Source organism: Actinomyces sp. oral taxon 181 (assembly GCF_018370895.1).
Classification (GTDB): Bacteria; Actinomycetota; Actinomycetes; order Actinomycetales; family Actinomycetaceae; genus Pauljensenia.
The window spans coordinates 115,343-166,373 of record NZ_JAGYZL010000003.1 but is presented as its reverse complement, the minus strand read 5'-3'; the positions used below and the strand labels follow the sequence as shown (position 1 = coordinate 166,373).

The 51,031-nt window shown below is 55.5% G+C and carries 46 protein-coding genes (1 of these 46 only partly in view); 38 read left to right on the top strand and 8 right to left on the bottom strand.

The window, feature by feature from the left end; translation table 11 throughout:
- Positions 1-51: 51 nt before the first annotated feature.
- A complete protein-coding gene (locus KHW85_RS02615) occupies positions 52-669 on the bottom strand; it encodes a methyltransferase (protein ID WP_291458683.1) in 618 nt (205 codons plus the stop codon).
- Between the two features lie 139 nt (positions 670-808).
- On the opposite strand from KHW85_RS02615, the gene hflX reads away from it, so the two are divergent.
- The 3 genes from hflX (at position 809) to KHW85_RS02600 (ending at position 5,383) form a co-directional block, all read left to right on the top strand.
- Positions 809-2,356, top strand: a complete 1,548-nt coding sequence (gene hflX, locus KHW85_RS02610) for a GTPase HflX (protein WP_291458682.1) — start codon at positions 809-811, stop codon at positions 2,354-2,356.
- The gene (locus KHW85_RS02605; RefSeq protein ID WP_291458681.1) at positions 2,353-4,302 is read left to right on the top strand and encodes an ATP-dependent DNA helicase; all 1,950 of its coding nucleotides are present in this window, start codon (positions 2,353-2,355) and stop codon (positions 4,300-4,302) included. The genes hflX and KHW85_RS02605 overlap by 4 nt, the downstream gene beginning before the upstream one ends.
- Before the next feature lie 94 nt (positions 4,303-4,396).
- Positions 4,397-5,383 carry an L-lactate dehydrogenase gene (locus tag KHW85_RS02600; RefSeq protein WP_019127166.1) on the top strand — a complete coding sequence of 329 codons (987 nt, stop codon included), beginning with the start codon at positions 4,397-4,399 and terminating at the stop codon, positions 5,381-5,383.
- An 82-nt stretch (positions 5,384-5,465) separates the two neighbouring features.
- On the opposite strand, the gene lexA is transcribed toward KHW85_RS02600, so the two are convergent.
- Positions 5,466-6,152 (bottom strand): transcriptional repressor LexA, encoded by a 687-nt coding sequence (lexA, locus tag KHW85_RS02595; protein WP_291458680.1) that lies wholly within the window; start codon positions 6,150-6,152, stop codon positions 5,466-5,468.
- A 194-nt stretch (positions 6,153-6,346) separates the two neighbouring features.
- Here lexA and KHW85_RS02590 point away from each other — a divergent pair, with 194 nt between their 5' ends.
- The gene (locus KHW85_RS02590) at positions 6,347-6,793 is read left to right on the top strand and encodes a LysM peptidoglycan-binding domain-containing protein (RefSeq protein WP_291458715.1); all 447 of its coding nucleotides are present in this window, start codon (positions 6,347-6,349) and stop codon (positions 6,791-6,793) included.
- A gap of 71 nt (positions 6,794-6,864) precedes the next feature.
- Entirely contained in the window at positions 6,865-7,347 is a 483-nt protein-coding gene (gene nrdR, locus KHW85_RS02585; RefSeq protein ID WP_034250985.1) for a transcriptional regulator NrdR, read from the top strand.
- Positions 7,348-7,437: 90 nt separating this feature from the next.
- On the opposite strand, the gene KHW85_RS02580 is transcribed toward nrdR, so the two are convergent.
- Positions 7,438-9,693: an AAA family ATPase gene (locus tag KHW85_RS02580; protein ID WP_291458679.1), complete on the bottom strand. Its 2,256-nt coding sequence runs from the start codon at positions 9,691-9,693 to the stop codon at positions 7,438-7,440.
- A 174-nt stretch (positions 9,694-9,867) separates the two neighbouring features.
- Here KHW85_RS02580 and KHW85_RS02575 point away from each other — a divergent pair, with 174 nt between their 5' ends.
- Positions 9,868-11,055 (top strand): PAC2 family protein, encoded by a 1,188-nt coding sequence (locus KHW85_RS02575; protein ID WP_048712193.1) that lies wholly within the window; start codon positions 9,868-9,870, stop codon positions 11,053-11,055.
- Here the strand turns inward: KHW85_RS02575 and KHW85_RS02570 are convergent.
- Complete coding sequence (locus KHW85_RS02570) at positions 11,052-11,849, bottom strand: fused MFS/spermidine synthase (protein ID WP_291458678.1); 798 nt, start codon at positions 11,847-11,849, stop codon at positions 11,052-11,054. The genes KHW85_RS02575 and KHW85_RS02570 overlap by 4 nt on opposite strands.
- A 30-nt stretch (positions 11,850-11,879) precedes the next feature.
- Here KHW85_RS02570 and dinB point away from each other — a divergent pair, with 30 nt between their 5' ends.
- The 21 genes from dinB (at position 11,880) to dnaE (ending at position 35,181) form a co-directional block, all read left to right on the top strand.
- Positions 11,880-13,097, top strand: coding sequence for a DNA polymerase IV (dinB, locus tag KHW85_RS02565; protein WP_291458677.1), 1,218 nt, complete (start codon positions 11,880-11,882; stop codon positions 13,095-13,097).
- Positions 13,098-13,106: 9 nt separating this feature from the next.
- Complete coding sequence (locus tag KHW85_RS02560) at positions 13,107-13,478, top strand: DUF3040 domain-containing protein (RefSeq protein ID WP_291458676.1); 372 nt, start codon at positions 13,107-13,109, stop codon at positions 13,476-13,478.
- A 333-nt stretch (positions 13,479-13,811) separates the two neighbouring features.
- Positions 13,812-14,243 (top strand): division/cell wall cluster transcriptional repressor MraZ, encoded by a 432-nt coding sequence (gene mraZ, locus KHW85_RS02555; RefSeq protein WP_291458714.1) that lies wholly within the window; start codon positions 13,812-13,814, stop codon positions 14,241-14,243.
- 72 nt (positions 14,244-14,315) lie between these two features.
- Positions 14,316-15,329, top strand: a complete 1,014-nt coding sequence (rsmH, locus tag KHW85_RS02550; RefSeq protein ID WP_291458675.1) for a 16S rRNA (cytosine(1402)-N(4))-methyltransferase RsmH — start codon at positions 14,316-14,318, stop codon at positions 15,327-15,329.
- Positions 15,326-15,721: a hypothetical protein gene (locus KHW85_RS02545; protein ID WP_009747962.1), complete on the top strand. Its 396-nt coding sequence runs from the start codon at positions 15,326-15,328 to the stop codon at positions 15,719-15,721. Before rsmH ends, KHW85_RS02545 begins: the two co-directional genes overlap by 4 nt.
- A gap of 56 nt (positions 15,722-15,777) precedes the next feature.
- Positions 15,778-17,481 carry a penicillin-binding protein 2 gene (locus KHW85_RS02540; protein ID WP_291458713.1) on the top strand — a complete coding sequence of 568 codons (1,704 nt, stop codon included), beginning with the start codon at positions 15,778-15,780 and terminating at the stop codon, positions 17,479-17,481.
- 42 nt (positions 17,482-17,523) lie between these two features.
- Positions 17,524-18,918, top strand: coding sequence for a UDP-N-acetylmuramoyl-tripeptide--D-alanyl-D-alanine ligase (murF, locus tag KHW85_RS02535; RefSeq protein ID WP_048712185.1), 1,395 nt, complete (start codon positions 17,524-17,526; stop codon positions 18,916-18,918).
- Positions 18,915-20,000 (top strand): phospho-N-acetylmuramoyl-pentapeptide-transferase, encoded by a 1,086-nt coding sequence (gene mraY, locus KHW85_RS02530; RefSeq protein ID WP_291458674.1) that lies wholly within the window; start codon positions 18,915-18,917, stop codon positions 19,998-20,000. Before murF ends, mraY begins: the two co-directional genes overlap by 4 nt.
- On the top strand, positions 19,982-21,436 hold the full coding sequence (gene murD, locus KHW85_RS02525) for a UDP-N-acetylmuramoyl-L-alanine--D-glutamate ligase (protein ID WP_291458673.1): 1,455 nt from the start codon (positions 19,982-19,984) through the stop codon (positions 21,434-21,436). The genes mraY and murD overlap by 19 nt, the downstream gene beginning before the upstream one ends.
- A complete protein-coding gene (locus KHW85_RS02520; protein WP_009747967.1) occupies positions 21,433-22,716 on the top strand; it encodes a putative peptidoglycan glycosyltransferase FtsW in 1,284 nt (427 codons plus the stop codon). The genes murD and KHW85_RS02520 overlap by 4 nt, the downstream gene beginning before the upstream one ends.
- Positions 22,713-23,840, top strand: a complete 1,128-nt coding sequence (gene murG / locus KHW85_RS02515) for an undecaprenyldiphospho-muramoylpentapeptide beta-N-acetylglucosaminyltransferase (protein WP_291458672.1) — start codon at positions 22,713-22,715, stop codon at positions 23,838-23,840. Before KHW85_RS02520 ends, murG begins: the two co-directional genes overlap by 4 nt.
- Positions 23,837-25,243, top strand: coding sequence for a UDP-N-acetylmuramate--L-alanine ligase (gene murC, locus KHW85_RS02510; protein ID WP_291458671.1), 1,407 nt, complete (start codon positions 23,837-23,839; stop codon positions 25,241-25,243). The genes murG and murC overlap by 4 nt, the downstream gene beginning before the upstream one ends.
- A complete protein-coding gene (locus KHW85_RS02505) occupies positions 25,240-26,343 on the top strand; it encodes an FtsQ-type POTRA domain-containing protein (RefSeq protein ID WP_291458670.1) in 1,104 nt (367 codons plus the stop codon). The genes murC and KHW85_RS02505 overlap by 4 nt, the downstream gene beginning before the upstream one ends.
- A 136-nt stretch (positions 26,344-26,479) precedes the next feature.
- Positions 26,480-27,718 carry a cell division protein FtsZ gene (gene ftsZ / locus KHW85_RS02500; RefSeq protein ID WP_291458669.1) on the top strand — a complete coding sequence of 413 codons (1,239 nt, stop codon included), beginning with the start codon at positions 26,480-26,482 and terminating at the stop codon, positions 27,716-27,718.
- Positions 27,718-28,464 carry a polyphenol oxidase family protein gene (locus KHW85_RS02495; protein ID WP_291458668.1) on the top strand — a complete coding sequence of 249 codons (747 nt, stop codon included), beginning with the start codon at positions 27,718-27,720 and terminating at the stop codon, positions 28,462-28,464. The genes ftsZ and KHW85_RS02495 overlap by 1 nt, the downstream gene beginning before the upstream one ends.
- 59 nt (positions 28,465-28,523) lie before the next feature.
- Positions 28,524-28,988, top strand: coding sequence for a cell division protein SepF (locus KHW85_RS02490; RefSeq protein ID WP_009747973.1), 465 nt, complete (start codon positions 28,524-28,526; stop codon positions 28,986-28,988).
- A 2-nt stretch (positions 28,989-28,990) separates the two neighbouring features.
- Positions 28,991-29,299, top strand: a complete 309-nt coding sequence (locus KHW85_RS02485; RefSeq protein WP_291458667.1) for a YggT family protein — start codon at positions 28,991-28,993, stop codon at positions 29,297-29,299.
- 194 nt (positions 29,300-29,493) lie between these two features.
- Positions 29,494-30,111 (top strand): DivIVA domain-containing protein, encoded by a 618-nt coding sequence (locus KHW85_RS02480; RefSeq protein WP_291458666.1) that lies wholly within the window; start codon positions 29,494-29,496, stop codon positions 30,109-30,111.
- Positions 30,112-30,172: 61 nt separating this feature from the next.
- Positions 30,173-30,658, top strand: coding sequence for a signal peptidase II (lspA, locus tag KHW85_RS02475; RefSeq protein ID WP_291458665.1), 486 nt, complete (start codon positions 30,173-30,175; stop codon positions 30,656-30,658).
- Positions 30,659-30,660: 2 nt separating this feature from the next.
- A complete protein-coding gene (locus tag KHW85_RS02470; RefSeq protein ID WP_291458664.1) occupies positions 30,661-31,575 on the top strand; it encodes an RluA family pseudouridine synthase in 915 nt (304 codons plus the stop codon).
- A 57-nt stretch (positions 31,576-31,632) separates the two neighbouring features.
- Positions 31,633-35,181, top strand: a complete 3,549-nt coding sequence (dnaE, locus tag KHW85_RS02465) for a DNA polymerase III subunit alpha (protein WP_291458663.1) — start codon at positions 31,633-31,635, stop codon at positions 35,179-35,181.
- Positions 35,182-35,257: 76 nt separating this feature from the next.
- Here the strand turns inward: dnaE and KHW85_RS02460 are convergent, their stop codons facing one another.
- Entirely contained in the window at positions 35,258-35,491 is a 234-nt protein-coding gene (locus tag KHW85_RS02460; RefSeq protein ID WP_009747979.1) for an RNA-binding S4 domain-containing protein, read from the bottom strand.
- A 159-nt stretch (positions 35,492-35,650) separates the two neighbouring features.
- Here KHW85_RS02460 and KHW85_RS02455 point away from each other — a divergent pair, with 159 nt between their 5' ends.
- From KHW85_RS02455 to KHW85_RS02415, 9 genes are all read left to right on the top strand, one after another.
- A complete protein-coding gene (locus tag KHW85_RS02455; RefSeq protein ID WP_291458712.1) occupies positions 35,651-36,259 on the top strand; it encodes a hypothetical protein in 609 nt (202 codons plus the stop codon).
- Positions 36,259-37,023, top strand: a complete 765-nt coding sequence (locus KHW85_RS02450; protein WP_291458662.1) for an SseB family protein — start codon at positions 36,259-36,261, stop codon at positions 37,021-37,023. The genes KHW85_RS02455 and KHW85_RS02450 overlap by 1 nt, the downstream gene beginning before the upstream one ends.
- 241 nt (positions 37,024-37,264) lie before the next feature.
- Positions 37,265-37,939, top strand: a complete 675-nt coding sequence (gene infC / locus KHW85_RS02445) for a translation initiation factor IF-3 (RefSeq protein ID WP_009747982.1) — start codon at positions 37,265-37,267, stop codon at positions 37,937-37,939.
- 43 nt (positions 37,940-37,982) lie between these two features.
- A complete protein-coding gene (gene rpmI, locus KHW85_RS02440; RefSeq protein WP_009747983.1) occupies positions 37,983-38,177 on the top strand; it encodes a 50S ribosomal protein L35 in 195 nt (64 codons plus the stop codon).
- Positions 38,178-38,206: 29 nt separating this feature from the next.
- The gene (rplT, locus tag KHW85_RS02435) at positions 38,207-38,587 is read left to right on the top strand and encodes a 50S ribosomal protein L20 (RefSeq protein WP_009747984.1); all 381 of its coding nucleotides are present in this window, start codon (positions 38,207-38,209) and stop codon (positions 38,585-38,587) included.
- 7 nt (positions 38,588-38,594) lie between these two features.
- Positions 38,595-39,449, top strand: a complete 855-nt coding sequence (locus tag KHW85_RS02430) for an RNA methyltransferase (protein ID WP_291458661.1) — start codon at positions 38,595-38,597, stop codon at positions 39,447-39,449.
- 187 nt (positions 39,450-39,636) lie between these two features.
- Positions 39,637-40,641 carry a thiamine-phosphate kinase gene (gene thiL / locus KHW85_RS02425; RefSeq protein WP_291458660.1) on the top strand — a complete coding sequence of 335 codons (1,005 nt, stop codon included), beginning with the start codon at positions 39,637-39,639 and terminating at the stop codon, positions 40,639-40,641.
- 10 nt (positions 40,642-40,651) lie between these two features.
- Positions 40,652-41,068 carry an RNA methyltransferase gene (locus KHW85_RS02420; RefSeq protein ID WP_291458659.1) on the top strand — a complete coding sequence of 139 codons (417 nt, stop codon included), beginning with the start codon at positions 40,652-40,654 and terminating at the stop codon, positions 41,066-41,068.
- Between the two features lie 268 nt (positions 41,069-41,336).
- Positions 41,337-43,772 (top strand): hypothetical protein, encoded by a 2,436-nt coding sequence (locus tag KHW85_RS02415; protein ID WP_291458658.1) that lies wholly within the window; start codon positions 41,337-41,339, stop codon positions 43,770-43,772.
- A gap of 68 nt (positions 43,773-43,840) precedes the next feature.
- Here KHW85_RS02415 and KHW85_RS02410 read toward each other — a convergent pair whose 3' ends face one another.
- The 3 genes from KHW85_RS02410 to rpmB all read right to left on the bottom strand — a co-directional run bounded on the left by KHW85_RS02410 (position 43,841) and on the right by rpmB (position 47,152).
- Positions 43,841-45,142: an MFS transporter gene (locus KHW85_RS02410; RefSeq protein WP_291458657.1), complete on the bottom strand. Its 1,302-nt coding sequence runs from the start codon at positions 45,140-45,142 to the stop codon at positions 43,841-43,843.
- 19 nt (positions 45,143-45,161) lie between these two features.
- Positions 45,162-46,667 carry a sucrose phosphorylase gene (gene gtfA, locus KHW85_RS02405; RefSeq protein ID WP_291458656.1) on the bottom strand — a complete coding sequence of 502 codons (1,506 nt, stop codon included), beginning with the start codon at positions 46,665-46,667 and terminating at the stop codon, positions 45,162-45,164.
- 293 nt (positions 46,668-46,960) lie between these two features.
- Positions 46,961-47,152, bottom strand: coding sequence for a 50S ribosomal protein L28 (gene rpmB / locus KHW85_RS02400; RefSeq protein WP_019127135.1), 192 nt, complete (start codon positions 47,150-47,152; stop codon positions 46,961-46,963).
- 240 nt (positions 47,153-47,392) lie between these two features.
- Between rpmB and KHW85_RS02395 the strand changes: the two genes are divergently transcribed.
- Together KHW85_RS02395 and KHW85_RS02390 are read left to right on the top strand one after the other, a co-directional pair.
- The gene (locus KHW85_RS02395; protein ID WP_291458655.1) at positions 47,393-49,000 is read left to right on the top strand and encodes a hypothetical protein; all 1,608 of its coding nucleotides are present in this window, start codon (positions 47,393-47,395) and stop codon (positions 48,998-49,000) included.
- Positions 48,997-51,031 carry the 5' portion of an ATP-dependent DNA helicase RecG gene (locus KHW85_RS02390; RefSeq protein WP_291458654.1) on the top strand. 122 nt of this gene lie beyond the right edge of the window, so 2,035 of the gene's 2,157 nt are visible here — the first part of the coding sequence; its start codon is at positions 48,997-48,999; its stop codon lies beyond the right edge, outside the window. Before KHW85_RS02395 ends, KHW85_RS02390 begins: the two co-directional genes overlap by 4 nt.

Below are 51,031 nucleotides of genomic sequence, written 5' to 3'. Positions count from 1 at the left end.
CCCACCACTCATTCATGCCAAAAACAATCCCGTATCTACCGGGATGCAGATTTAGGAATGTGCACGGACTTTAATAATCCGATAGCCCTTTTTAGAAGCGATCTTTTCTGCGGGAAAACCCTGCTGGCACAGCCACTGCGTTAAAGAGTCGGCGCCAAGATTTTTCTGAACAACCAGGTAGGCGACACCGTTTTTGCTCAGCATGGAAAGCCACGTCTTCAGCAGCTCATGAAGAGCTTTCTTTCCAATGCGGATAGGCGGATTAGACCAGATCACGTCAAAGGTGACTCCCTGAGAGAGAAGCTTCTCAGGTGCCTCTTCGGCATGCAGAGTATGGACGTTCTCGGCCTCGTTCAAGGAGGCATTGCGCGCGGTCAGGTCAAGCGCGCGCGAATTGACGTCGACGGCCCAAACACTTGCTTCGGGGGACTCCAAACCCATGGTGACGGCCAAAGGACCCCAGCCGCAGCCCACATCAAGAAAGTTACCGCGCTCGGGGAGGGCGGGGGCCTCGGCAAGAAGCTGGCGGGTCCCCAGATCAATACGCGAACCAGAAAAGACTCGGTCGCTCACCCACATCTCCAGATCGAAGCCGCGAACTCGATCGCGAATCAGGTGAAGCTCATCAGCTGACGCAGGTTCAGAATCGGTGAAGTACTGTTCATCCACGCTTCAAGGGTACTTGAGAAGTGCTACGCCCGACGAGAAACTCTCTTCTTTTTCTCCACAGGCGCGCCCATAGATAGGCCAAACATGGGAAAATAAGAAGCGGATCCCACACGAACTTTCACCATCTTGGAGATACTGAATGACCGAAGATTCCACTGAGCGGGCAAAAGGTGTTGTCGCGCGTATCCTGGCGCGTACAGGAACCGCCCTGGAATCAACTCAAGGACAAGACCATCACGCGCAGGCGGGTGAACTTGAACGAGAGGCACGTGCGGGGACCCGTCGTATCCAAGGACTCTCGAACGACCTTGAAGAAATTTCTGAAGTCGAGTACCGGCAGGTCCGCCTTGAAAAGGTTGTGCTTGTAGGGCTGCGTACCACTGGAACTGAAGAAGAAGCAGAGAATTCTTTGCGTGAGCTGGCAGCACTTGCCGAAACAGCCGGTTCGCAAGTCTTGGACGGCGTGATTCAGAAGCGCTCGCATCCCGATCCCGCAACTTATTTGGGGTCTGGTAAAGCTCGTGAATTGGCTGAGCTTGTTGCTGCTGATGGTGCAGACACAATCATTGTTGATGGTGATCTTGCCCCTTCCCAAAGACGCGGCTTGGAAGACGTTGTCAAGATCAAGGTTGTTGACCGAACCGCGTTGATTTTGGACATCTTCGCGCAGCACGCCAAATCGCGTGAAGGTAAAGCTCAAGTCGAATTGGCACAGTTGGAATACCTCCTTCCACGTCTTCGCGGGTGGGGTGATTCGATGTCGCGTCAGGCTGGCGGCCGCGTTGCCTCGGGTGAAGGTATTGGTTCGCGAGGTCCGGGTGAAACGAAGATTGAGCTGGACCGACGTCGCATTCGAAACCGCATGGCAAAACTGCGCGAGCAGATTCGCCGAATGGAACCGGCTCGCCAAGCGCAGCGCGCGAATCGCTCGCGTTCAACCATTCCTTCCGTTGCCATCGCCGGGTACACAAATGCTGGAAAATCCACGCTTCTCAATGCCCTAACGGGTGCGGATGTCTTGGTTGAAGATGCTCTCTTTGCAACCCTTGACCCGACGGTCCGTCGTACGCAAACAGAGGATGGGCGTGCCTACACGCTTTCAGACACCGTTGGCTTTGTGTCGCGCCTTCCTACCCAGCTTGTTGAGGCCTTCCGTTCGACCTTGGAAGAAGTCGGCGAGGCCGATGTGATCCTTCACGTTGTCGATGCTGCACACCCCGATCCGATTGGACAGATCCAGGCTGTTCATTCGGTCCTAGACACGATTGAGGGAGCGCGCGATATTCCCGAGCTCATCGTCTTCAATAAGGCAGATCTTGCCAGTGATGAGCAACGGGCATTTGTCCGTTCTCTGAGCGAGCGTGCCGTGCTTGTCAGTGCTGTGACTGGCGAGGGGATTTCCGAGCTTCAAACTGTCATCGCATCAATGCTCCCGCGTCCACGCGAGGTCGTTGACTGTGTCGTTCCCTATGTTTACGGAGCGCTCATTCATCGCATTCATGAAGAAGGAGAAGTCCTTGTGGAGGACTACCTTGGCGAGGGAGAGCGCATTCGGGCTCGCGTAGACGGAGCATTAGCTGCGGCAGTACGTGCAGTTGCTCTTCCTGCGCAGGGAGAAGCTCAGAGCGCGGCTTCCGAAGGCATTGCCGAGCCAGACGTGGTGGCCCCTGCCGAGGACTTCGAATGAGCCTCGCAACGGCGAAGCAGGCGCTGAGTGCGGCTGTTCGCGAGATGGGCGGCCAAGTGCGCAGCGGGCAAGAGACGATGCTCGAGGAGATCTGCAGTGCCCTTGAGGTCCCGGAGCACCTTCTCGTTCAGGCGGGAACCGGTACGGGTAAATCTCTTGGATACTTGATTCCGCTTATGGATTTTGCGGTGAGCAAAGAGGAAAGAGTCCTTGTCTCCACCGCGACGCTGAACCTCCAGCACCAAATCCTCACCAAAGACGCCCCGGTCGCAGCCCAAGCAATTGAAGACGTACACGGGCGCAGGCCTCGGGTCGCCCTCCTCAAAGGATGGAATAACTATCTGTGCACCTTCCGGCTTGGCGGTGGATACCCCCTGGAAGGAACGCTCTTTGACGTCCCAACCCAGCGCGATGATGATGACGAGGCCGCGCCGGCCAGCGAGTTGGGCGCGGAGATTGTGCGTTTACGTCGCTGGGCCTCGCAAACGGAAACGGGGGATCGAGATGAACTCGATCCCGGGGTAAGCGATCGAGCGTGGTCGCAAGTTTCAGTGTCGCGTTTGGAATGTCTGGGTAAACAGTGCCCGATGATTGATGACTGTTTTCCCCAGGCGGCCCGTGAAACCGCGCAAGAAGCCGACGTCGTCGTCACCAATCATTCGTTGTTGGGGATCAGCGCTTTGAGTGATAGCGATCTGTTCGGGCCGATTGGCGCGCTCGCGGTTGACGAGGCTCATGAGCTTGCTGAGCGAGTGCGCGAACAGGCCTCGGTTGCAGTGTCCTTGAAGTCCATGACGCGGATTTCACGCAGGCTTCGAAGTCTGGCCTCTGTGGACACTGATGCGCTTGATCATGTTGCCGCACAGCTTGATGCCGCCCTTCAAAGCTTCCAAGTCGGATTAATGACTGACCGGACAAGCCTGAAACCGGTGATGTCCGCCTTGGACACGGCTAAACGTGATCTTGATACGCAGATTTCCGCCCTTCAACTCGAGGCCGCAACAAAAGTGCTGGTACGAGCCTTCAGTGATGAACTTAGTGAGGTCCTGCAAGCGTGGGGGAGAGACGCTGAGAAGAGCGTCACCTGGGTTGAGCGCGATGAAGACCGAGGCCTGTCATCCTTGATGATCGCGCCCTTGCATGTTGCGCCTTCTTTGGCTGACAACGCCTTTGGTCAACGGCCGGCAATTCTGACTTCCGCAACATTAAGTCTGGGTGGGAGTTTTGATTCGCTTGCGTATAGTACGGGGCTAAATTTGGCTCCACTGCCGTGGAGGGGAGTGGATGTCGGATCACCATTTGATGCTTCTCGCCAGGGGATCTTGTACATCGCTGCGGGGCTTCCGGCACCGAGTAATGGGCAACCTAGCCCTGCAGCGATGGAGCAGATGGTCTCTTTGGTCAAGGCTAGTGGCGGGGGAGCACTTGTTCTCTATGCCTCGTGGGCGGCTGCGCGACAGGGTGCGCAAAAGCTTCGAGATGAGGGTGTCTCAGAGGTGCTGCTCCAGGGAGAGGACTCTCTACCGGCCTTGATCAAGCGCTTCCGTTCGAAGCGTGATTCCGTTTTGGTTGGGACGATGTCGCTGTGGCAGGGCGTCGATGTCGTCGGGGACTCTTGTCGCTTGGTTGTCATCGATAAAATTCCGTTCCCTCATCCAAAGAATCCGATCGTCAAGGCCCTGACCGAGGATGCTGATCGGCAGGGAGGTAAGGGCTTTTTCCAAGTGAGCGTAACCAGGGCTGCGCTCATGATGGCGCAGGGAGCCGGACGTCTTTTGCGATCCCATAAGGACCGAGGCGTTGTTGCCGTCCTTGATTCGCGGCTTCAGTCCCGCAGCTACGGGCGTTTTATCATTCAGTCGATGCCTGAGTTTTGGCGTACCTGTGACCTCGATGTTGTGACGGGTGCTTTGGAAAGACTCAATGCTGAGCTGCATGAAGACTGAAGCAGCACACTTCGTCCAATAAGGGGATTTTGGCCTATCACGATGAAGGGTGATCTGAGAGAATAGGGCTGTTCACTTGTTTAGGAGGTTGCTCATGCCCACCCACTCACAAAGTTTGTATCCCAGCTCTTCTGGCCGTCCTTCAAAGATTGCGATTATTGGCGCAGGCGCTGTTGGTACTGCCGTTGCCTATGCCTGCTTGATGCGCGGAGATGCGCGTGACATCGTTTTGCACGATATCAACAAGCCGAAGGTGGAAGCCGAAGCCTTGGATATGGCGCATGGCATTCAGTTCACTCCTTCTGGCTCCATTGAGGGCTCGGATGATGTCGAGATCGTCCGTGGAGCAGACCTGGTCATCGTCACTGCCGGTGCCAAGCAGAAGCCCGGTCAGTCGCGACTGGAGCTTGCTGGTTCCACCGTTGACCTCATGCGTAAGATCCTCCCTAATCTGTTGAACGTTGCCCCCGAGGCTCGCTTTATGTTCATCACGAACCCCGTCGATGTCGTGACCTATGCAGCGCTGAAGATTACGGGCCTTCCGCGTAACCAGGTCTTCGGTTCAGGTACGGTTTTGGACACTTCGCGTCTGCGCTACCTCGTTTCTCGCGAAACAGGTGTTGCCACTCAGAACATTCACGCGTATGTCGCCGGTGAGCACGGAGATTCTGAAGTTGCGCTGTGGTCTTCCGCTGAGATCGGTAATGTTCCTCTGCGCCACTGGGGACCGACGCTTTCGGGCCGACTCTTTGATACTGAGCTTCGCGAACAGATTGCAAAGGACGTCGTGAACTCTGCCTACAAGATCATTGAAGGTAAGGGTGCGACAAACTACGCAATCGGCTTGGCTGGGTCGAATATCGCACGTGCGGTCTTGCGTGATGAACAGCGTGTGCTGACTGTCTCAACGCTCCTTGAAGACTGGGAAGGCATCTCGGATGTCTGCATGGCGGCACCGACCCTGGTTGGCCGCGATGGCGCGGGCCGCGTGCTGAACCCGCCGCTCACTCTTGCCGAGCGCGATGGCTTGACCGAATCGGCAACTCGCCTTCGTCAAGTCGCCCGCGATTTGGGTTTCTAAATTCGAGGGATTGATTTTATGGGTGTGGCCCCGACGCATTGCGTCGGGGCCACACCCATTAAGTCTCAGAAACTGCCATTTACTACAGCGAACGAATGACAGTGACGACCCTGCCCATAATCGTCGCGTTATCACCGGGGATCGGGGCATAGTCCTGATTGTGGGGGAGAAGCCAGACGTGGTCAGATGTTCTGGAAAATTCTTTGACCGTTGCTTCTCCGTCAATCATTGCAGCAACAAATTCGCCGTTGATCGCAGTGGATTGACTGCGGATGACAACGAAATCGCCGTCAAGGATGCCGGCATCGACCATGGAATCGCCGTGGACTTCAAGCATGAAGAGCTCACCATGACCGGTCAATCGTGTCGGTAATTGGAAGATATCTTCGATTGCCTGTTCGGCGGTGATCGGCGCACCTGCAGCGATTCGCCCGACTAGGGGAATTGCTGAGGCGTCCTCGTCTACGTGACCGGTTGGAATTTCGACCGTCACGATCTCTTGGGGCGACGAGGCTTTCGCGTCTTTTTCGCCGAGAAGAGTTCGTCCAGATTCGGACACTTCGAGTGCTCGGGGAAGCCCGGGGACCTTTTGAAGGTAGCCAAGGCGTTCGAGTGTGTCGAGGTGGTGCTTGACCGTCGAAGGTGAAGAAAGTCCGACGATCTGCGCGATTTCACGTACCGAAGGAGGGAAGCCGCGTCGACGCACTTCGGTGTTGATCAGGCGCAGAATTTCGATTTGTCGACCTGTCAATTCTGTGTCGCTGCTCACGATAATCCCTTCGGAACTAAAAACTGGACAGAAATGAGCGTGTGCAATGGTCCACTCACAGTGTCAAGAATACGGGAGAAATTGAGTAAATCAAACATATGTTCGAAAGTGGCTCGACATCTCTCAAAAGAATTGCTATCGTACAAGTGTTCGACGAACACCTGTACGACTGAAAGGGAAACATCGTGAGCACAATGACTGTTGCAGCGTCTCAAGAGGGGGCTCGTCGCCCGCACCTTCAACTCGTCTCCGAGGAATCCCTGGCCTCTGTTTATGACATTCGTCAGGCGCCATCGGCTCGACGTCGCCGTGAGCTCCTTCGCAATGATGATCCTTCGATGCGTCGTCGCCCGGTCGTCGCAACGCGTTCGTCTCTGGGGCTTCGTCGCTTGCTGAGCGGTACTCTAGCGTTCATTGCCGCTACGGGAATTGCAGTTGGTGCGGGTCTTGCTTTGCAAACTCAGCCTTACGACGGTCCGACCCGTGTGGTTTCTGTGGCAAGCGGGGATAGCGTGTGGAGTTTGGCCCAGGGAGTCTCGACCACCCGTCCACTGAAAGATGTCGTCAATGACATCAAAGAGCTCAATGATGTTCAGGGTGCATTGCAAGTTGGTCAGGAAGTGCGCGTCCCGACTCGCTGACCTGCGTTTTATTCTCCCTGTCGCGTGGTGTCTTAGTTGCGAATCTGATCGATCAACCGTAGTTTTAGAGGGTGCACTGCCCTTTCTGTCATAACCCTGATTCGCGTGTGGTTGATACACGTATTGCGGATGATGGCGCCTCGATTCGCCGGCGCAGGGAATGCACCTCATGTAAGAAACGCTTCACAACATTGGAAACCTCTTCTTTCCAAGTTGTTAAGCGCTCTGGTGTCATCGAGCCCTTTTCTCGAAATAAGGTTGTTGCTGGGGTAAGGAAAGCATGCCAAGGGCGTCCTGTTTCCGATGATGAGCTGGCACTTTTAGCCCAACAGGTTGAAGAGCATCTTCGTACATCCGGCGTCTCTTCTGTATCCAGCGATGAAGTTGGGAAAGCGATTCTGCCCTTCCTTCAGGATCTTGATGAGATCGCATACCTACGTTTTGCCTCCGTCTATCACGCGTTTAATTCGCTAGACGACTTTGCAGATGCGATTGATTCACTCCGCGAACGTTCTCAGGCTAAAAAGGCGACAAAGACTGCGAAGAACAAATAGGTCAGGGTTGCAGCTGAGCGAATAACACTCCTGCCTTTTCCAAGAAAATTCGCGTAGAAGCAGCTCTAAAAGAGCTTAGATATCGCGCCTTTAGGCGTCCCACTCTTCCATGCCACGTGGCAGCTGTGTAGTTGTGACGGCATGCAGATCGTGAGTTGCGCGGGTGAGAGCAACGAAAAGGTCGCCGCTACCTTGATCAAGAATGGCGCCCGGTTCGACAACAACGACGGAATCAAATTCCAAACCCTTAGATCCAGCCGCAGTCAGATAACTCACTCGCTGATCCAAAGCGCTTGCCCCTGATTCATCCGCATGCCACAGCTGCGCCTGAGCATCAGGAACGATAACGCAAATACGTCCCTTTCCCTCGCCCTCTTCGCGGTCAAGGCGTTCTTCCATTGTGGAGACGACTTGAGAGACGCATTCCTTGAGCGTGTCCTTCTGCGTATGTGAAACCTGATAGCAGTCGGGAACATCCCGAACAGCTTCCATGGGGTAGAGAACCGGCGTACCGTGCTGTGCCATAACAGCCTGTGCGATTCGAGTTAAGGCCCGAGGAGTCCTATATGAAATTGAAAGAACGAACTCTTCGCTGAAGGCGCGAGCCGCTGGGCCAAGAGCTTGCTTCCACGAATTTGGACGTCGATGGCCTCGTTTTTGGTCAAGATCACCAACAACCGTCATTGAACGACTTGGGCAGCGTCGCAAAAGGCAACGCCACGCCATAGGGGAAAGATCTTGGGCCTCGTCAATGACAATATGCCCATAAGTCCAGGAACGGTCTGCCCGTGCGCGTTCAGCCAGCGGCCGGAGCGAGGGCGCTTCCTGAGTCTGGCGCATCAGCATATCTGCGGTGACGATTCCTCCGCCCAGGCCCGTTGCCTTCAAGGCCTCGTTCGCGCGCTCCCGTTCCTCTTTTTCTCGCTGTTCTTCGGCTCGGCGCTTTTGGGCTGAGGCGAGATCAAGCGTCCCCAAGAGCTCTTCGAGTTCGTCGATCAGCGGAATATCTGAAATGGTGAGCGGCTCATCTTGAGCTCGGTACAAGAGGCTCAAGTCTTCGACCGACAGGGGAGTGCCTGCCTTACGGTTCGCTTGGGCCAAGAGATCAGGGCGCGACCACAGCTTGCGAAGGAAGGCAGGGGCCTGTGTGGGCATCCACGCCAAGTTAATTGCCCGACGGGCATCGACGGAGTCGCGGATCTCAGACATCCAGGTCCTCAAATCATCAGGATCGATGTCTGCCGTGCTGGATGCATCCCCAGCTTCGACGATTAAACGTCCAGCAAGAAGCTCCATAAGGCCCATCGCGAAAGACTCTCGCGCGACATTGTGTGGACGTCCGCTTCGGCGCGCGCGCGAAAGAGCTTCCTGCACATCCTTCACTCGCAAAGTAACGCGGCGATTCCAGACTTGAAGAACCTGATCGCGATCGGGAAGACGGGGGATCAGGCGGACCGCTTCGCGCAGAATACGACTGAAAGCCGCGCGTCCCTTAATCGCAGCGATATTGACGGGATCATCGTCTTGTGCACTCAAGCCGGGGACGATGTCACCGATGGTCATCTGTACGACACCGGATTCGCCGAGGGATGGAAGAACCTGCTCGATATAACGGAGGAAGGTGCGAGAGGGACCAATGATGAGTACTCCCGAACGTTCAAGTCTCTCGCGCTGCGTGTAGAGAAGATAGGCGGCTCGGTGTAGGGCAACGGCAGTCTTGCCTGTGCCTGGGCCGCCTTGAACCACAAGGATTCCTCGATCGCTGGCACGGATCACTCGGTCCTGTTCGCCCTGGATCGTTGCAACGATATCTCCCATTCGGCCACTACGCGCCGAAGAGAGTGCGGACATCAAAGCGCCTTCACCTTGGAGGGTGAGTCCTTGATGCTGTGCTTGATCGACATCAAGAAGTTCATCTTCAACCGAAGTAACTGTTCGCGCGCGAGTCGCAATATGTCGGCGGCGAACGACTCCCAGAGGCTCTTGGGCTGTCGCTTGATAAAAAGGTGCAGAAATCGGGGCACGCCAGTCGACAAGAAGGGGAGAGGAATGCTCATCGAGAAGAGAGATTCGACCGATGTAGTGGGTCGCGTGGTCCTTCATGTCGAGGCGCCCGAATACTAACCGCTCTTCGACGTTATCCAATCGGGAAGACAATTCGGCAAAGTGAGTGGCCAGAGCATCGCGCTCAGTCCATCCCTGAGCATTACCGACCCCGTGATTAGCATCGATCTTCTGACGCTGCTCGCGGTATTGAGAACGCAGTTGATCCAATCGCGAGTACGCGCGGTCAACGAATTCTTGTTCTTCAGCTACTGGGGTAGTAACGCGAGCGGAGTCAGACATTGGGACCTTCCGGTAGAAAAAGTCTGGCGTTCTATTTTGCCCTAATTTCCAGCGATTTTCACTCTCTAAGCCGATGGCGCAAATGTGGGATTAGCCGCGCCTAGGGCGGCTCAACAATGTAGCTTTAGAATGAGTGATACCAGTTGAGACGGTTGGAAACCGAAGGAGGGGAACATGACCGAAACCCAGACTCATGGGGACAACCACCAGGCTCCCCCGATTCGCGCGCGAATTCTGGTCATCTACTTCGATGGCGCGATGGATGCGGGAGCATCCGGTCGCATGGCCGCTGAACAGATGTTGCGCGCTCTTCCAACCACGCATATTGCTGACTTTGAAGCAGAAGACTTCATTAACTATCGTTCACATCGACCAGTGATCACGGTAAAAAACTGGGTGACGCAGGAGGTTGAGCTTCCGAAGATTTCTTTGGATCTTCTGCGTGATGATCGAGGAGAATCTTTCCTTTTGCTCCACGGTCCTGAACCGGACTATCGCTGGGAAGAGTTCGCGGAACGTGTTCGTAAGATCGTCAGCGATGCCGGCGTCGAGGTCGTATTTGGGATGACCGGTGTCCCTTCGGGCGTACCGCATACGCGCCCAACTCCGGTTCATGTCCACACGACCGATGCCTCCCTTGTTCCTGCGCAGCCGCATATGGCTGCGACTATGCAATTCCCCGGGTCGATTGTGTCCTTCCTACAGTGGAAGCTGAAACAAGCGGGGATCGATGGGATGACTCTCTTGGCGATCGTTCCTTACTACATGTCAGAGTCGGCCTATCCTGCAGCCTCCTCAGCGATTTTGCGTAAGCTTACTGAGTTCTCGGGCCTTTCCCTACCCGTTGGTGATCTGGAGCAGGGAGCAGCAGAGGATTTGGATACCTTCGCAGCCCTTGTCGATGCCAACCCGGAGGTTCAGCACACCGTTCGTGCATTGGAAGAGCACTACGACTCTTTCTCGGGAGATGGCTTGGGAATTCCCCTCAATGCTGTTCCCTCAGCTTTTAATGTCCCAAATCCTCAAGATAAAGAGAGCGATGCGAGCGGCATTACCGACGCGATCGAGGCCTACCTTGCCTCGGTGACCGATGGTGCTGCTGGCGTAGACGTTACTGAAGAGCTGGCGGAGACTCCCGCTGAGGCACCCTCAACCGAGGAGCTATTAGCTCAGGCACTTGAGCGCATCGCGCAGCGTGAAAAGAAAGGCGAAGGCAGCACCGTTCCTCATGCTCCTCGTCACCGCGGTGATGCAACCTCAGTAGAGGTCTCTGGGGAATCAGGTACCGCTGAGGAGCAGACGACCCAGTCGCCGGCTGAAGTCGAGGCTGATTCTGAGGACGACACCAAGCCGCAGGACTAGAGCGCGCTTTCTGCCCAGCCGACGGCCTCGTCGGTGAGAGGACGGATCCCAGCGCGCCACTTACCCAGTTCCTTCCCGCGCAGCGGGCGGGCGGGAAGGGGAAGCTTGCGCAAGAGGCGGTCAAGCTCAACCTCATCGGTGCGGCCGGGAGTAGTTTGTGCAAGGAAAACGATGTTTCCGCGGCGAGCTCCGCGACCAACTTTGGGATCGCACAGTGCTTGTACGTCTGCGAAGGATTCACTCATCCCAGCTAAATCCAGACGCGCGTTGTCGCCACCTCCGTGCGCACTATTTTCAAGGAGGATCCCGTCCTTTCGGAGGACCCTTTGGCACTGAGCTGCGAACTCGAAGGTCCTCAATTGTGGGGGGACAGATTCTCCGGCAAAAGCATCGCGGACAATGACATCAAAGGAAGATTCTCGCAGGGAATCGATCACTTGACGAGCTTCGCCAATGCGGATTTTTAGAATTGGAGAACGCGGTAAATCAAAGTGATCTCGAGCGAATTGCGCAATAGTTTGGTCAATCTCAACAACGGTGTGGCGTGAGGCGGGGAAGAGAATGGACCAGGCCCAGGGGAGCGCACACGCCGCGCCCCCCAGATGTAATACGCGAATGGGGTCATTGGCTGCGTAAGTTGCTTGCAGTGCGCAGGTCGCATGCTGCATGTATTCGAAATCTAGGTAACTGGGATCAGAAGTATCGATACACGACGACTCCGCTCCGTTAATGAGAAGGGTCGCTCGCGGGCCGTCCCAGCGGATCTCGATTGACGGGGAGTCTAGAGTAGTCATAGGGCTACTGTACGTGGGAAGGAGGATACGATGTCGAATGCTCCGCGCGACCGCCGTGGAAAACGCTATTGGGGCGATGACGATTCCCAGACGAACATCATGCACATCGATATGGATTCCTTCTTCGCGCAGGTGGAGATTCGTGAAGACCCATCGTTGCTAGGCAAAGCCGTGATCGTCGGCGGGAGTAGCAATCGTGGTGTCGTGACCTCTGCGACCTACGAGGCTCGTGCTTTGGGCGTGCGCGCAGGAATGCCAACCGCGCGAGCGCGTGCGCTGTGCCCCACCGCCGTATTCGTTCCCGGGCATTTTGAGCTCTACCGTGAGTATTCGAAGCGTGTCATGTCAGTTATTGGTCGCTTCAGCCCGATCGTTGAGCAGGTGAGCGTTGACGAGGCCTTCGTTGACGTTCGTGGTTCGCGCTTGCGTTTCGGCAAGCCCATGCATATTGCCGGCGAGATTCGACGCCAGATTCGAGAAGAAATTGGTCTTCCTGCTTCCGTTGGGATTGCGTCGACAAAATCGGTGGCAAAAATTGCTTCCTCGAATGCGAAGCCAGATGGTGTGCTCTTAGTTCCTGCCCAGGCCACGATTGAGTTCCTTCATGGCCTTCCCGTGGGTGCACTTTGGGGCGTTGGCGCCAAGAGCGCGCAGGTGCTTGAGCGTGAAGGAATCGAAACAATCGGGCAATTGGCGGCGCACCCCCTGCCTCGGCTATCACGATTGCTCGGTGCTGCTGCGGCTCACAGTCTTCATGATTTGGCATGGGGGATTGACCCGAGGCCAGTGACTGTCTCGCGTGAAGAAAAATCGGTGGGGATGGAGCGTACTTTCGAAACCGATATTCGCGATCGGGCGCTTCTTGATCAGTTCATTACGAAGGCCTCTCACGAATGTGCGAGGAGGTTACGTGCGGGAAATTGGCTCTGTAAACAGGTTGCAATCAAAATGCGCGGGGCGGATTTTTCGACCATTACACGTCAGCAACGACTGAGAGTACCCACGGATCTAGGTCGAGAAATCGCTGTGGCTGCTCACCAGCTGTTTGAACGGGAAACTCTTCCAAGTGGGGGAGTGAGACTATTTGGCGTTCGCGCTGAGGGCTTAATTGCGCGAGATGAGGGATTCGAAGTTGCCCTTGATCAGGATGAACGCCCTCAAGCGGCCGAGCGCGCTATGGATAAAATCCGGGGAAAATATGGTGCAGGCGCGATATCGCTTGCATCACTGCTTGAAGAAAACAAGTAGGATGGGGTTATGGCACTTTCGGATTATGAGAAGCAAGTTCTCGAAGAGATGGAGGCGCAGTTTGGCTCCCAGCCTGCCTCCTTCAATGATCATTCACGTCCGAATGCCAATGTGGAGCAGCAGCCTGCTCGTTTGTCGCCGCGTAAAGTCGCTGCTGGCGCACTGATGATCGTTGTTGGGCTTCTGGTCTTGATTGCCGCTGTGTCTCTTGGCTATTCGGTGATCTCTCTGATCGTTGGAGTAGCCGGCTTCCTCTTGATGGTCGGTGGCGCTTGGTATGCACTCACTGCGAAGGGAAGTTCCTCGAGTTCGGGCAAAAAGCGAAGCTCCTTTATGGAACGTCAACAAGAACAGTGGGATCGGCGTTCGGACGATCGCTAATTCTTATTGCTTTGATTCCTGGTGACATCGTCACCAGGAATTTTTTTATCCCTCCCGAAGGCAGGGGCTAAACCTTCATTCCTATTTTCCAATGAGTCTCCACTTTCCACCATCGGTGCTCGTGGAGACTCATTTTCTGCAGAAAATCGCTATTTCTGAGATTTCTAACGAGAAACTCTGAAAATTTCCCCCACTTTCCTCCACCTCAAATTTTCATTGGAATCTAGCAGATTTATTGCTAGAAATATATGAGACATGTGTCGAAATCGCACCAAATTGGCAATTTGTGGAGTAAAGTGGGGGAAGATGTCACATAGGGGAAGGTGGTGAATGATGTTCCTTGGTACCTACGAGCCAAAGCTCGACGACAAGGGACGCGTGATCCTCCCTGCCCGATTCCGAGAGGATATGGAAGGTGGGATTGTCCTCACTCGAGGGCAAGAGCACTGCATCTATGTCTTTCCTGCCCAAGAGTTTGAGCAGATGACGGTTGAGCTTCGCCGGGCTCCACTGTCCTCCAAACAGGCACGCGACTATATCCGCGTGTTGCTCTCGGGTGCGTATAAGGAGGTTCCGGACAAACAGGGAAGAATTACTCTTCCGCCGGATCTGCGCAAATACGCCGGTCTTGATCGTGAGCTCACCGTCATTGGTGCGGGTTCGCGCGCAGAGATCTGGAATTCACAGGCATGGAATGACTACCTGTCCGTCCAGGAAGACGTCTTCTCGCAAACAGAAAACGAAATTATCCCAGGAATGTTCTAGTCCGCCCTTCCAGGTCTCCTCCCGTTGTTCTGACGTCACTTCCCCGATGGCAGAGCACGGTGGGGGACCTGGATGGACGGGCACCCATCACACAGAAGGAGGGCAGAAGTGTCTGTCGACCGCGATCCCGCGCAGCTGCATGTTCCTGTTCTCCTCAATGAGTGCTTGGACATGCTTGCGCCTGCAATTGATGCTCCTGGCGCTGTTCTCATCGATGCGACTCTCGGAATGGGTGGGCACACGGAAGCGGCACTGACACGTTTCCCCCAGCTCACCGTTTTCGGTATCGATCGAGATCCTTCGGCGATCGCCCTCGCATCGAAGCGCCTTGAAGCTTTTGGCCCGCGTTTCCGTGCCTTCCACACCACTTACGACAAGATGGATGAGGTTGCTGCGCACGCCCCCTCTGGAATGGTCGATGGGATCCTCATGGATCTGGGTGTCTCTTCCCTCCAGTTGGACCAAGAAGACCGAGGCTTCTCTTACTCGCATGATGCCCCGCTTGATATGCGAATGAACCCCCAGACGGGCATCAGTGCAGCGCAACTTTTGGCCTCGGCCTCGAAAGAGGAAATTACGCGGATTCTTCGTGTTTACGGGGAAGAAAAGTTCGCCTCGAAGATCGCTGGACGTATCGTCGCCACCCGAGAGAGCGAGCCTCTGACGCGCACTTCCCAGCTGGCTCAAATCGTTCGCGATTGTATTCCCGCACCGGCACGCCGTACGGGAGGTAACCCCGCAAAGCGCACCTTCCAAGCGCTGCGTATTGCGGTCAACGACGAACTGACCATTCTCGAGGCCGCGCTTCCTGCCGCTCTTGCGCACCTGCGCGTTGGCGGTCGAATTGTCATCGAGTCATACCAGTCCCTTGAAGATCGTCTGGTGAAGGACATCTTCCGTCGCGGTGCCACGGATCAGGCCCCCGCTGGTGTGCCCATGATCCCCGAAGAACTTCAAGCTCGCTTGCGTCTACTGACACGTGGCGCACAGCTGGCTGATGACACAGAAAAATCCCATAATCCGCGCTCCGCTTCCGTGCGGCTGCGCGGCGCACAGATGATACGCCCCTGGAAGGAACGACCATGAGCGGAGCCACCGCGCGCGCACGCGCGACCTCTCGTCCGGCATACGTACGTGAAGATGTACGCCCACTGCTCACAGTGGTGAAGGCTAACCAGCCTCGCCGCTCGGTCATCCCTATGACCTTTGTTGCTCTGGTGATGATTGCTATCGCCATTGTTGTGCCGATGCTGATCAACACGCACATGGCCCAGACCTCCTACCAGATTCGCGAATACCAGATCCAGCTCAATGAGTTGGAGGCGCAATCGTGGACCCTGCAGACGCAGCTTCAGGAGAAGGCTTCTCCCGTCGAGCTCGAGAAAGCGGCGAAGGCGCAGGGAATGGTGCACGCAGGAAAGCTGGGAACAATCCGTTTGGCCGATGGCCAAGTTGAGGGTGGTGTAGCCGCGCGATGAGCAGGTTGCAACGCATTTTCAAGGCGCCTGACACATCGCCTCATCGCGCGAATTGGATGTCCGGGCTTCTGTTCTTGGGATTTGCGTTCTGCGTCTTGCAGCTCATCGTTATTCAGGTATTCCAAAGCTCGACCCTTGCCTCCGAGGGGGAACGAGTACGCACAGCCGTCAGTGAAATTGGCGCAAAACGTGGGGAAATTCTTGACGTTAACGGTGTCGTTCTGGCCGATTCGGTTCAGGCCTACCACATTGCGGTAAATCAGAAAGCGATTACGACCTACGAGCATAAAGATGACAACGGCAATGTTGTCGGCCGTGGTCCCGCTGAGGCAGCAAAACAGCTCTCTCCTCTTCTTGGTATCAGCCAAGCGGAACTGGGCGGCATGATGCTTGGGGATTCGACCTACGTCTATCTGAAAAAGAATGTCGATGCGGTCACCTATCGTGAAATCCGCAAGCTCGACATCACCGGTATTGAATGGGAAGCGGTCTTTGATCGAACCTATCCCAATGGCAATACAGCCGGTCCGATCGTGGGCGCCGTCAATGCCGAAGGAGACGGTGTCTCTGGCTTGGAGGCCTATTTCAATAATTTCTTGCAGGGAACCTCTGGAGAAGAGGCCTATGAGATCTCTCCCAACGGCGCGGTGATGCCCGGTGGAAAGAAGGTCACAAAGGAGCCTCAAGACGGAGGATCGGTCCGTACGACCCTCCATGCAGATCTTCAACACTTGGTTCAAGATGCTTTGGATGCTCGTGTTCGTAAGCACAATGCGGACTGGGGAGTCGTCGTCATTTCTGATGTGTCGACGGGACGTATTCTTGTTCTTGCCGATTCGGGGTCCACGACGCCGGATGCCGCAAAACCTCAATCTGTCATGGGGGTGCAGGCTCCCTACGAACCGGGTTCGGTGGGCAAGCTGCTAACTGTGGCCTCGGCCCTGGAAAAGGGAACGACTACGCCAACGAGTCAATACAGCGTCCCGTATAGCATTAACCCTCCCGATGCCGGCGGTCCGATCAAGGATTACCACGAGCACGGAACTGAGACTTTGACGTCGACCGGTATCGTTGCGGAATCCTCGAACGTTGGAACGATTGAGATTGGCGAGCAGGTGGGCGATCGTGATCGCTACGACTTCATGACGAAGATGGGTCTTAACCAGCCCACTGGAATCGAGTTGGCGGGCGAGTCTCAGGGCATCATGCGAGATTTCGACAATATTCAAGGCCGAGATCGCTACACGATGATGTTCGGGCAGTCCTACGCTGTTACCGCCGTCCAACAGAATCAACTCATTCAGGCAATCGGAAACCGTGGTGTGATGATCGCGCCTCGAATTATCGACTCAACGGTCGATTCGCAGGGGCGCGCCGAGAAAGCTACGGCTCCTCAGCCGAAGCAAGTGATGTCCGCGGATCGTTCAAAAGAACTCATCACCATGATGGAATCTGTTGTTATGGATAAGCAGGGTACCGGTCAACTCGCAAAGGTTGAAGGCTACCGCGTGGCAGTCAAGACGGGTACTGCAGATATTAAAGTCAATGGCGCGGATGCGGTCGTTTCGAACACTGCTGGTCTGGTTCCAGCGGAATCACCGCGCTTGGCTATTTCGGTTGTCCTGTACAACCCGCGTGTTGCTGGTTTGTCCTCTGATGCGGCCGCACCGCTGTGGAGTGAAGTCACGACCGAGGCTGTTCGCAACCTCGGGATCCCCGCGTCTACAGAAAGTGCCCAGCTGTATCCCACGACACCCTAGTAGGCTAGTGTCCAGACCGTTGGGTAGACCCTAAGGAGAAGAATGCATAGGTCCAGTCGCTGGATCGCTCAGGCATTGGGCGCACAGCTCCACGGAAACGACGTCGAGGTCACCGGGACAGTTGACACGGATTCACGCGAAATTCGTCAAGGCTCTCTCTTCGTTGCTCGGCGTGGAGAAAATAGCGATGGCCACGATTATCTAGACGCGGCTGCGCAAAATGGTGCGGTGGCGGCAATCGTTGAACACCTGTGTGACTCGCCTTTGACGCAGATTGTTGTCGAGGATTCGACCATCGCGCTGGGTGAATTGGCTCGAGCCTACCTTTCAGATTTGCGTTCACACCAGAAGCTGGATGTGATTGCAATGACCGGTTCGGTCGGAAAAACAACGACCAAAGACCTTCTTGCAGCGATCATGAGCGCCGATGCTCCGACAGTTGCTCCTCAGCTGTCTTTTAATAATGAGGTCGGGCTTCCTTTGACGGTTCTGCGTGCCGATGAATCCACGCGCCACCTTGTTCTGGAAATGGGGGCCTCTGGACCTGGGCATATCGCATATCTGACGCGGATTGCTCCACCTGACGCCGGAATTGAACTGATGGTTGGACATGCACACCTCGGGGGCTTCGGCTCTGTTGAAGGGGTACGCGATGCCAAGGCTGAGTTGATTCAAGGCCTCGTGCCATCGGGAAGCTCAATCTTGAACTTTGACGACCCGCACGTCATGGAGATGGCTGCTTACGCACCCGGGCGAGTGGTCACCTTCTCGGCCTCGGGAAATCGCCAGGCAGATAGCAGCGCCCACGCAATTTCCCTGGATGAACAGGGGAAAGCCTCTTTCGAACTCCACCTCGATGGGCGAGTGATCCCTGTGCACCTGGGACTTGTTGGTATTCACCATGTTGCCAACGCACTTGCTGCAATTACCGGAGCATGGACGCTTGGAATTGATCTTGATCAAGCCTGCGCCGCTGTTGAGGGCCGCAGGCCAGCCAGTCCACATCGAATGAGTATCCATGAACTTACCCTCAAGGGTAAGAAGGTGACTCTCATCGATGATTCGTACAATGCAAACCTTGATTCTTTCCGCGCGGGATGTAAAGCCGCTGGAGATTTGGCGGCGGGCCGACAGCTAATCGTTGTTGCCGGCGGAATGCTTGAACTTGGTGAAGCCTCGCAAAGTACCCATGAACAGGTTGCGCGCTTCTTCGATCAAGCGGGTGCTCATTGCGTTCTTGCGTTGGGGGAGGACTCGCAGTACTACTTCACTGAGCGAGGCGAGGACCACACTCACCGTCACCTGCGGAATGTTGACGAGGTACTTAGTGCATTAGACGGCATACTGGAAGATAATTCTGTTGTGTTCATCAAGGGCTCGAATGGCTCCGGTGCCTGGAAGGTCGCCGATCACCTAGTGGAGGAGGGCACTTTATGATTGGACTCATTATTGCCTTTGCAGTTGGTCTAGTCCTTTCCATTTCGCTCACCCCACTGTTCATCCGCTACTTGGTGCACAACCATTACGGACAGTTCATTCGTCAAGATGGCCCGACGTCGCATATGACGAAGCGCGGCACCCCAACAATGGGCGGCGTTGTCATCATTTTTGCCACTGTCGTTGCATGGTTTATCGGAACCCTGATTAACGGCGGGCTTCCCTCGTGGTCGGGAATCCTTTTGGTATTCCTTTTCGTGGGGATCGGGTTCATCGGACTGCTTGATGACGCACTAAAAATCATGCATCAGCGCTCGCTTGGCCTGCATGCATGGGCAAAGATCGTCGGCCAAGTGGCTATTGCCTCGCTGTTCACGTGGGGCATCTTGACGATTCCGAATGTTCACGGCCGCACCCCGGGCATCTTTGATATTTCTCTTGCTCGTCCCCTCGGATTGACCTTCACCCAGTGGGGGATTGTTGCGGCAGTCATCCTCATTGTCTTGTGGGTGAACTTCATCGTTGCCGCCTGGTCCAACGCCGTGAACTTGACTGATGGCTTGGATGGCTTGGCAGCAGGTGCAGGTATTTTTGTTTTCGTCGCCTACACCTTCATTTCGTACTTCCAGCTGCTCCAGTCCTGCTGGGGTGACACAGTCAATGTTGCCGCCTGCTACGACACCCGAGATCCTCTTTCCATCGCAATCTTCTGCTCCTCTTTGGTTGGGGCCCTAGCGGGCTTCCTGTGGTGGAATGCCTCGCCCGCCCAGATCTTTATGGGAGATACCGGCTCTCAGGCCATTGGTGCGGCTATCGCCGGTGTTTCAATCCTGACCGACACTGAGTTCCTTGCGATTTTGATTGGCGGGCTCTACGTCATCACAACTCTTTCGGATGTCATTCAGATCGGCGTCTTCAAACTCACTCACAAGCGTGTTTTCAGAATGGCTCCTTTGCACCACCACTTTGAGCTCAAGGGCTGGAAAGAAATCACCATCGTTATTCGCTTCTGGCTCATCTCAGCGCTTTTCGCAGTGATGGGAGCCGGTCTCTTCTACGCGGAATGGGTGTCGCAACTGTGAATTGGCAGGGCCGCTTTGCAATCCTCGGTTGGGGAGTGTCTGGGAAGGCATCAGCACACGCACTTGTAAAACGCAGTGCGCAGCTATGTGCCTTTGATGGTAGAGCCCGCGAGGATGACCAGTCCGAAAACGACGCGAATGTCGATTTTGTCAGCGAGGCTGATTCTGATGCGCTCGCTCAGGCGGTCATTGATTGGAAGCCGGATTGCATTGTTGTCTCTCCGGGAATCCCCGCTCATCATCCCATTTTTTCTGTGGCTGAAACTGCTGGTATTGAGCTGATTGGCGAGGTCGAACTGGCCTGGCGTCTTCAAGAAGATTCCGAGCACGCTGGCCGTCCGTGGCTATGCGTTACTGGAACAAACGGCAAGACAACGACGGTTGGAATGCTGGGAGCGATGCTGCGAGCAGCTGGTGAGGACGCCGTCGAAGTTGGCAATATCGGCCTTCCCATTTGTGAAGCCATTGATACCGATGCAACGGTCTTCGCTGTCGAGCTCTCTTCCTTCCAGCTGCATACCGTTTCGACTGTTTCTCCGCTGGCTTCTGTGTGTCTGAATGTTGACGCCGATCATCTTGATTGGCACGGCAGTGCACAGGCCTATGCAGCAGATAAGGCGAAGGTTTATCACCTGACTCAAAAAGCGTGTTTCTATCCCGCATCCGATATCACCGTGGAGAACATGGTCGCCGAGGCCGATGTCGTCGAGGGAGCCCGGGCAATTGGATTGACCCTGGGGATCCCCGCAATCTCTCAGGTTGGTTGGGTCGAGGATGCGCTCGTTGAGCGTGCCTTTGTTGAGAAACGCCATATGCAGGCCCAATTCTTAGCTGAAGTCGATGACCTTCGTGTTGCCTACCATGACGGTGTTACGGATGCTGCGCGTATGGATGCAACTGCTGCAGCCGGTCTTGCGCGCGCCTTTGGCGTTCCACCAGAAGCAGTTGCGGAAGGTCTTCGAAGCTTTACCCCCGCTCATCACCGCCGTGCAGTGATTTCACATGCTGCCGATGTCACCTGGATTGATGACTCTAAGGCGACAAATGCTCATGCGGCCGTGGCTTCGCTGTCTGGAATTACTCCCGGCACTGCGGTGTGGATCGCAGGAGGAGATACGAAGGGCCAAGAGTTTGGCGACCTGGTTACTCGCGTCGCTCCTCTTCTTCGAGGGGTTGTTGTCATTGGCAAGGATCGCAGTGCGATTGTGAACGCGCTGCGCCAGCGCGCGCCTCAAGTTCCCTTCGTTGAGGTCGACGGGCACGAGGACTGGATGTTCTCTGTCGTTAACGAGGCCGTGGCGTTGTCCCGCCCGGGAGATACTGTTGTGCTTGCACCCGCGTGTGCGTCCTGGGATCAGTTCCGTTCCTATGCGCAACGTGGGGATGTTTTCCGCGATGCGGTTAAACGTCTTGAAGCGAATTGGGCGGCGCAATGAGCTCCCTACTGGAGCGCCTGCATATCCCGCGTTTCGAATTTGCGTCGAAAGAACGTGGAGATCGGGTGTATTCGCCTGTCGCCACCTACTATCTGATTGTTATCCCCGCGCTCATTTTGACCGTTTTCGGTTTGGTGATGGGGTTTTCAGCCTCTGCCGTTACAACTATCGCCAGTGGCGGCAGTCCCTACGCGGCATTCTTGCGTCAGCTGCTCATTATCGGTGTTTCCTTCCTGCTAGCGGCGATTTTTATCCAAAGAATCCCCTCAGCAGTGTGGTACCGCCTCGCACCGGCTATTTATCTTGCGGCGCTGTTTTTTCAGGCACTAGTCATGACGCCACTGGCGGCATCACAGGGTGGAAACACTAACTGGGTGTCGCTTCCCGGACTTGGAACATTCCAGCCCTCGGAGTTTCTCAAACTGGCGTTGATCGTTGCCTTGGGACGCTCACTGTCGCGGGAAGGCGCTCGCAGAAATGACTGGCGACAGATGGCAGTCACGGTAGGGCTTCCCATTCTTGGCGCTCTTGTTGACGTTATGCTCGGTAAGGACATGGGCACCGCAATGGTCATGGCTGCGGGTGCATTCGGCGCAATCTGGGTTGCACGGCTTCCGCGCAAGTGGTTTGCAGTTATTTTTCTTTCCGCGATTCCTATTGCTGCCTTCTTAGTTTTCCAAAATCCCACGCGAATGAAGCGAATTCTTGCAGTTCTTCCGTGGAATCGTCCCGCGCGTAACCTTTCGGCCCCCGAACAGATTGACCACGCGCTGTGGGCACTTGGCTCTGGCGGGCTAACGGGTCTTGGTCCCGGCGCATCGCGAGAAAAATGGAACTATCTCCAGGCCGCGCACACCGACTTCATCTTGGCAATTATTGGCGAAGAATTCGGCCTCTTAGGGACGCTGACCATCGTTGCGTGTATCTGTTTGATGATTTGGGGGATGGTACGGCTCATCCACTCAACGAACTCCTTCTTCGCAACAATTGTGAGTGGTGGCGTCGCTGCTTGGATCGGCATTCAGGCGATTATTAATATTGCGTCTGTGACTGGGCTTGGTCCGGTTATTGGTGTGCCTCTGCCACTGGTGTCTTATGGCGGTTCGTCCTACCTCTTTACGATTTCGGCTATTGCATTGGTTGCTGCTTGCGCGCGCGAGAACGCGGGTATGACTATGGGACTGAAATTCTCGGCTGGATCCTCACGCGACCCTCGGCTTTCGCGTCGTCGTCGCCGCGCGGGAAAGGCTAGCGCTGGATCTACGGAAGGAAGACGATGACAAAGAAGATTGTTCTTGCAGGTGGTGGCACCGCTGGGCACGTGAACCCTTTACTGTCGACCGCATTGGAACTTCGTTCACGCGGTTATGACGTCGTTGCTCTTGGAACCTCTCAAGGGCTGGAAACAACGCTGGTTCCTGCGGCGGGTGTCGAGTTGGTGACTATTGAGCGTGTTCCGCTGCCGCGTAAACCTTCTCTGCAGTTCTTCTCTCTTCCGGGGCGTATGAAGCGTGCGATCGCGCAGTGTCGCTCAGCCCTGAGCGGAGCAGATGCGCTCGTTGGTTTCGGCGGATATGTTTCTACTCCCGCCTACCTTGCCGCACGAAAGATGAGCCTTCCGATCATCATCCATGAGCAGAACGCCCGTCCCGGGCTTGCCAACCGAGTAGGTGCACGCTGGGCATCGGCCTTGGGATTGACTTTCCCCTCGACCCCTCTAAAGGCGAAGCACGGAGTAACTGTGGTGACGGGTCTTCCTCTGCGTCCCGCCATCCAGGCTCTTGCCGCCGCTCGTACCACCGAAGAAGGACGTGAATCTGCGCGCCGCTCGGCGGCCTCGAAGTTGGGGGTCGACCCCGATATGCAGACTCTGCTCATCACCGGTGGCTCCTTGGGGGCTCTCAATGTGAACCGTGCGATGGTGAAAGTCGCTGCTGAGCTGCCCGACGGGGTGCAGGTCGTTCACCTCACCGGCAAGGGGAAAGACCAAGAGGTTCGCGATGCGGTGAAGGCAGCAGGCGTTGCGGATCGTTGGCATGTCATTGACTACCTCTCAACGATGGAAGATGCGCTTGCCGTTGCTGATTTGGTCGTGTGTCGCTCGGGTGCGGGTACGGTTGCTGAAATGACCGCACTCGGACTGCCCTGCGTGTATGTTCCACTGCCCATTGGTAATGGAGAGCAGAAGCTGAATGCCGCGGATCATGTTGCCCAGGGTGGTGCGCTTCTTGTTGCTGACCACGACCTGACTGCCGATTACGTTCGAGGCACGATCTTTCCGCTGTTGGGAAGCGAAAAACTTTCTGAAATGGCCATCGCGTCCCGTGCGCTTGCGCGCCCCGATGGCGCTCAACAACTTGCTGATCTTATTGAATCGACTCTTCAAAAGAAGGAACAGAAGTGAGTATTTCCCATCGCTTCCATCTCATCGGTATCGGCGGCGCTGGGATGTCAGTGGTTGCTGAGCTTCTCAAGGATCGCGGTCTTGAGGTTTCGGGTTCTGACCAGAAGGAATCTCCCATTCTTGATCACCTCCGTGATGCAGGAATTGAAGTTTTTGTCGGACATGATGCTGCTCATGTTCCCGCTGACGCGGTAGTTGTTGTGTCCACCGCAGTGCGTGAGACTAACCCGGAGCTGGCCGAGGCCCGTCGACGTGGACAAAGCGTCATTCACCGTTCCCAGGCTCTGGCTCTGGCTGCAAGCGGTATGCGTTTTGTGGCGGTTGCAGGAGCACACGGGAAGACGACGACTTCAGCGATGCTTTCGATGGCCCTTCGTGATGCCGGTGAAGATCCGTCGATTGCGGTTGGTGCGGTGATTCCTCAGCTGGGGTCGGGTGCTTACTTGGGCAGCGGCGATGTTTTTGTTGCCGAAGCCGATGAATCTGATGGCTCCTTCCTCAACTACACTCCCTGGATCGAGATTGTCACCAATGTTGAACCTGATCACTTGGATCGCTATGGTTCGCGCGAAGCTTTCGAGCAGGTTTTCGTTGATTTTGTTGGCTGCCTGTGCCCGGGTGGAACCCTGGTGTGCTGCGGTGAAGATGGTGGTAGTGCACGTTTGGCCCGATATGCTCGAACCCAGGGCATCGATACCGTGACCTATGCGCGCTCCGGTCATGAGAGTGCAGACTTGGGCGCAAGCGCAGATGTCATCATCGAAGAGGCTCATACTGATGGCCATACCGCTTCGGCGCTGCTGACCTGGGGCGATTTGAAGGCCGAAATTCATCTGGCAGTTCCTGGGATTCACAATCTTCTCAATGCCTGTGCGGCATGGATTGCAGGAGTTCGCTTGGGAACCGATGCGCAGACTATGGCGCACTCTCTGGCTGCATTCGCTGGAACTTCTCGGCGCTTCGAGTTCAAGGGACAAGTTGGCACTCGCCGCCTGTTTGATGACTATGCACACCATCCCACCGAGGTCGCTGCAGCATTGCAGCAGGCTCGTACTGCGGCCGGTGATGGGGAAGTAAGCGTGGTTTTCCAACCGCACTTGTATTCGCGTACTCAGGCTTTTGCCGAGCGCTTCGCCCAGGCGCTTTCGCATGCGGATCACGTCTACGTCTGCGATATTTACGGCGCGCGCGAGGATCCGGTACCCGGCGTGACTTCGCAGCTTATTACTTCGCATCTGTCTCGAGCACACTACGTTCCAGATATGCATGAGGCCGCACGTATGGCTGCCAACGAGCTCGGCGAGGACGGAATCCTAGTCACAATGGGTGCTGGCTCAATTACGCAGGCCGGTAGCGATGTTCTGGATGAGTGGGAGCACGAGGAGCAGGGGAGCGGCCAGTGAAGCAGCCTCCGCGTCCCCGTCGTTCCCGTTCTTCTTCCGCGCCCGAGGGCTCTTCTGCGCCAGAGGTTTCTTCTGCGTCCCCGCAGGACTTTGCCGCGCCTGAGGAAGCATTCGGGGAAGGTTCCTTTTCCGATACCGTCGCTTCGTCTCCCGAGGTCTCGATTTCGGATCGTCCTGCGCTCTCTTTGGCTCAGGCCTCGTCGGCCGAGGAGAAAGAAGAGACAGAACGCGCTGCGCGTAGGAAACGAAATCGCGAGTTGCGTCGCGCGAGGCGCGAGGCAAGAGCACAGTCACCCAGTAGCGGAGAACTGCTCAACCGCCCATTGGGGCAATCGGATGCGGCTGCGATTTTGGGGTCTAGCGATGAGAGCGCAACAGCTGATTTGAACGAGAGGCGTCGTGAACGCACGCATGCGCATCGACGTCTTCTCCTTACGCGAGTTGCCTCCGCCTGTGGCGCTGTCATTGTCGTGTGTGCTTTGGTGTGGGGAGTTTTCTTCTCGCCGCTTTTTGCTCTCGATATGTCTAAGGTGTCGATCGAGGGACTCGGTGATGACACGACTACTCAAAACGATGTGCGTGCCGCGATCGAGCCTTATGCCTCTGTTCCGCTTCCACGTCTAAAGACTTCTGCGATCGACGAGCAAATCGCGAAGGTGCGTCTGGTTCGTGAGGCTAATGTCCAGCGTTCTTGGCCGCGTGGATTAACCGTTCAGATCCGTCCGCGGCAAGCGATTCTGGCGGTGAAAGACGGTTCTTCTTGGGCTTTGGTCGACGATCAGGGAGTAACGGTTTCTTCTGTCTCAACAGCTCCCGAGGGAATGGCTCCAACGACCCTTCCCGACGGCGATCAGCGCGCACAAGCTGCAGCTGATGTCGCGGCGATTTGGGCAGTGATGGGGGATGATCTGCGCTCGAATATCGCGATGATCACTCACGATGGCCAAACTATCTCCATGACCTTGACGAATTCTCGAACGCTCAATTGGGGAGTAGCGAAGGACAATGAGCTCAAGGCAAAAGTTGCGGCTGTTTTGATTTCGCAGCGTCAGGCACGGAACTATGATGTGTCCTCGCCCGTGCATCCTGTCACTTCTTAAGTTAGAGAAGCGACACGCCCGCGAATTGTCTTGAAGAATTGGGGTCTTACCCCTACCTTCTTCCCGTCTACACGCAGGTCAAACATCAACCTTCTACTTGAGGTTTAAGGTTGGTGCGCAGAAAGAGGGCAAGGTTATGGTCGCACCGCAGAATCATCTGGCGGTTATCAAAGTCGTCGGAGTTGGTGGCGGCGGTGTTAACGCCGTCAATCGAATGATTGAAGTTGGCTTGAAAGGCGTTGAGTTCATTGCTGTGAATACCGACGCGCAAGCTTTGCTGATGTCCGATGCAGAGACGAAGTTGGACATTGGTCGTGACCTTACCCACGGCCTCGGCGCCGGTGCAGACCCCGCAGTGGGGCGGCAGGCAGCCGAAGACCACATTGACGAAATTACCGAGGCCCTTGAAGGCGCGGATATGGTCTTCGTGACCGCAGGTGAAGGTGGCGGTACCGGAACCGGTGCAGCTCCCGTTGTCGCGAAGATTGCGCGCACCGCAGGTGCCCTGACCGTCGGTGTTGTCACACGCCCCTTCTCCTTTGAAGGAAACCGCCGCGCATCCCAGGCTGATGCTGGTGTTGAGAAGCTCCGTGAAGAGGTCGACACCCTGATCGTCATTCCGAACGATCGTCTGCTTCAGATCTCAGATGCCAATATCTCGGTACTCGAAGCTTTCCGTGCAGCCGATCAGGTTCTGCTTTCTGGCGTTCAAGGTATCACCGAACTGATCACCACCCCCGGCCTGATCAACGTGGACTTCAACGATGTGAAGTCCGTAATGAAGGATGCCGGTTCTGCCCTGATGGGTATTGGTTCGGCAACCGGCGAAGATCGCGCTCTGCGAGCAGTCGAGTCCGCTATCTCCTCGCCGCTCCTCGAAGCCTCGATCGATGGTGCACACGGTGTCCTCATGTTCTTCCAAGGCGGTTCCGACCTGGGCTTGCAGGAGATCTACCAGTCCTCGCTTTTGGTTCGCGAGGCCGCGCACCCCGAAGCCAATATCATCTTCGGTTCTGTCATTGATGACTCCCTTGGTGACGAAATCCGCGTGACCGTCATCGCGGCGGGCTTTGACGAGGTGGCATCCCAATCTTCTCCGGCAAATGAGCCCGTCGTGGCTCCTCGACCGGTTCATGCTCGTCAGGAAAAGACCGAAGCTCCAGCAGCTCCTCAGCGCCGCATCGGGGAGGTCGCCTCGGCTCACACCGCAGCTCACCGCGCAGATCCTGAATTGCCGACGCGCACCAACCAGATTCCGATTGCCCGCCAGAGCGAAGAAGAGTCGTCGAAGGAAGTTCCTTCCCTCGAAGTGCCTCGTGTCTTCGAAGAGGAACAGCCTTCGGACGTCTTGGATATTCCTGATTTCTTGCGCTGATGAAGCACACTGACCTGCACGGTGCCCGCGTTTACTTCACTGAAGTCGGCGCGGGCACTGACCCATATCGGGACAACTTTGGGACGCACGTCGGCGATAACACGGAACATGTGCATGAGCGTCGCCGCAAGCTTTCCACGCTCATTGGCCATCCAATTGTTTGGATGAATCAGACACATTCGGTGAACGTTCAGGCGCTTACCCCTGCGAATGCCTCTCTTTTATCACAGGAGTATCAAGGGGAAATAGGCCCCCTTGACTGCGATGGTGTCGTGATCGATTCACGTCAGTGGGAACAAGCTCCAGCCTTGGCTGTGATGACGGCAGACTGTATGCCGATCTTGCTGAGTAGTGGAAACGGAGTCATCGGCGCTGTTCACGCCGGACGCGTGGGGTTCCTCGGAGGGATTCTTGACCGAACATGTGAGGTCTTTGCTTCTTTTGGTGTGGACACCGCTGATATTCAGATGCTTATTGGACCGTCTATCTGCGGCCGGTGCTACGAAGTCCCGGCTTCAATGAAAGATCAGAGTGCGCTTATCGCTCCCGCGATAGCTTCGCGCACATCGTGGGGCAGTGACGCCCTGGATCTTCCCGGTGCGGCATTGGCATGGGCTACGGAGCGAGGGATTGCGGCCTCGTGGATTAATGAATGCACACTGGAAAATCCCTCATATCATTCCTATCGTCGAGACCCAGGCTGTGGGCGTTTCGCATCAGTAATTGCGACATGCCGGCAGGCTTAAGCGCGTCAATCGCTTTGGCGCATTACCTTGTGCTCAGGTCCCATTACATAGAGGAGAGCATGATGTCAGGCTTCGGAGCAAAAGCACGCCAATTCATGGGTTGGTACACCCCGGAAGAGGTCGATGAGAGCACCTTGGACTTCCTTCCCGAAGAAGTTGAGGAGACAGAAGTGGCTCACATTACCCCCGCGTCGAATGTCACGCCCATTCACCGTGAGGAGCGCCGCAGCGTTCAGCAGGCGGATCTTTCGCGTATCGTCACCGTGCGTCCGTTGAACTACAACGATGCGCCGGCAATTGCCGAGCCCTACCGTGATGGTGTTCCCGTCATCATGAATCTTTCTGAGGTCTCAGATAAGGATGCGCAGCGTTTCATTGACTTCGCTGTCGGCTTGACCTATGGACTTCAGGGCGTATTCGAACGCGTCACTGATCGCGTTTTCCTTCTTTCGCCTCACAGCGTTGAGGTAACCGGCGACGTGACCGGCTCGAACCGTTCGGCGACTTCGCTCTTCGGACGCTGATCATGGTCTCCCAGTGGTTGGGAGGAGCGATTGCTCTTCTTGCGGGTCTGTACATGCTCGTGTTGATCGCGCGCATGATTTTTGATTGGATTCGCTTCTTCTCTCCACTGTGGAGGCCGTCAGGGCTCATTCTGCCCATCGCGAATCTGGTCTATGCGCTGACTGATCCGCCTCTTTCTTTCCTGCGCAGGATTATTCCGCCGCTGCGTCTTGGAGGGAACCTTGCCATTGATCTGGGATTTATGATCCTGTTTTTGGCGACGATCATTGTTGAAAACCTTGGGGTTTTCATTCGCAGCTTGGGCTTTTAGCTCCGGCGTTTGACAGTGACCTCGGGTCTATCGCGGTTGCATGTCACCTGAGTAATAAGTGAAATATGGGGAAATTGGTGTTATTGTGACGCTAGTTCCGCTATTATTCCAGTGTGTAGTTCGGGTCATCCTCATCGGTGATCCGGTGACGCGAGCATACGAGCGTCACACAACAAGTACCGAGAGGTAAACAAATGGCTCTGCTCACAACCGAAGATGTGTTGGAAAAAACCTTCAACATCGTGAAGTTCCGTGAAGGATATGACCAGGTCGAGGTTGACGACTTCCTCGATGAGGTTGTCTCCACGATTTATACTCTCCAGGCTGAGAACCAGAACCTGCGCGAAGAGCTTGAGGCTGCTGAGCGTCGTGTCGCTGAGCTGTCCGGTGGCGAAGCCCCCAGCCACAAGCCTGCAGAACAGACCGCTGCTCCTGTCGTTGAAGAGCCCGTTGTATCCGAGCCTTCCGTCACCGAGACTGCTGTTGCTGCCCCCGCAGTCGCTGCTACTCCTGAGAGCGCAGAGTCGGCAACCTCGATGCTTGCACTGGCACAGCGCGTCCACGACGAGTACGTCCGCGACGGTCGTGAAGAATCCGATCGCATCATCGCCGACGCAAACGCAAAGCGTGACGAAATTATTGCTGACGCACAGAACCAGCACCAGAACATTCTTTCTCAGCTGGATCAGGAGCGCGCACTACTCGAAGGCAAGATCAACGAACTGCGTTCCTTCGAGTCCGAGTACCGTGCAAATCTGCGTGAGCACCTGGAAGGTCTGCTCCAGGAAGTGAACGCCGGAACTCAGAACTGATTTCAGATCAAGATCTCTATGACGGTGGCGCCTTCGCGGCGCCACCGTCATAATTCTTTATGTGAAGAAAAATAATCGCGGCATGCTCATCTGGGCGTACATCATTGCCTTAATCGCATTGGCAACGGATCAGGCTTCAAAGTTTTGGGCACTGAAGAATCTGAGTGATGGACAGCAACGCCCGCTCCTTGGATCCTTCCTTCGACTTGAGCTCACTGCGAATCCAGGTGCGGCCTTTTCCTTGGGCTCGCAGACGACAATCATCTTCACCTGTATCGCCTGCGTTGTTGTTACTGCGATTGTCATGTATCTTCCACGCGTCGACTCGCGCTTACTTGCCAGCGGATGCGCTCTGCTCCTTGGCGGTGCGGCCGGTAACTTAATTGATCGTTTTATTCAGGAACCCCGATGGGGAAGTGGCCACGTCGTCGACTTCATCGGATACGGAACTTGGTTCATTGGTAACGTTGCAGATATTTGGATTGTCTGCGCGGTCGTTATCCTGCTGATTGCAAGCTTTACCGGTAACAAGCACTCGGTGCGCTGAATATGTCCGATACTCGTTTGATGCCCGTGCCCGACGCGTTGGTTGGGGAGCGGGTCGACGCAGCGCTTTCGCGTATTCTCGGTCTGTCGCGTTCACGTTGTAGTGAGCTCATCCTTGACGGGAATGTGGCGATTAACGGTACGTTGGCCTCTAAATCGGACAGGCTTGGAGAGAACGACCTTTTAGAAATTACGATCCCAGAACCTAAAACTCCTGTAACTCCAGTAGTGGGGATGGATATTCTCTACGACGATGACGATATTGTCGTCGTCAACAAGCCAGTTGGTGTTGCAGCGCATTCAGGTCCGGGTTGGACAGGTCCTACTGTTGTTGGCAACCTCGCGGCAGCGGGATATCGAATCACTACTCACGGCCCAGTTGAACGTCAAGGAATTGTTCATCGACTGGATGTAGGAACCTCGGGCGCAATGATGGTCGCCAAGTCCGAACTCGCCTATTCGGTGATGAAGCGCGCCTTCAAGGAACGGACTGTACGCAAGATCTACCATGCGGTGGTTGCCGGACACCCAGACCCGGCCTCGGGAACGATTGACGCACCGATTGGACGCCACCCCTCGCGGGAATGGCGTATGGCGGTGATCGATGGGGGAAAGCGCGCGGTGACGCACTACGACACCCTCGAGCTCATGCCGGGTGCCGCGCTTGTGGATGTGCATCTGGAAACCGGACGTACTCACCAGATTCGCGTGCATATGGCTGCGATCGGCCATCCCTGTGTTGGTGACGTCTTCTATGGAGCCGACCCCACAAAAGCAGAGCAGTTGGGCTTGGACCGTCAGTGGCTACACGCGGTTGAGCTGGGATTTACGCATCCGCGAACTCAACTTCCTGTGATGGTACGAGCCCCTTACCCGGATGACCTCAATCACGCTTTGGAGATTTTGCGTCACGCGTAAGCATTTTGCTTCACGCTTCGCCCAGTGTGCTGGATCAAGAAACACTAGACTGACACCATGGCACCAGCGGACTCTTTCGTGCATCTGCACAATCACTCGGAATACTCGATGCTCGATGGAGCAGCGCGAATCAAGCCGATGGTTGCAGAAGCTGCAAGGCTGGGACAGCCCGCAATTGGCCTGACGGATCATGGCTACCTCTTCGGTGCCTATGAGTTTTATGATGCTGCGACGAAGGCGGGTATCAAGCCAATCATTGGCTTGGAAGCCTATGTCACTCCGGGTACTTCACGTTTCGATCGTCAAAAGGTGACTTGGGGTGAGCCTTGGCAGCGCAGCGATGACGTATCAGCTTCGGGTTCGTATAACCACCTCACCTTGCTCGCGTACTCAACAGAAGGAATGCACAACCTTTTCCGCTTGGGAAGTTACGCCTCGGTCGATGGGCAATTCGGTAAGTGGCCTCGCGCCGATAAGGAACTGCTTGAACGCTTCCACAAGGGGCTGATTGTTTTCACCGGTTGCCCTTCGGGTGCAGTGCAGACACGAATGCGTTTGGGCCAATGGGACGAGGCCGTGGCTGAGGCCGCAGAGCTGCGCGACATTTTTGGGCCTGAGAATTTCTACGTGGAAGTTATGGACCACGGGATTGAATTTGAGAGGCGTACGCAAAAACAACTCCTTGAACTTGCTAAGCTCATGGACGCACCGCTGGTCGCTACGAATGACGCGCACTACGTCAAAAAGGAAGACCGCGGAATTCAGGACGCACTGCTGTGTATCAACTCGGGTTCGCGAATCTCTGATCCGGATCGCTTTAAGTTCGATGGAGACGGTTACTACATTCGTTCTTCCGAAGAGATGCGCTCTATCTGGAAGGAATTGCCAGAAGCCTGCAATTCGACACTGGAAATTGCAGAGCGATGCGATGTCCACTTCAGGACCACCGCTGAGGGTGCCTCGTACATGCCCGACTTCCCTGTTCCAGAAGGGGAAGATAAGACCTCGTGGTTTATTAAAGAAGTTGAAAAGGGTCTTCAGGAGCGTTTCCCCAAGGGTATTCCAGACGATGTACGCAAGCAGGCCGAATACGAGGAAGACGTCATCATCAAGATGGGCTTCCCGGGCTACTTCCTCACCGTTGCCGACTACATCAACTGGGCAAAGAGCCAGGGAATCCGCGTGGGGCCCGGTCGTGGTTCGGGTGCGGGGTCCATGGTCGCCTACGCCATGAAAATCACCGAACTCAATCCGCTCAACCACGGGCTGATCTTCGAACGCTTCTTGAACCCCGAGCGTATTTCGATGCCCGACTTTGACGTTGACTTTGACGAACGTCGTCGTGATGAGGTCATTGAGTACGTTAAACGAAAGTACGGCGAAGACCGCATTTCACAGGTGGTCACCTACGGTCGAATTAAGACCAAGCAGGCCCTGAAAGATTCTGCGCGAATCTTGGGACGCGACTTCAAGGTGGGGGAGCAGCTGACGAAAGCACTGCCTCCTTCGGTCATGGGCAAGGACATCTCGGTTGCGGGTATCTTCGATGAGAAGGATAAACGCTACGCCGAAGCTACGGAGTTCCGTAAGTACTATGAAGAGAACCCCGATGTCCACGAGGTTGTTCAGTACGCACTGGGGCTTGAGGGGCTGACCCGTCAATGGGGCGTCCACGCATGTGCGGTGATCATGTCATCGCATACCCTGACGGACATTATCCCCATTATGAAACGCCCTCAAGACGGGGCGATCATCACCCAATTCGACTACCCGACCTGTGAAGGTCTTGGGCTTCTCAAGATGGACTTCTTGGGACTGCGCAACCTGACGGTTATTTCTGATGCTCTTGAAAACATCAAACTCAATGGCAAGCAGGATCCCGATCTAGACCATGTCCCGCTAGATGACCCGGCAACATATGAGTTGTTGGGCCGCGGCGATACCTTGGGCGTTTTCCAGCTTGATGGTGGCGGTATGCGTGACCTTCTCAAGCTGATGAAACCGGATAACTTCGAAGATATCTCCGCTGTGGGTGCGCTGTATCGTCCCGGTCCTATGGGTGCAAATTCGCACACAAACTATGCTCTGCGTAAGAACGGGCGCCAGGAGATCACTCCGATCCACCCCGAACTTGCGGAGCCTTTGAAGGACATTCTGGGAACGACCTACGGTCTGATTGTCTATCAAGAGCAGGTCATGCAGATTGCCCAAAAACTTGCGGGCTACTCTCTTGGCCAAGCAGATATCTTGCGTAAGGCCATGGGCAAAAAGAAGAAGGAAGTTCTGGACCAACAGTTCAAGGGCTTCCGACAGGGCATGCTAGATAACGGCTATTCCGAAGAATCAATCAAGGCTCTGTGGGATGTGGTCGTTCCCTTCTCGGCCTACGCATTTAACAAGGCTCACTCCGCAGCCTACGGCTTGGTGTCGTATTGGACGGCCTATCTCAAAGCAAACTATCCCACCGAGTACATGGCCGCTCTTTTGACTTCGACGAAAGACAATAAGGACAGGCGCGCGCTCTACCTGGCGGAGTGCCGCCATATGGGAATTACCGTCCTTCCTCCGGATGTCAATGCCTCAATGGGCACCTTTGCTCCTGATGGCAAGGACATTCGCTTTGGTCTGAATGCTATTCAGAATGTTGGTGCGAACGTCGTCGACGCGATTGTCGAGACGCGTCAAGAGAAGGGCAAGTTCACCACTTTCCAAGACTTCTTGGACAAGGTTCCTCAGGTGGTGTGCAATAAGCGAACGATCCAGTCGCTCGTGCGCGCCGGCGCTTTCGACTCGCTGGGTTACACGCGCCGCGCTCTTCTGTCGCGCTGTGACGAGGCAGTGGATGCGGTGATCGACGTGAAGCGTAACGAAGCGATCGGACAGTTTGACCTCTTTGGCGGAATGGGCATGGGGGAGGATTCAGGTTCTTCTCTGGCAATTGGAATCCCGGATCTTCCTGAGTTTGATCGTCGGCAAAAGCTCGCCGAAGAACGCGAGATGCTGGGGCTCTACGTTTCGGACCACCCTTTGCGCGGGCTTGAAGGTGCCTTGGAGCGCCACCAAGACGTTGAAATTGCGCAGATTGTTGGCGGCGATGAGAGTCTGGTCGACCGCACTGTCAAAATCGCAGGCTTGGTTTCATCGCTTCAAACCAAAGTGACGAAGCAGGGTAATCCCTGGGCAATTGCGACAATCGAAGACCTGAGCGGTTCGGTCGAAGTGCTCTTCTTCCCGCGCGCCTATGAGACGGTGCAAACCTTCCTGGCTCCTGACCTTGTTGTTCAGATTGAGGGTCGCGTCAACACTCGCGATGAGCAGGTGTCAATTTATGGTCAGTCGATGAACATCCTCGAGCTACGCGAGGACGGAAATGTTCCCCTTGACTTGGAACTGGCTGCCTCGCGTTGCACTCCTGAGCTTTTGCGTGAATTGAAGGAAGTACTGGAAACCTTCCCGGGCTCTTCACCCGTACGTTTGCACCTGCGTGAACCCGGACGCGTGACGATTGTTGAATTGGATTCTTCTCTGCGTGTCACCCAATCGGGGCCATTCTTTAGCCACGTAAAGGCGGTTGTTGGCGCTGAAGGAGTGCTGACCTCACACTAGGACGCGCACTCGTGCAGGCCTCGTGGCCTCGGGGAAGGGAAGCAGGACGCAACGAGAGTGCGTTGGCCTCGTCTGCCTAGTCGATGACGCGAACTTTAGCGGCAAAGACTCCCTGTGGCGTGCGAAGCTCGACGAGTTCGCCATCTTCTAGGGCATGCCCGCGGCGGGTTTCAACTTCGCCATTGACACTAACGTCGCCGCTTTGGATCAGGTCGCGTGCCTCTGCACCATCCTCAACCAGACCAGCACGCTTGAGGAATTGGCCCAGTCGGATCGATCCGCGGACCTCGATAGTGGGAATAGAAGGCATGTGCGCTCCTGTGCTTGAGGGGTGTTTCTCGCTTTGTATTATCACACGCCGCTATGTCGCGATACGATAAACGCTGTTAGCCAACAGGAAGTGGAGGCCCTTGTGTCTGAAGACAACAATCGGGATCTGGACGCGCAGTTTCGTGATCTAGTCGCAGACATGGAGTCCGATCTCGAGGGGGATCTGCCACAAGATGCGGGAGAGAATGTGTCGCCTACACGAGACGCTCTTGATACCCCCGTTGATGAGTCGCTTCACCTTGAGGGAGGTAAGCTCTCCGTTGCCCTAGTACTTGCCCCAATTCCTTCCGCCGAAGCCCTCCATTCGCTGCTCGCTCTTTCCGGTATTCACGAGGCCGTGGTGCGGTTGAAGCCGTGGACGGGGGTGTGGTTGCGAGTGCAGACCCAGACAACTCAAGAAGAAGAACTCAATGTGCTTCTCACAGGGCGTCGTCCGATGCCACCGGAAGTCGATCGGATTGCCTCGGTGATTTCGCGACTGTCGAAGTATGGTGCCGTTGCGATTATGTCCTGGCTGGTTGAGGGCGATGGTGTGGAACCCGGTGTGTCAGGCCAGATCACCGCGCAGCGCTATGTCAATGGAAGTAGCGAGGATGACATTCCGGCAGGGCTGTTGCTGGGGGCGATGCCTCAGGCGACCGAGGATCTATTGCTTGGTCGAACTCTTCCCTCCGACTATCCCGATTCTATTCAAGCGGATGGAAAGGGAGGCCGCCGCGGTCCCTTCTCCTGGTTTAGGAAGCGCTGATGTCCGAGGCAATTGGCGAAGAACAGAAGAACCGTTTGGCGCAGCGTCTTTCAATGGCTACGCACAACCGAGATGATCACGGGCAGGCTCTGAGTAAAACTCAGCATGCGCTTGAGTGCCCTAAGGATAGTGCGCAACAACTCGAAGAGCTGGTCCATGCTCTTGAGGATGAGCGTGTGATTGTTCCAATCCGTGTTGAAGAGGATCCTCGAGTAACTGGAGTTCATGCGGGGGAGTTGGGGCATGATCCGGCTGGGTTTCTCGTGATTGAAACCTCCGCGGGCCCAGCAATTGCTGCGTTTAGCTCTTCTGCATCACTTTCGGATTTTGATCCGAGCTCGCGTCCCATGGGACTTCCTTTCAAGCGAGTTGCACTGGTCGCTTTGCTTGAAAGCGCGGGGCGCGTTGTCTTTGACCCCCACAGCGCAGATATCGTGGTTCCTCGAAGTGCAACCGCGGCTCTGGCTCAGGGAGATCATTGGCTTCCTGCGTGGAAAGATCGCGACCTCAAGAATCTGCTACTTGAGCAGGCAAGTCAGGAATTCTCGCCACTAAGCGATCTCCACGTGGAATATGCCGGCCAGGAACTCTGCCGTATCATTCTTGAAATTGATGCCTCGAAGGTGCGTAGGAATGAGGGTGACCTTACGCGCTCTGAGCTGCGAGAAAAAGTCCAGGGTGTCATCGAAGGGCTCAGTGCTCTTCCTCGGCTGCGCGCCGTTACAGACCAGATTCAATGGGTTCCTCGATGGGTGGGGATGTGAGTCATTCCATCGCATTGCCATCGATCGAATATCGCCCTTGGCGCATGAATTTGCTAAGATATTAGCGACCAATCGGGGATTTCGCCCCGATCGTGCAAGCGGAGTTTCTCCCACCTTGATTCCCGCCCGAGTTTTCGGGTTGCCCACGTAGAGCCAGGGGATCGGGTTAAACGGTAGCATCCGGACGGATGTTGTTGCCGGGATAAGCCTTCGTGCGCACAGTGGCACGAAGGCCTTTTTCGTGTCACGGATACGACTGTGGAAGGAGCCACTCATTAGCGAGCCTCGCATCAATGAGCGGATTCGAGTTCCCGAGGTACGTCTCGTGGGACCCGGAGGAGAACAGGTTGGTGTTGTCCGCGTGGAAGACGCACTGCGTCTTGCCGAAGAAGCGGGCCTCGACCTGGTTGAGGTTGCACCCGACGCTAAGCCGCCGGTTGCAAAACTCATGGACTACGGAAAATACAAGTATGAAGCGGCCCAGAAGGCTCGCGATGCTCGCCGTAATCAGGCGAACACGCAGCTCAAGGAGATTCGCTTCCGCCTGAAGATTGATGACCACGACTTCTCGGTGAAGAAGGGGCACGTTGAGCGTTTCCTTTCCGCCGGTGACAAAGTCAAGGTCATGATTATGTTCCGCGGTCGTGAACAGTCACGACCTGAAGCGGGCGTCCGACTCCTGCAGCGTCTTGCTGAGGAAGTTGGAGAACTCGCCACTGTCGAATCGATGCCTCGCCAAGACGGCCGCAACATGACCATGGTTCTTGCGCCTACGAAGCGCAAGTCCGATGCGGTCAACGAGCAGCGCAAGCGTCGCGAAGCTGAACGTGAAGAACGTCGCGGTAAGCGCGCAGAACGCGCCAGTAAGGACCAAGCTCGTGTGGCCTCGCAAGAGGCAGATGCACAGAAGAAGTGAAGGTTGGGGTTAGACCCCGTCCGGAAGAAGAAGGATCAAAATAATGCCGAAGAATAAGACGCATTCCGGTTCCAAGAAGCGTTTCCGCCTCACCGGAAAGGGCAAGATCATGCGCGAGCAGGCTGGTGCACGCCACCTCCTCGAGCACAAGTCCTCCCGCAAGACCCGTCGTCTGGCCTCGGACCAGGTTCTGGCCACCGCCGACGTCAAGCGCGTCCGTACCCTGCTGGGCAAGTGACCGGCACCTTCGACAAGGAGATTTAGAAAATGGCACGTGTTAAGCGTTCTGTTAACGCCAAGAAGAAGCGTCGCACCGTACTCGAGCAGGCATCCGGCTACCGTGGCCAGCGTTCGCGCATGTACCGCAAGGCCAAGGAACAGGTCACGCACTCATTCGTGTACTCCTACCGTGACCGCAAGGCGAAGAAGGGCGATTTCCGTCGCCTGTGGATCCAGCGCATCAACGCTGCTTCCCGCGCACAGGGCATGACCTACAACCGTTTCATCCAGGGCCTGAACCTGGCCGGTGTTGAGGTCGATCGCCGCATGCTCGCCGAGCTGGCCGTCAATGATATCGCCACCTTCAACGCTCTTGTTGAGGTTGCAAAGAAGGCTCTGCCTGCCGACGTGAACGCGCCCAAGGCCTGAGCATTCAGTGAGCAGCTTTTCCGAACGCCCGTCCATCCTCGATAACCCTCGCGCTGATCGCGTGAAGAAAGTCGCGGCATTGGCCGGGCGTTCGGCGCGCTTACGCGCCGCTCTGATCCTGGTTGAAGGGCCGCAGGCGGTGCGCGAGTTGGTTCGCCATCGCGCAGGTAGCGTGCGCGATGTGTACCTGACCGAGGCGGCTGCGCTCCTGCATCCGGATGTTGTTACCGATGCTCGGAAAGCAACGCGCTGGGTGCATACGGTGACGCCGGAGGTCGCCTCCGCAATGAGCGGAGATGCTCAGGGGATCCTCGCAGTTGCCGACGCCGAGGCGATCCACACCTCGTGGGATCCGCAGGCGGGGCAGTGGCCTGCGACCACGGTTATCCTCGCCCAGGGGCGTGACCCCGGGAACGTGGGGACGATCATCCGCACGGCCGATGCGATGGGTGCTCAGGCGGTTGTGGCCGTCGCGGGAACCGTTGACGTGACAAGTCCCAAAGTCATTCGTTCCTCCGCCGGCTCCCTTTTCCACATCCCTGTCCTCTCCGCCCCGTCGGTGCACGAGGCGATTGCCGCCCTGCGCTGTGAGGGGCACGTTGCGCTGGGAACATCCGGCGGGCATGGTTCTGTGGATTTGAACGACCTCATGACACCTCGATCTGCCGCTCATACTGCGCTGCGGGGACCGCACTCCTGGGTTCTGGGCAATGAAGCTCAGGGACTGTCGCAGGAGGAGCTTGCTGCCTGCGACCTCCTGATTCGTATCCCGATGAGCGGCCATGCCGAATCCCTCAATGTGGCGTCGGCTGCATCGATCTGTCTTTTTGCCTCTCAGTGGAGTCGCGACCAGCTGCTGTAGGTGTCGTGATCGCTGAGTTCAGTGCAGCTCGCGCCCCTGCGCTGTATATGCGGGGTCTTTTGGTGGTTCTTGTCTAAAGAATCCATATTTGCCTGTCTTCTGTTCTCGCTGCTCAGAGTGAAGAAAGCTTCCCTCATTCTGGATGATCATCATTTTTCTGTGGGGCTGACTCAGATAGGATGGGGGTGTGCGAGTTGCAGACACCAATGAAAACCAGCTCATTGCCAGCTTCCGTGAACTCCTTCCGTCAGGAGAACGCACTCTTATCGGATCGGGAGATGACTGCGCGCAGATTGTGACACCGGAAGGGCACTTCATTGTGACCACGGACGTTCTTGTCGAGGGACGCCACTTCCGAGTCGACTGGTCGAGCGCCTATGAGATCGGTGCGCGCGCTGCCGCCCAAAATCTCGCGGATATTGCGGCCATGGGGGGACGTACCTCCGCTCTGGTCGTCTCCCTGGTGTTGCCTTCAGATACCGAGGTGGACTGGCTGAACGACCTGGTGGAAGGCTGCGGCGATCGCGCACGAGAAGCCGGTGCCGGCGTCGTCGGCGGCGACCTATCTTCGGGAGATCAGCTGGTGATTGCCGTGACGGCAATGGGCTGGTGCCCCCACGGCATCGTGGTACGCAGCGGTGCGCAACCCGGTGACGTACTGGCCGTTGCGGGGACCCTGGGACGTTCCGCGGCCGGTTTAGCCGCCCTCTCCTCGGGGAAGGTTCCCCCCTGCACCCCGAGCGCTGAGCTTCCCTCATCGATTCGCGAGGCGGTTTCCGTTTTCCGCGCCCCTGTCCCTCCGCTGGAGGCGGGGGTGCAGGCAGCCTTGGCGGGAGTGCACGCCATGATGGACGTTTCCGATGGGCTGGCGGTGGATGCTCGACGAATGGCCAAAGCCTCGGGAGCTGTCATTGAAGTGGATCCCGCACTTCTCAAGGAGGACGTGGACGCTTTACTTCCCGTAGTGCGCCTCGTGAATCCGGAGGACAGCGGGGCAGAGGAAGGCTATGCGCGTTCCTGGGTGGTCGGTGGGGGAGAAGACCACTCTCTGCTGGCTGCTTTCCCGCACGAGGCGCCTCTTTCGGAAGGTTTCCGTCCCATTGGGCGTGTCCGCGCCTGTCGGGGTGGGGAAAGTCCCGCCGCACTAATGAACGGCCGGAAATTGACCGGGGGATGGGATCACTTTGCCTGAGATGCGATCGATGGGCGCGCGTGCAATCATCGCTGTGAAGGGGAGCGTTGACGCCTCGAATCCCAAGGTTATTCGTTCCTCCGCAGGTTCAGTTTTTCACCTTCCTATCGTTCCTCTTTCCTCCTTTGACGAGGCCTGTCAGTGCCTTCGCGATCAGCGTTGCGTAATCCTGGGGACTTCTGGTGCACAAGGCGCCTACAGTTTGAGTGAGCTGATGTCTCAGGCAGCTCTTGAAGGGCGCGGCTGGCTTGTCCAATCGCATGCGTGGGTCTTTGGAAATGAAGCTCAGGGAATGAGCGATGAAGAAATGGCCGCATGTGATGCTCTGGTAATGATTCCGATGAGCGGCCAGGCAGAGTCCCTCAACGTTGCAAGCGCTGCTGCTATGTGCCTCTTTGCCTCGCAGAACGCGCGCGTGGGGGAGTAGGAGGCTTTCGGCTTTTTCGATACACGACCTGTCTAACCTTGCAGTAATCTTTTCTGTTTTGATGTACTGTATAACTTCCATTTTTCTGATGGACCAATGCTTAACGTCGCCTTAGCGTGGTATGTGTGGATTCTTGAAATTCGAGCTGTTGTCGAAATTTTCACTTGTACTTTTCGGAGGAGTGCTACCGTCGAAATGGGGTCGGATTGGCGGATCGCTACTCCGTATTCTTTGATAAGGTCCCGCATAGGTTCGAGGAGGAATCCAGATGAGTGGCTTGCCCAATGGCGTACCGCGCGTGCCGCAGCCAGATGATTACAGCGGTCCCACGCATGAAGAATTCGCCATTTCAGGAAATACGACGGCAGAACCTGGGGGGATGGCCAAAGATTCAAATGAGGCATCTTCATCCCCGATAGTGCTGGTAGTTAAACATCAAATTCAATTGCTTTTTGCACCTGCAGGGCTTATGACGCTTGCTATGGAATTAGCGGTCGTCCTTGCGGTAGGGCTTGTTTCCTCGTTCTTCGCTTATTTCTCACTGAGAACCTATATCGCTGAAACTACGCTTGCGACGAGCCTAGATGTATTTTCGCTAATTCCTGTGGAAGTCGGTGCACTCCTAGGAAGCGGTCTGACCATGAGCGTCGGTGTTTTCGGAGTCGACGTTATGACATCAATATTTGCTATTTCTGGAACTGTGGTCGTACTTGAAGTAGTGCTATTACGCGTTCTCATTAAACATCGCACGCCTCATGATGAAAGTGGCACCTCGGGGATTGCAGCAGCGTTTCGCAGTTCCATTGAGGGGTTTTTGGTTGCATGTGTGATAGTCTTACTCACTTCGTTCGCCAGCATCGGTGGGAATGAAAGTACGATTTACGCGAATACGCTCTCGGCTTTCCTAGTTGTCCTAGTGGTCGTTGGACTATCGACATACTCTGTTCGCTGTCCAGCTACCGCTTTTCCAAAGCGACTGATGCACGGCACTCTAATTCGAGAACTTCGTGGTTTTACTCGGATTGTGTTGCCGCTGGTCTGCCTTATTGCAGTTCTCGTGGGACTTCCTTTCCTCTTATCTCACGGGATGGGTCCCAGTATCCCGTTTATTATTCTCTACTTGCCTAATATCGCCTTTTACTTTTTCGGGATAGCCTTCGGCGGAGCTGTTTCGGTTGGTGGTGCGATGAGTTATGCCGGGTTTAGTGGAGAGTATTACTCAAATATTGCTATGTGGACCATGGGGATGACTGGCTTGCTAATCGCACTGCTTGCTATCGTTACGATCCTTGTTTCGTCTATAAGCGTGGGTGTACAACGACAGTGCAAGTCAGCGCCCGCCTGGGGGCGAGTCTGGCAGCTCCCAGTGACTGTAACTACGGCCACCCTTCTCGGGATCATGCTCTTTAACGTTAGAGTCTCAATCAGTGGGGTATCGGGAAGTGCGGGTTTGACCTACTGGACTGTTGTAACCGTGGCTATAGTCGCTGTCATAATCTCAGCACTTGCAGAATTCACACCTCAGCTGCTTGCCGAGCGTGCGCCACGCCTCCTGCTGCTCTGCGGTGGCCGCTCAGCCCTTACGCGGCAAAATGCTTCGACTGCGCGTGAGACGGCACAAGCGTCTGAGAATGATCCTGACCAGGCGGTCATGACCGATGTGCAACTAGCACCGGTGACAGACGAGTCTGTAGCACCTATGGATATTGCTACAAGGAAGAGAGTGAGAACCGCGGTTATAACGTTGGGCGGCGTTGCATTGCTCGCCGTCGTTGCATGTGTTGGGGTAGCGATCATTAATGGACAAAATAGTCCCGAGGCCAAAGTGCGGGAATATCTGAGCTTGCTTGCGGATGGAAATGCGGATGCTGCTAGCGCGATGGTAGACCCCGGTATCCCAAACGGACAGAGAATATTTTTAACTAATTCAGCTTTGCAGGCTGCGTCTTCGCGGGTTGAAGTTGTCGATTTAGCTGAGTCTTCGTCACTCTTGCAGGAAAAAGACGAACGTCGAATCACAGCGACTCTTTCGCTTGATGGTCAGCACTTCACTCATGAGTTCACCTTAAAACAGGGGAAAAAGAAATATGGAATTCTTGATAATTGGCAGATTAAGAATGCCCTGACAACGAGTGTTAATGTGGATGCGTATGGTATCCGTGCAGTGAAGATTGGGGATATCGAGCAGCCTATTGACTCCAAGACTCATACGATTACTGTTTATCCAGGCATTTACACTGTGTCAGCCGCGGATACTAGTGAGTACATCTCTGTGAAGCCTGTCGTGTTGAACACCGCGTCGACATCTTTCTTGAACGTGATACATCTGGAAGCAGAGTATACGGATTCGTTGAAAACAGCTGCGCTGGATGCAGCTATCGCGAAGGTTAAATCATGTGGCACACGAGAGAATTCGTCGAATATGGCTGATGATTGCCCTAGCGCGGTGCGTTCAGACTCCTTGTCGGTATTGAATGTCAAGAAAATACCTGATCAAATCAATGAGAACGCCCTCACCACCGGCTACACAGCTAAATATGCCGTGTTTGAAGTGCAACGTGGATCCGGGATACTGGCTGATAAGGAGCCTCGAGAAATACAATACAGCATCAATGTTCGTGTACTTACTGATAACACGACCGGGGAGATTAAAACTGATTCTCAGGGGAAGCCTGTTTTCGAATTTACGTGGTCTGGTTTCTGATACGTTTCCCAAGTGAGGTGCCCCGTGTTTCTTGAGACACCGGGCACCTCACTATGCGAGCGAGAAGGTTACTTAACCTTCTTGATGCGCATGATGAGCCATGCGGCGATCAAAACGACGATGATCGCGACGATGAAAACGACCGTGTAGGCCGAAGTCGGCGTTGTTGATGTATGGGTCATGTTCTTGACAATCACAACGATCGCAGAGGTCATCAAAGAACCAACAACCATCGATAGTGTGTTCGCCAAGTTCAAGATTCCCAGGTCTTTGCCGGCCTCGTCGGGGTTGGGAAGGACCGAAACATTGAGCGCCTGATCGATAGCGTTGTACACGCCGTACCCAAGGCCGGCGATTCCCGCAAAGAGGTACATACCTAGCGCAGAGTGGAAGATCAGCGGCATTGCAGAGCCAATCGCAAACATGACGCTGGCCAGGGCAACCGGGAGCTTGCGGCGACCGATGAAATCGGTGATCGGTCCAGCGCCCAGCGCTGCGACCAGTGAGACAGCCAGAGTAATGACTGCCATCGAGGCGATGAGCTCCGCTGCTAGCGTGGTTGCATTGGCGTTACCTGCGAAGATGTAGTCCTGAGCGATGTAGAGCAGGTATGTGTTGATCATCCAGTAGCCACCCATCATCAAGGTGCGGCCAACAAGTGCGTAGTAGAAATCAGGTGCATTCTTCGGCGGGCGGAAGGATTCGAGGATGCGCTTTGCTGAGAAGCTCTCATCCGATTCACCCCGATTGTCCCCTTCACGTGGCCATATGATCACGGTGACAATACCGATGGCGGCAAAGACTGCCGCGCCCAGCAGCCAGCCGTGAGTGAGCCCACTGTCCGCCTTGAGGAGGCGGGCTCCAACCAGATTGCCGATGGTTTGACCTGCCGCGATTCCGGCCCCATAGAAGCCCGAAATCGTTCCGCGGACCTCGTCGGGAATGCGGTCAGACATTGTTGCCACAAAGGGCGCAAGCATAACGTTGTATCCCAGCTGGGCCGTGCACCACAGCAGGAGGATCATCGGGAATGAATGTTGGTTCAGTGCAAGCAGTGCCATCGCACCACCAGCAATGAGCCCACCGATGATGATCCAGGGAGTGCGCTTACCGAAACGCGAACGCGTCAGGTCGGAGAAAGTTCCGAAAATAACGTTTGCAAGAAGCGCAACTACCGAACCAACCGCGTTGATGGTACCCAGCATTGATTCTTTTCCGGCCGCGTTAATATCTTCAAGCACTGCCGGCAAAATGACGGAGGTCAACGCGACCCAGGGGATTGCACAGGCAACCGCGCTGACGGTGAAACCGACACTGAGGCGGATGAGGTTAACCCGGTTTTCTCTTGGCGGTCTAGAAACCTTGTTCATCTTGGCTCCTTATGGCTAGTCAGATGTGGGCAACTGGTGGCTGGGCAAGCAAGTCGTCAGTGCGGTGTTGGCCTTCACTGTCGGTCCACGTCAGGGAAGCAATAGACCCGGTCTCAGAGGGGGTAGCGGGATTGAAAGTCAACTGTGTGCTGGCGTCCTGAGCTTCCCACGTGAGCGTGAGTACGTCGCCGTCTCGCTGGTAAGAGAACTCGCCGTCAAAAGCCGGAAGAGTATTGCGGAATGCGCACAGTGCATTGAGGGCCTGAACAACTGGGCGCTTAAGGTTCTCTTCAACTTCTTGTGCCGAGTAGTAGTGACGGTTAATGTCGCGACCAACGTTGGTGCGCTTGAGCAGCTCCATGTCATTTGCGCCCGCGAGAGCACCCACGTAGTAGACCTGGGGGATCCCGGGTAGGAAGAACTGAACTGCTCGCGTGGCGAGGTAGTGCTGGTCGTTGCATCCCAATGCGGAGTAGTACGTGGAGTTGACCTGGTAGAGATCCAGGTTCGAGGCTGCGGCACCGGTAGCTTCGCGCGATTCCCCGTGGGTGTTTGCGTGGATTGTCTCGACGAGGCGGTCGACGTCGGGATCTGGAACCAAACCCTTGAGCGAACGGTCCAGCTGGTCCGAACCGATGTCGATGACGCCGATTCCATCGTGCGTGTCCAGTACGGTCACAGCATTATTGGGACGCACATTGATCCAGTGCTCAAGTGAGTCTACTGTTCCCGAGAAAATTGAGTGGAGCAAGAGAGGGGGAAGTGCGAAGTCATAGACGCGGTCGACCTTACTGGCGATGTCGATCTGCTTCTTGTAGTAGGAATGAACCTCGATCAGAGTTTCTAGACCACGCTTTGCGCCCTCTTCTTTGATGCGTTCAATCAAGCGGAAAGTCTTAGGGATCATGAAGCAGGATGTGCGTGCTTCCTTAGCTCCATACCCGACGGCATCAAGGCGGATCGAGGAAACATGGCTGGCTCCCAGTTGGTCAAGGATCGACATCAGGTAATCCCAGCCCTGCTTCGAATCGGTGTCGATATCGACCTGCTGTGGGGTGAAGGTCGTCCAGACCAGACGCGTCTTATCACCCCAGGAGTAGTGGGTGAGGGGAAGACCTGGACGAGGACGATAGATGCCAGCGAGTTCTTCTTCAGTCACGCCTTCGGGGAAGACACTGGACAAGGTCAGGAACATCGGGGCGAAGGGGCTGTCTTCGCCATTCTTCATGACATCTTGGAACTGCTCAGATTCCCATGAAACGTGATTGACGATGGTGTCAACCATGATTTCGTGGGTCCTTGAGAGCTCGGCTACGTCATCCCAAGAACCAAGACGCGGATCAACCTTTGTGTGGTCAACTGGGTCAAAACCTGCATCTGCACCATCGAAGGGCGTGAAGAAGGGGAGGATGTGAACGCCTTCGTAGACTCCTGAAAAATGCTGGCGGAGCGTGGTGGTCAAGGCGGAAATAGTGCTGCCACCGAAACGATCGGCATAGGCGATGAGTTGAACCTTATTCTGCAATGGTCTCCCCAATCGAGGTGCGAGATTTCGCAAATTGGATATGAGCAAATTCAGAATAACGTGTGGAAAAATAAAATGTTCTGTCGGATACAGTTATCGAGTCAACCAAATAGGTGGGTAATTACTGAGAAAAGTCTGAATGAGGTGGATGCTAGGGGAGTAAAGGTGTTCTGACCTGTCGTTTTCTTAGTTTTGTTGCCTTGGTTGCTTCTATGCCACATAGGACTAAAGGCGCTTAAGGGTAAAAGAAAAGGCCGAACTCGCAAAACGAGCTCGGCCTATCTATGTCTGAATCAGGCAGCGCGAACGACTCGATCAGACTTCAGGCACTTGGTGCACACGTTCAGGCGCTTGGGCGTCCCATCAACCAGGGCGCGAACGCGCTGAATGTTCGGATTCCACCGGCGGTTGGTACGAACGTGCGAGTGCGACACGCTCTTGCCGAAGCCGGGTCCCTTACCGCACACGTCACAAACGGCAGCCACGATGTTCTCCTCGGTTTTTTCTTACACGATTAGTTGTCTTGATCATGACGATCAAGAGGCCATTGGTGACAGCTCACCGCAGGCAACTATGACACCTTAACTGATTTCGCCCCAAATAACCAAGTCCACAGAGGGAAATATGCGTGTCAGGTGGCACACATGTGCCTGAAGGCGGAACAATGTTGAAGGTATCCCACATCGCAGCACCGTCAGGTTGAGACATCGTTATAAGGACAAATTGTGGCACTAGATTCTGGAGTTTTGGCGCGTAGCTTCCAGATAGCGGCTGATGAAATGACAAAGCTCGCCCCTTTTATCGATGACCTCGACGGAGTAGGTGGGGGGGACTGTGATACCGGAACAAACGCGCGTGTCACCTTCCAAACTCTCGCTCACGGGTGTGCGCAGCTTTCCGACAGTGATCCGCTTTCTGTTGGCCTTGATTGTGCGATTCAGTCGGGAATCCGCGGAGCGCTGGGACACTGCGGCGTGCTTCTCGTGTCGATTTTTTCCTCTTGGCATTCAGCGCTTGATGATGCCTCCATCAGTCCGGTTGTCCTTCGCCGCATGCTCTTGGCGACCCCTTCCGCTCTGAAGGCTGCGCATGCCCAGGGAAGCGCCACAGATGCGATGCTGCGCGAGGCATGTTCAGAACTTGAAGGACTTGGCGATACGCTCCCCGAGGTTCCCCAAGAACTCTCCGCGTTCTGCGCTGCCGCGCAATTCGGCCTCGTCGAGGCCACGGGATCTTCCACTGCCGCCATCGACGCCGGTGCAGCGGTCGTTGCGCTGATGTTCAGCGCTCTCGATGCTGCCTGCCGCGATGATCTGGGGATGCTTGAATCTCTTGCTGCAATGCTCGCGGAATTAGCGGGGCATGGAAGCAATCGGGTCCGTCCGCATGCGCCGACGCCTGATCGCGCATTCACAGTCGATGTCATTCTTCAAGGAACCCTTGATGATGTCGATGCTCAGCGCCGCCAGCTTGACGCCCTGGGAGCACGTTATTCCTGGGCTGGACATGCCGATCTTTTTGGATTGGGCGAGTGGCGCTTCCACATTGATACTGCCGCTCCTTTATCTGTCCATCCCAAACGCGGTCGGACACTCCGCTTCCACGTCGCTGATGCACGCCCCGATGAAACAATTGGAATCGATACCCTTGCTGATGGCGTGACACACCGAGGTATCAGGCTCTTGGAGCGCCAGCCCATTCGCAGGGTGGAACGTGCCGCAGTCGTTGTCTGCACACGGGTTGCGGGGATGGTTGAAGATCTTGCCCTCAGCGGTGCCCAAGTTTTCCTTGATCCTCAGCTTGAAGATCTCGAGGCTCTTGTTCTTCCTGCGCGCTGTGCATCGACTCGGGTGGAACTTATCGTTCCCAGCGATAGGGAGTGCCTAGCGCTTGCTCAAAGGATTAGTGCCTCTTATGTACGAATGGGGGAAGAAGAGCTCGATATTTCCATTGCGTCCTCAACGAATGAATTAGAAGCACTGGCGATCAGCCGGACCTGTGCGCCGCTCTTTGTGCCTCAACCCGGGGGACGCACTGTTGCCACTAAACTCCGCGCGCTTATTGATGAAAACGCCCGCAGTTCGCTTCTTGCTCAACACACGACGGAAATTGACGCAGAGTGGCAGGTTGAGGACGTTTCTCGTGCCCTTCAAGATCTCGTATCCTACGCGCCGACACGCTGGGTCTTACTTGCTGGAAATGAAGACGCGGCAACCTTGATTGCGGTTCTGCGTCAGCTTCTCGATAGCCTCACCCCCGAATCCACCAGTGTGGATCTTGAAGTCATTGATGCCTCTCCTCAAACCAGTTCTCTTCTGCAGGCACTCGCGTGAATCCACTCGATACTCCTCTGAGCCTTCGCCTTCCTGCCAAACTGGCAAAGAAGCTTGAAAAAGCCGGCATTCTCACCATTGGTGACCTGCTCTACGATGCGCCTCGTCGCTACTACCATTGGGGTGCTCTCACGCCCATGCACGTTCTGCGTCCCGGAGAAGATGTCACTATTTTGGCCGAAGTAGTCAGCGCTCGGCTGATCCCTAATCGTTCGCGTGCAGGGGTTCGATTCGAAGTTCGTCTCACCGACGGCTCCTCGGAAATGACCGCGACTTTCTTTGCCAGTAGTCCCTATAAGCTCAGCGTGCACGAACGCCTTCTTCAACCGGGAGAAAGTTTTCTTTTTGCTGGAAAAGTTGGGGAATACCGAGGGAATTTGCAATTGGTGCATCCCGAGTTTGAAGGCGTTGATGATGAACAGGCAGCTCCCGATATTGAAAAACGCTCGAACCGCCCCATTCCCATTTATTCCACACGGGGTGGTGTCACCTCGTGGGTGATTGCACGTGCAATTGCCGTTGTGCTGGATTCTTTGGACCTGGACGCTCTTCCAGATCCTGTTCCTGTGCAGATCCGATCGCGTTTCGATATCGAAGCGCTGGGAAATGCCCTACGGCTTCTTCACCAGGGCAGTACGGATCAGGATGTCGCACGCGCGAGACGTAGCATGCGCTGGAGAGAAGCTTTTGTCTTGCAAGCGTTCTTGGCAAAACGTCGACTGGGAAACAATGCTTTGCGTGCGCAAAGCTGCCTGGAAAATCCTTCTAAACTTCAAGCATTCCTTGACGGACTTCCTTTTACTCTGACGCAGTCACAGCGCAGTGCCATCAGTGCTATCGGTGCTGATATTGCCTCGTCGCATCCCATGCAGCGCCTTCTTGAAGGGGATGTGGGATCAGGAAAAACTGTGGTTGCGTGCGCCGCCTTGATACAGGTGATTGCCGCTGGCCATCAAGGTGCACTACTTGCTCCCACCGAAGTCTTGGCACGGCAACATGCAGATTCAATTCGAGCGCTGCTTCAACCCCTTGAATCTGCGGGTTTCCCAGTGGATCTGCGTCTGCTCACTTCCTCGACACCTGCCCCGGCTAGGCGTGAAATCGAGCGTCTATTGGCCTCGGGAATGCCGGTTATTGTCATTGGGACGCATGCCTTGCTCTACGTGCGCAATCTCTTTGCTGACCTTGCCCTGGCTGTGATCGACGAGCAGCATCGTTTTGGCGTCCAGCAGCGAGACGCTCTTCGTGAAAGCCGCAATGACGGCTTGCTTGTTCATCAGTTGGTGATGACTGCTACTCCAATCCCTCGAAGCGTCGCGATGACGATTTTTGGAGATCTGGATGTCACGGTGATGAAAGGCTTGCCCTCGGGCCGAAAACCGGTGACAACTTTCGTTGTGGACGCGGGAAACGCCGTGTGGATGGAGCGCATGTGGCAACGGGCGCGCGAAGAAATTGACGGCGGCGGGCGCGTTTATGTCGTCTGTCCGCGGATCGATGAAGACGATCATCCCGATGTGTTGCTTGAAGAAAGCGCTGCCCCTCTTGCATCGGTGACAGCAACTATCGAGATGCTCGCGGGGGTTCCTTCGCTATCTGGTGTCAAAGCGGTGAGCGTGACCGGCAGAGATAGCAGCGAAGAAAAAAGCGCCACAATGGAGGCTTTCTCCAGTGGGCAAGCTCCAATTCTTGTTGCGACAACTGTCATTGAAGTTGGCGTTGATGTCCCCGAGGCGACCATGATGATCATCTTGGATGCACAGCAATTTGGGCTTTCACAGCTCCATCAGCTGCGTGGCCGCGTGGGACGCTCCTCGAGACAAAGCATCTGCATGGCCGTTCATCCTTCGGTCATCAGCGATACTTCGGCGCAACGCTTGGAAGCCTTCGCTTCATCAACCGATGGTTTTGTTCTCGCCGAGGCCGATCTTGCCTTGCGTCGAGAAGGTGACGTATTAGGGGCGGCCCAGTCAGGAAAAACATCGAGACTGCGCTTCCTGAGCGTTGTCCGTGATGGGGCAATCATTGAAG

Bases quoted from the DNA above. Each gene is read 5' to 3' on its own strand.
- hflX (WP_291458682.1), top strand. From the start codon at position 809: ATGACCGAAGATTCCACTGAGCGGGCAAAAGGTGTTGTCGCGCGTATC.
- KHW85_RS02605 (WP_291458681.1), top strand. From the start codon at position 2,353: ATGAGCCTCGCAACGGCGAAGCAGGCGCTGAGTGCGGCTGTTCGCGAG.
- KHW85_RS02600 (WP_019127166.1), top strand. From the start codon at position 4,397: ATGCCCACCCACTCACAAAGTTTGTATCCCAGCTCTTCTGGCCGTCCT.
- KHW85_RS02590 (WP_291458715.1), top strand. From the start codon at position 6,347: ATGACTGTTGCAGCGTCTCAAGAGGGGGCTCGTCGCCCGCACCTTCAA.
- KHW85_RS02580 (WP_291458679.1), bottom strand. From the start codon at position 9,693: ATGTCTGACTCCGCTCGCGTTACTACCCCAGTAGCTGAAGAACAAGAA.
- KHW85_RS02575 (WP_048712193.1), top strand. From the start codon at position 9,868: ATGACCGAAACCCAGACTCATGGGGACAACCACCAGGCTCCCCCGATT.
- KHW85_RS02570 (WP_291458678.1), bottom strand. From the start codon at position 11,849: ATGACTACTCTAGACTCCCCGTCAATCGAGATCCGCTGGGACGGCCCG.
- dinB (WP_291458677.1), top strand. From the start codon at position 11,880: ATGTCGAATGCTCCGCGCGACCGCCGTGGAAAACGCTATTGGGGCGAT.
- KHW85_RS02560 (WP_291458676.1), top strand. From the start codon at position 13,107: ATGGCACTTTCGGATTATGAGAAGCAAGTTCTCGAAGAGATGGAGGCG.
- mraZ (WP_291458714.1), top strand. From the start codon at position 13,812: ATGTTCCTTGGTACCTACGAGCCAAAGCTCGACGACAAGGGACGCGTG.
- rsmH (WP_291458675.1), top strand. From the start codon at position 14,316: ATGGACGGGCACCCATCACACAGAAGGAGGGCAGAAGTGTCTGTCGAC.
- KHW85_RS02545 (WP_009747962.1), top strand. From the start codon at position 15,326: ATGAGCGGAGCCACCGCGCGCGCACGCGCGACCTCTCGTCCGGCATAC.
- KHW85_RS02540 (WP_291458713.1), top strand. From the start codon at position 15,778: ATGTCCGGGCTTCTGTTCTTGGGATTTGCGTTCTGCGTCTTGCAGCTC.
- murF (WP_048712185.1), top strand. From the start codon at position 17,524: ATGCATAGGTCCAGTCGCTGGATCGCTCAGGCATTGGGCGCACAGCTC.
- mraY (WP_291458674.1), top strand. From the start codon at position 18,915: ATGATTGGACTCATTATTGCCTTTGCAGTTGGTCTAGTCCTTTCCATT.
- murD (WP_291458673.1), top strand. From the start codon at position 19,982: ATGGGTGTCGCAACTGTGAATTGGCAGGGCCGCTTTGCAATCCTCGGT.
- KHW85_RS02520 (WP_009747967.1), top strand. From the start codon at position 21,433: ATGAGCTCCCTACTGGAGCGCCTGCATATCCCGCGTTTCGAATTTGCG.
- murG (WP_291458672.1), top strand. From the start codon at position 22,713: ATGACAAAGAAGATTGTTCTTGCAGGTGGTGGCACCGCTGGGCACGTG.
- ftsZ (WP_291458669.1), top strand. From the start codon at position 26,480: ATGGTCGCACCGCAGAATCATCTGGCGGTTATCAAAGTCGTCGGAGTT.
- KHW85_RS02495 (WP_291458668.1), top strand. From the start codon at position 27,718: ATGAAGCACACTGACCTGCACGGTGCCCGCGTTTACTTCACTGAAGTC.
- KHW85_RS02490 (WP_009747973.1), top strand. From the start codon at position 28,524: ATGATGTCAGGCTTCGGAGCAAAAGCACGCCAATTCATGGGTTGGTAC.
- KHW85_RS02485 (WP_291458667.1), top strand. From the start codon at position 28,991: ATGGTCTCCCAGTGGTTGGGAGGAGCGATTGCTCTTCTTGCGGGTCTG.
- KHW85_RS02480 (WP_291458666.1), top strand. From the start codon at position 29,494: ATGGCTCTGCTCACAACCGAAGATGTGTTGGAAAAAACCTTCAACATC.
- KHW85_RS02470 (WP_291458664.1), top strand. From the start codon at position 30,661: ATGTCCGATACTCGTTTGATGCCCGTGCCCGACGCGTTGGTTGGGGAG.
- dnaE (WP_291458663.1), top strand. From the start codon at position 31,633: ATGGCACCAGCGGACTCTTTCGTGCATCTGCACAATCACTCGGAATAC.
- KHW85_RS02460 (WP_009747979.1), bottom strand. From the start codon at position 35,491: ATGCCTTCTATTCCCACTATCGAGGTCCGCGGATCGATCCGACTGGGC.
- KHW85_RS02455 (WP_291458712.1), top strand. From the start codon at position 35,651: ATGGAGTCCGATCTCGAGGGGGATCTGCCACAAGATGCGGGAGAGAAT.
- KHW85_RS02450 (WP_291458662.1), top strand. From the start codon at position 36,259: ATGTCCGAGGCAATTGGCGAAGAACAGAAGAACCGTTTGGCGCAGCGT.
- rpmI (WP_009747983.1), top strand. From the start codon at position 37,983: ATGCCGAAGAATAAGACGCATTCCGGTTCCAAGAAGCGTTTCCGCCTC.
- rplT (WP_009747984.1), top strand. From the start codon at position 38,207: ATGGCACGTGTTAAGCGTTCTGTTAACGCCAAGAAGAAGCGTCGCACC.
- KHW85_RS02420 (WP_291458659.1), top strand. From the start codon at position 40,652: ATGGGCGCGCGTGCAATCATCGCTGTGAAGGGGAGCGTTGACGCCTCG.
- KHW85_RS02415 (WP_291458658.1), top strand. From the start codon at position 41,337: ATGAGTGGCTTGCCCAATGGCGTACCGCGCGTGCCGCAGCCAGATGAT.
- KHW85_RS02410 (WP_291458657.1), bottom strand. From the start codon at position 45,142: ATGAACAAGGTTTCTAGACCGCCAAGAGAAAACCGGGTTAACCTCATC.